Origin of the sequence: Chryseobacterium arthrosphaerae (genome assembly GCF_001684965.1) — a bacterium.
GTDB lineage: Bacteria > Bacteroidota > Bacteroidia > Flavobacteriales > Weeksellaceae > Chryseobacterium > Chryseobacterium arthrosphaerae.
This window is the reverse complement of record NZ_MAYG01000023.1, coordinates 1-57,282: the sequence shown is the minus strand read 5'-3', so window position 1 is coordinate 57,282 and position 57,282 is coordinate 1. Positions and strand designations below refer to the sequence as shown.

General features: G+C 38.5%; 59 protein-coding genes and 1 rRNA gene (1 of these 60 only partly in view). 33 read left to right on the top strand and 27 right to left on the bottom strand.

Annotation, left to right across the window (positions count from 1 at the left end):
* The 6 genes from BBI00_RS19290 to ruvX all read right to left on the bottom strand — a co-directional run.
* Positions 1–682 carry the 5' portion of a hypothetical protein gene (locus tag BBI00_RS19290; protein WP_123902322.1) on the bottom strand. Its footprint begins 131 nt before the window's first position, so only the first 682 of its 813 coding nucleotides appear in the window; it begins with the start codon at positions 680–682; its stop codon lies off the left edge, out of view.
* Positions 683–719: 37 nt separating this feature from the next.
* Positions 720–1,592 (bottom strand): NHL repeat-containing protein, encoded by an 873-nt coding sequence (locus BBI00_RS19285; protein ID WP_065400491.1) that lies wholly within the window; start codon positions 1,590–1,592, stop codon positions 720–722.
* 54 nt (positions 1,593–1,646) lie between these two features.
* Entirely contained in the window at positions 1,647–2,414 is a 768-nt protein-coding gene (gene mazG, locus BBI00_RS19280; protein ID WP_065400490.1) for a nucleoside triphosphate pyrophosphohydrolase, read from the bottom strand.
* A 249-nt stretch (positions 2,415–2,663) separates the two neighbouring features.
* Positions 2,664–3,221 carry a DUF5606 family protein gene (locus BBI00_RS19275; RefSeq protein ID WP_065400489.1) on the bottom strand — a complete coding sequence of 186 codons (558 nt, stop codon included), beginning with the start codon at positions 3,219–3,221 and terminating at the stop codon, positions 2,664–2,666.
* A gap of 75 nt (positions 3,222–3,296) precedes the next feature.
* On the bottom strand, positions 3,297–3,869 hold the full coding sequence (gene def, locus BBI00_RS19270; protein ID WP_065400488.1) for a peptide deformylase: 573 nt from the start codon (positions 3,867–3,869) through the stop codon (positions 3,297–3,299).
* A complete protein-coding gene (ruvX, locus tag BBI00_RS19265; RefSeq protein ID WP_065400487.1) occupies positions 3,866–4,282 on the bottom strand; it encodes a Holliday junction resolvase RuvX in 417 nt (138 codons plus the stop codon). Before ruvX ends, def begins: the two co-directional genes overlap by 4 nt.
* A gap of 115 nt (positions 4,283–4,397) precedes the next feature.
* Here ruvX and BBI00_RS19260 point away from each other — a divergent pair, with 115 nt between their 5' ends.
* Entirely contained in the window at positions 4,398–4,874 is a 477-nt protein-coding gene (locus tag BBI00_RS19260) for a SixA phosphatase family protein (RefSeq protein WP_065400486.1), read from the top strand.
* A complete protein-coding gene (locus BBI00_RS19255; RefSeq protein WP_065400485.1) occupies positions 4,855–5,748 on the top strand; it encodes an archaemetzincin in 894 nt (297 codons plus the stop codon). The genes BBI00_RS19260 and BBI00_RS19255 overlap by 20 nt, the downstream gene beginning before the upstream one ends.
* Positions 5,749–5,955: 207 nt before the next feature.
* Here the strand turns inward: BBI00_RS19255 and BBI00_RS19250 are convergent, their stop codons facing one another.
* Positions 5,956–7,500 carry a serine hydrolase gene (locus BBI00_RS19250; RefSeq protein WP_065400484.1) on the bottom strand — a complete coding sequence of 515 codons (1,545 nt, stop codon included), beginning with the start codon at positions 7,498–7,500 and terminating at the stop codon, positions 5,956–5,958.
* 91 nt (positions 7,501–7,591) lie between these two features.
* Between BBI00_RS19250 and BBI00_RS19245 the strand changes: the two genes are divergently transcribed.
* The 6 genes from BBI00_RS19245 (at position 7,592) to BBI00_RS19220 (ending at position 11,029) form a co-directional block, all read left to right on the top strand.
* Positions 7,592–8,056: a hypothetical protein gene (locus BBI00_RS19245; protein WP_123902321.1), complete on the top strand. Its 465-nt coding sequence runs from the start codon at positions 7,592–7,594 to the stop codon at positions 8,054–8,056.
* A gap of 51 nt (positions 8,057–8,107) precedes the next feature.
* Entirely contained in the window at positions 8,108–8,557 is a 450-nt protein-coding gene (locus BBI00_RS19240) for a hypothetical protein (RefSeq protein ID WP_065400482.1), read from the top strand.
* Positions 8,557–9,054, top strand: coding sequence for a metallophosphoesterase family protein (locus BBI00_RS19235; protein WP_065400481.1), 498 nt, complete (start codon positions 8,557–8,559; stop codon positions 9,052–9,054). Before BBI00_RS19240 ends, BBI00_RS19235 begins: the two co-directional genes overlap by 1 nt.
* Before the next feature lie 95 nt (positions 9,055–9,149).
* Entirely contained in the window at positions 9,150–9,644 is a 495-nt protein-coding gene (locus BBI00_RS19230) for a Smr/MutS family protein (protein WP_065400480.1), read from the top strand.
* 18 nt (positions 9,645–9,662) lie between these two features.
* Positions 9,663–10,379 carry a DUF3822 family protein gene (locus BBI00_RS19225; protein WP_065400479.1) on the top strand — a complete coding sequence of 239 codons (717 nt, stop codon included), beginning with the start codon at positions 9,663–9,665 and terminating at the stop codon, positions 10,377–10,379.
* A gap of 77 nt (positions 10,380–10,456) precedes the next feature.
* Positions 10,457–11,029 (top strand): RsmD family RNA methyltransferase, encoded by a 573-nt coding sequence (locus tag BBI00_RS19220; protein ID WP_065400478.1) that lies wholly within the window; start codon positions 10,457–10,459, stop codon positions 11,027–11,029.
* Here BBI00_RS19220 and BBI00_RS19215 read toward each other — a convergent pair.
* The gene (locus BBI00_RS19215; protein WP_065400477.1) at positions 11,026–11,373 is read right to left on the bottom strand and encodes a winged helix-turn-helix transcriptional regulator; all 348 of its coding nucleotides are present in this window, start codon (positions 11,371–11,373) and stop codon (positions 11,026–11,028) included. The genes BBI00_RS19220 and BBI00_RS19215 overlap by 4 nt on opposite strands.
* Positions 11,374–11,457: 84 nt before the next feature.
* On the opposite strand from BBI00_RS19215, the gene BBI00_RS19210 reads away from it, so the two are divergent.
* Positions 11,458–12,057 (top strand): nitroreductase family protein, encoded by a 600-nt coding sequence (locus BBI00_RS19210; protein WP_065400476.1) that lies wholly within the window; start codon positions 11,458–11,460, stop codon positions 12,055–12,057.
* A gap of 248 nt (positions 12,058–12,305) precedes the next feature.
* Here the strand turns inward: BBI00_RS19210 and murI are convergent, their stop codons facing one another.
* The 5 genes from murI to BBI00_RS19185 form a co-directional block, all read right to left on the bottom strand.
* Positions 12,306–13,136: a glutamate racemase gene (murI, locus tag BBI00_RS19205; protein WP_065400475.1), complete on the bottom strand. Its 831-nt coding sequence runs from the start codon at positions 13,134–13,136 to the stop codon at positions 12,306–12,308.
* A gap of 61 nt (positions 13,137–13,197) precedes the next feature.
* A complete protein-coding gene (gene hemW / locus BBI00_RS19200; protein WP_083988589.1) occupies positions 13,198–14,322 on the bottom strand; it encodes a radical SAM family heme chaperone HemW in 1,125 nt (374 codons plus the stop codon).
* Positions 14,323–14,373: 51 nt separating this feature from the next.
* Positions 14,374–15,324, bottom strand: a complete 951-nt coding sequence (locus tag BBI00_RS19195; RefSeq protein ID WP_065400473.1) for a PorP/SprF family type IX secretion system membrane protein — start codon at positions 15,322–15,324, stop codon at positions 14,374–14,376.
* Positions 15,325–15,375: 51 nt separating this feature from the next.
* Positions 15,376–16,449 (bottom strand): RluA family pseudouridine synthase, encoded by a 1,074-nt coding sequence (locus BBI00_RS19190; protein ID WP_174715395.1) that lies wholly within the window; start codon positions 16,447–16,449, stop codon positions 15,376–15,378.
* Between the two features lie 74 nt (positions 16,450–16,523).
* The gene (locus tag BBI00_RS19185; protein WP_065400472.1) at positions 16,524–17,615 is read right to left on the bottom strand and encodes a PASTA domain-containing protein; all 1,092 of its coding nucleotides are present in this window, start codon (positions 17,613–17,615) and stop codon (positions 16,524–16,526) included.
* A 156-nt stretch (positions 17,616–17,771) separates the two neighbouring features.
* On the opposite strand from BBI00_RS19185, the gene BBI00_RS19180 reads away from it, so the two are divergent.
* The 5 genes from BBI00_RS19180 (at position 17,772) to BBI00_RS19165 (ending at position 20,758) form a co-directional block, all read left to right on the top strand.
* Positions 17,772–18,755 (top strand): D-alanine--D-alanine ligase, encoded by a 984-nt coding sequence (locus BBI00_RS19180; RefSeq protein ID WP_065400776.1) that lies wholly within the window; start codon positions 17,772–17,774, stop codon positions 18,753–18,755.
* A gap of 4 nt (positions 18,756–18,759) precedes the next feature.
* Positions 18,760–19,215, top strand: coding sequence for a hypothetical protein (locus tag BBI00_RS19175; RefSeq protein WP_165602566.1), 456 nt, complete (start codon positions 18,760–18,762; stop codon positions 19,213–19,215).
* 3 nt (positions 19,216–19,218) lie between these two features.
* On the top strand, positions 19,219–19,683 hold the full coding sequence (gene coaD, locus BBI00_RS19170) for a pantetheine-phosphate adenylyltransferase (RefSeq protein WP_047098871.1): 465 nt from the start codon (positions 19,219–19,221) through the stop codon (positions 19,681–19,683).
* Between the two features lie 129 nt (positions 19,684–19,812).
* Entirely contained in the window at positions 19,813–20,076 is a 264-nt protein-coding gene (locus BBI00_RS22990; RefSeq protein ID WP_317040194.1) for a four helix bundle protein, read from the top strand.
* A gap of 49 nt (positions 20,077–20,125) precedes the next feature.
* Positions 20,126–20,758 (top strand): trimeric intracellular cation channel family protein, encoded by a 633-nt coding sequence (locus tag BBI00_RS19165; protein WP_065400470.1) that lies wholly within the window; start codon positions 20,126–20,128, stop codon positions 20,756–20,758.
* A 131-nt stretch (positions 20,759–20,889) separates the two neighbouring features.
* Here the strand turns inward: BBI00_RS19165 and BBI00_RS19160 are convergent, their stop codons facing one another.
* Positions 20,890–21,459 (bottom strand): hypothetical protein, encoded by a 570-nt coding sequence (locus BBI00_RS19160; RefSeq protein ID WP_065400469.1) that lies wholly within the window; start codon positions 21,457–21,459, stop codon positions 20,890–20,892.
* Positions 21,460–21,609: 150 nt separating this feature from the next.
* Entirely contained in the window at positions 21,610–22,107 is a 498-nt protein-coding gene (locus tag BBI00_RS19155) for a dihydrofolate reductase (RefSeq protein WP_065400468.1), read from the bottom strand.
* A gap of 75 nt (positions 22,108–22,182) precedes the next feature.
* On the opposite strand from BBI00_RS19155, the gene BBI00_RS19150 reads away from it, so the two are divergent.
* From BBI00_RS19150 to BBI00_RS19130, 5 genes are all read left to right on the top strand, one after another.
* A complete protein-coding gene (locus BBI00_RS19150) occupies positions 22,183–22,788 on the top strand; it encodes a LemA family protein (RefSeq protein WP_065400467.1) in 606 nt (201 codons plus the stop codon).
* Positions 22,788–23,219 (top strand): TPM domain-containing protein, encoded by a 432-nt coding sequence (locus tag BBI00_RS19145; protein ID WP_065400466.1) that lies wholly within the window; start codon positions 22,788–22,790, stop codon positions 23,217–23,219. The genes BBI00_RS19150 and BBI00_RS19145 overlap by 1 nt, the downstream gene beginning before the upstream one ends.
* Positions 23,200–24,018 (top strand): TPM domain-containing protein, encoded by an 819-nt coding sequence (locus BBI00_RS19140; protein WP_065400465.1) that lies wholly within the window; start codon positions 23,200–23,202, stop codon positions 24,016–24,018. Before BBI00_RS19145 ends, BBI00_RS19140 begins: the two co-directional genes overlap by 20 nt.
* A 192-nt stretch (positions 24,019–24,210) precedes the next feature.
* Positions 24,211–24,732 (top strand): NAD(P)H-dependent oxidoreductase, encoded by a 522-nt coding sequence (locus BBI00_RS19135; RefSeq protein WP_065400464.1) that lies wholly within the window; start codon positions 24,211–24,213, stop codon positions 24,730–24,732.
* A gap of 3 nt (positions 24,733–24,735) precedes the next feature.
* Entirely contained in the window at positions 24,736–26,622 is a 1,887-nt protein-coding gene (locus BBI00_RS19130) for a monovalent cation:proton antiporter-2 (CPA2) family protein (RefSeq protein ID WP_065400463.1), read from the top strand.
* Position 26,623: 1 nt separating this feature from the next.
* Here the strand turns inward: BBI00_RS19130 and BBI00_RS19125 are convergent, their stop codons facing one another.
* Positions 26,624–27,439 carry a GIN domain-containing protein gene (locus tag BBI00_RS19125; RefSeq protein ID WP_065400462.1) on the bottom strand — a complete coding sequence of 272 codons (816 nt, stop codon included), beginning with the start codon at positions 27,437–27,439 and terminating at the stop codon, positions 26,624–26,626.
* 233 nt (positions 27,440–27,672) lie between these two features.
* Here BBI00_RS19125 and BBI00_RS19120 point away from each other — a divergent pair, with 233 nt between their 5' ends.
* The 3 genes from BBI00_RS19120 to BBI00_RS19110 all read left to right on the top strand — a co-directional run bounded on the left by BBI00_RS19120 (position 27,673) and on the right by BBI00_RS19110 (position 30,933).
* Positions 27,673–29,814 carry a M3 family metallopeptidase gene (locus tag BBI00_RS19120; protein ID WP_065400461.1) on the top strand — a complete coding sequence of 714 codons (2,142 nt, stop codon included), beginning with the start codon at positions 27,673–27,675 and terminating at the stop codon, positions 29,812–29,814.
* A 142-nt stretch (positions 29,815–29,956) separates the two neighbouring features.
* On the top strand, positions 29,957–30,334 hold the full coding sequence (locus BBI00_RS19115) for a YchJ family protein (protein WP_065400460.1): 378 nt from the start codon (positions 29,957–29,959) through the stop codon (positions 30,332–30,334).
* Between the two features lie 5 nt (positions 30,335–30,339).
* Positions 30,340–30,933, top strand: a complete 594-nt coding sequence (locus BBI00_RS19110) for a hypothetical protein (RefSeq protein WP_065400459.1) — start codon at positions 30,340–30,342, stop codon at positions 30,931–30,933.
* 305 nt (positions 30,934–31,238) lie between these two features.
* Here the strand turns inward: BBI00_RS19110 and BBI00_RS19105 are convergent, their stop codons facing one another.
* Together BBI00_RS19105 and BBI00_RS19100 are read right to left on the bottom strand one after the other, a co-directional pair.
* A complete protein-coding gene (locus BBI00_RS19105; RefSeq protein ID WP_065400775.1) occupies positions 31,239–31,739 on the bottom strand; it encodes an FKBP-type peptidyl-prolyl cis-trans isomerase in 501 nt (166 codons plus the stop codon).
* A 171-nt stretch (positions 31,740–31,910) separates the two neighbouring features.
* Positions 31,911–32,162: a VF530 family protein gene (locus tag BBI00_RS19100; protein WP_065400458.1), complete on the bottom strand. Its 252-nt coding sequence runs from the start codon at positions 32,160–32,162 to the stop codon at positions 31,911–31,913.
* Positions 32,163–32,282: 120 nt separating this feature from the next.
* On the opposite strand from BBI00_RS19100, the gene BBI00_RS23430 reads away from it, so the two are divergent.
* From BBI00_RS23430 to BBI00_RS19090, 3 genes are all read left to right on the top strand, one after another.
* Complete coding sequence (locus tag BBI00_RS23430) at positions 32,283–32,432, top strand: hypothetical protein (protein ID WP_165602565.1); 150 nt, start codon at positions 32,283–32,285, stop codon at positions 32,430–32,432.
* Positions 32,433–32,643: 211 nt separating this feature from the next.
* Positions 32,644–33,849, top strand: a complete 1,206-nt coding sequence (locus tag BBI00_RS19095) for a metallophosphoesterase family protein (RefSeq protein WP_065400457.1) — start codon at positions 32,644–32,646, stop codon at positions 33,847–33,849.
* 3 nt (positions 33,850–33,852) lie between these two features.
* Positions 33,853–36,888, top strand: a complete 3,036-nt coding sequence (locus tag BBI00_RS19090) for an AAA family ATPase (protein ID WP_065400456.1) — start codon at positions 33,853–33,855, stop codon at positions 36,886–36,888.
* Positions 36,889–37,097: 209 nt separating this feature from the next.
* On the opposite strand, the gene BBI00_RS19085 is transcribed toward BBI00_RS19090, so the two are convergent.
* Positions 37,098–38,123, bottom strand: a complete 1,026-nt coding sequence (locus BBI00_RS19085; RefSeq protein ID WP_065400455.1) for an LLM class flavin-dependent oxidoreductase — start codon at positions 38,121–38,123, stop codon at positions 37,098–37,100.
* A gap of 150 nt (positions 38,124–38,273) precedes the next feature.
* On the opposite strand from BBI00_RS19085, the gene BBI00_RS19080 reads away from it, so the two are divergent.
* The 3 genes from BBI00_RS19080 to BBI00_RS19070 all read left to right on the top strand — a co-directional run bounded on the left by BBI00_RS19080 (position 38,274) and on the right by BBI00_RS19070 (position 40,403).
* A complete protein-coding gene (locus tag BBI00_RS19080) occupies positions 38,274–39,080 on the top strand; it encodes a hypothetical protein (RefSeq protein ID WP_123902320.1) in 807 nt (268 codons plus the stop codon).
* 208 nt (positions 39,081–39,288) lie between these two features.
* Positions 39,289–39,885 carry a hypothetical protein gene (locus BBI00_RS19075; RefSeq protein ID WP_065400453.1) on the top strand — a complete coding sequence of 199 codons (597 nt, stop codon included), beginning with the start codon at positions 39,289–39,291 and terminating at the stop codon, positions 39,883–39,885.
* Between the two features lie 11 nt (positions 39,886–39,896).
* The gene (locus tag BBI00_RS19070) at positions 39,897–40,403 is read left to right on the top strand and encodes a hypothetical protein (protein ID WP_065400452.1); all 507 of its coding nucleotides are present in this window, start codon (positions 39,897–39,899) and stop codon (positions 40,401–40,403) included.
* Between the two features lie 133 nt (positions 40,404–40,536).
* On the opposite strand, the gene BBI00_RS19065 is transcribed toward BBI00_RS19070, so the two are convergent.
* Entirely contained in the window at positions 40,537–42,675 is a 2,139-nt protein-coding gene (locus BBI00_RS19065; RefSeq protein ID WP_065400451.1) for a S9 family peptidase, read from the bottom strand.
* Positions 42,676–43,189: 514 nt separating this feature from the next.
* On the opposite strand from BBI00_RS19065, the gene BBI00_RS19060 reads away from it, so the two are divergent.
* Positions 43,190–43,702: a YceI family protein gene (locus BBI00_RS19060; protein WP_065400450.1), complete on the top strand. Its 513-nt coding sequence runs from the start codon at positions 43,190–43,192 to the stop codon at positions 43,700–43,702.
* Between the two features lie 169 nt (positions 43,703–43,871).
* Positions 43,872–44,699 (top strand): 4,5-DOPA-extradiol-dioxygenase, encoded by an 828-nt coding sequence (gene ygiD / locus BBI00_RS19055; RefSeq protein ID WP_065400449.1) that lies wholly within the window; start codon positions 43,872–43,874, stop codon positions 44,697–44,699.
* Positions 44,700–44,854: 155 nt separating this feature from the next.
* Here ygiD and BBI00_RS19050 read toward each other — a convergent pair whose 3' ends face one another.
* The 3 genes from BBI00_RS19050 to hutH form a co-directional block, all read right to left on the bottom strand.
* Positions 44,855–46,336 carry a S8 family peptidase gene (locus tag BBI00_RS19050; protein WP_065400448.1) on the bottom strand — a complete coding sequence of 494 codons (1,482 nt, stop codon included), beginning with the start codon at positions 46,334–46,336 and terminating at the stop codon, positions 44,855–44,857.
* A 327-nt stretch (positions 46,337–46,663) separates the two neighbouring features.
* A complete protein-coding gene (locus tag BBI00_RS19045) occupies positions 46,664–47,110 on the bottom strand; it encodes a GNAT family N-acetyltransferase (RefSeq protein WP_065400447.1) in 447 nt (148 codons plus the stop codon).
* Positions 47,111–47,175: 65 nt separating this feature from the next.
* Positions 47,176–48,663, bottom strand: coding sequence for a histidine ammonia-lyase (hutH, locus tag BBI00_RS19040; protein WP_065400446.1), 1,488 nt, complete (start codon positions 48,661–48,663; stop codon positions 47,176–47,178).
* Positions 48,664–48,793: 130 nt separating this feature from the next.
* On the opposite strand from hutH, the gene BBI00_RS19035 reads away from it, so the two are divergent.
* On the top strand, positions 48,794–49,555 hold the full coding sequence (locus BBI00_RS19035; protein WP_065400445.1) for a hypothetical protein: 762 nt from the start codon (positions 48,794–48,796) through the stop codon (positions 49,553–49,555).
* Positions 49,556–49,646: 91 nt separating this feature from the next.
* A complete protein-coding gene (gene uvrC / locus BBI00_RS19030; protein ID WP_065400444.1) occupies positions 49,647–51,440 on the top strand; it encodes an excinuclease ABC subunit UvrC in 1,794 nt (597 codons plus the stop codon).
* 382 nt (positions 51,441–51,822) lie between these two features.
* On the opposite strand, the gene BBI00_RS19025 is transcribed toward uvrC, so the two are convergent.
* From BBI00_RS19025 to BBI00_RS19015, 3 genes are read right to left on the bottom strand one after another with little or no spacing between them, the layout of a single operon-like run.
* Entirely contained in the window at positions 51,823–52,572 is a 750-nt protein-coding gene (locus BBI00_RS19025) for a hypothetical protein (RefSeq protein ID WP_065400774.1), read from the bottom strand.
* A 10-nt stretch (positions 52,573–52,582) separates the two neighbouring features.
* On the bottom strand, positions 52,583–53,665 hold the full coding sequence (locus tag BBI00_RS19020) for a putative type IX sorting system protein PorV2 (protein WP_065400443.1): 1,083 nt from the start codon (positions 53,663–53,665) through the stop codon (positions 52,583–52,585).
* 13 nt (positions 53,666–53,678) lie between these two features.
* The gene (locus tag BBI00_RS19015; RefSeq protein WP_065400442.1) at positions 53,679–54,557 is read right to left on the bottom strand and encodes a DMT family transporter; all 879 of its coding nucleotides are present in this window, start codon (positions 54,555–54,557) and stop codon (positions 53,679–53,681) included.
* A gap of 549 nt (positions 54,558–55,106) precedes the next feature.
* Between BBI00_RS19015 and BBI00_RS19010 the strand changes: the two genes are divergently transcribed.
* Positions 55,107–56,735: an acyl-CoA carboxylase subunit beta gene (locus BBI00_RS19010; protein WP_065400441.1), complete on the top strand. Its 1,629-nt coding sequence runs from the start codon at positions 55,107–55,109 to the stop codon at positions 56,733–56,735.
* A 470-nt stretch (positions 56,736–57,205) separates the two neighbouring features.
* Here BBI00_RS19010 and rrf read toward each other — a convergent pair.
* A 5S ribosomal RNA gene (gene rrf, locus BBI00_RS23790) occupies positions 57,206–57,282 on the bottom strand; the annotation flags it as partial.

Genomic DNA, 57,282 nt, shown 5'->3' with positions numbered 1-57,282 from the left:
CCGTTTCCTTAGTCCTGAAATTATTTGTGGACAAACCTTTTTCATAAAAATCATCGTTAATCAGATAGAGTTTTTTGAATGGGTTTTTAGCATTATCAAAGTCAGAATATGTGGTAGTGGTAACTTTTTCATCAATACCACCCGCCTTTTGTAATATTTCACTCTTAGTAAGATTCTGTTGGCTGTCAAAAAAGTACGTGGTGTAATATTCTACTCCTCCTCTTTTTTGGTATATTTTTATTTTATTATTTTCGTATGTATAAGTTTTTGATGTTACCAGATAAGAAGGATATTTAGTATAATTATCATATATTTCTTCTTTGACAGGTCTGTTATTTTCCATCAAATAATAGGCTGTTCTATAAACTTCACTGCCTTCAGGTCCTAAATAATCTATTTGTACCTTATTATTGGAATATGTAAATAGTGTAAGTACATCAGGATGAAAAACACTTCCTATACTTGAATGGTGATAAGATCTCCCAAGCATACTTTTTAAGCGTCCGCTTTCATAGCTAAACCGGTAATATTTTTCCGGGCTGGGCATTACAGAACGAAGGTCCATTTCAAAAATATATCCTTTATCAGGTTCTAAATCTGCCTGAGAATTCTCTGTTGCATCATTATCTGTACTGCATGAAAATAAGCTGAGTGCAAATACAATATAAAATAATTTTTTCATAGTCATTTAATCGACTGCGAAAATAAGAATATAGCTCCTAAAAAGAAAATTTATATACGTTTCCTCCTTCGCTTTTATCTTTCTCATCTGCAATCAGCAATGTTTTATCATCATGAAAAACAATAGCTTCTTTCTGAGAATTATGGTTCAGGGAAATTTTCTGAATCTTGGCAGCATTGAAGTCATCAGCGGTAAATCCGGTAAGAACATGAATATTTTTATGCGTCAGCAATACAATCTTATCTTTCGTACTGTTGATGGTTGCCGATGTAATAGCCGCATCGTTATAGCCTCCCTGAAGCTTTAGGGTTCCTATTAATTTTGCTTCAAAATCTCCTTCTCTGTTGGGAACTTTAAACACCAGGAAAGTCCCGTCAAACCCTTTGCTTCTGTTTTTTGTAAAAAGATAGAAATTACCGTCCATTTCTACAAAACCTTCACAGTCGTAAAGTAAATTGGATTTTTTCGGTGGAAACTCCGTTTGACCCTGATAATGAAATCTGGTAGTCTGGATCACCTTCGTTGTCGTTTGGGTAATATCTTTCAGATCTGTCTTTAAAATAGCAAGATCCTTCCGGTCGTTATTATTATTTCCAAAATCCCCGATGTAGATATTTCCCTGAGGATCTGATATAATGTCTTCCCAATCTGTGTTTTCACTATTTTCAACCGGTACTTTGGCCACCATCTGACCACTCTCATTAAGGCCGTACACAGCATTTTTATTACCTCTGTCTTCGATCACCCAGATGGTTTTCTTATCCTTGGAAAGTGTAATTCCTGAAACTTCTTTCAGTTTTTTGGGCAGTGTAAACTCTACTTTCAATTCATCCTCTTTAGGAGGTGAATTCTGAGCTTTTGGATTGCAGCTCAGTAAAAACAAAGCGGGTAACATAAGAAAGCGTAACATATTTATTTTTATTTTTTTTATGAACATAAATAGCATTAATCATTCCAGCCGGGATTACTGAAGCTTTTTGGCCTTTTCCCAAAGAACATCCATCTCCTCAAGAGACATCTCTGCAAGCTTCAGGTTCTGCTCATCTGCAAGTTTTTCCATCTTCTGGAATCTTGAAATAAACTTCAGATTGGTTCTTTCCAGTGCAGAGTCCGGATTAATCCCCGATATCCGTGCATAGTTAATTAATGAGAAAAATACATCTCCCAGCTCCTGCTCTTTTTTCTCCGGATCCGTTTCTTCGTGAAACTCCTGAATTTCTTCATCTACCTTTTTCCAGGCATCCTCCGCATCATGGAATTCAAAACCAATTCCTTTCACTTTATCCTGAATTCTGTAAGCCTTCACCAGACTGGGCAAACTTTTGGGTACGCCTCCCAGAATAGATTTATTGCCTTCTTTCAGTTTCAGTTTTTCCCAATTCTGCTTTACTTCCTCTTCATCTTTCACTTCCGTATCTCCGTAGATATGGGGATGACGGAAAATCAGCTTTTCGTTGAGAGAATTGATCACGTCTGCAATATCAAAGCTTTCTTTCTCAGAGCCGATTTTAGCATAGAAAACCAAATGAAGCAGGACATCTCCCAACTCTTTCTTTATTTCCAGAAGGTCTTCCTGTAAAATAGCATCAGAAAGCTCATAGGTTTCTTCAAGGGTAAGATGACGAAGGGATTGTAAAGTCTGTTTCTGATCCCATGGACATTTTTCACGCAAATCATCCATAATATCCAGTAACCTTCCGAAAGCTTCCAGCTTTTCCTGTTTCGTATTCATAAGTAATGGGAAATTCAATGTTATACAAATGTAAGGGTTATTTTGGCACTACTGCAAACGTTGGAGATGAAAGTTGTGGGTGTGGGTTGCAGGATTCGTGTTTAATGTTTACCGTTTAAAGATAAAGTCGAAATTTGATCTTTACAGAAATTTCCTTAATCGCTGCTACTGATATCTCCATCTCCTTAAAAGCAAAAAGCCCTGTCAGTAGTGTACTGACAGGGCTTTATATTTCAATTCAAAAATGAATTATCCTTGTTTTCTGTGTGTACTTTTAGGAGCTGATTTTGCAGCTGAAGTAGCTTTTACTTTTGGTGCAGCAGGTTTTTCTGCTTTCGGAGCTGCCTTTTTAGCTTCTTTTTCAATGCTTACTTCTTCAGCAGGCTCACCATCTAACGTTTCCGGTTCTGCTTTCACAAAGCTTTCAGGAGTAATATATCCCGCTTTCTGAAGGATGTTGTACCACTGCGCCAATTTCTTGATATCAGAAGCATATACTCTTTCAGTATCATAGTTAGGAAGAGAAGCTAACATAAACTCTTTCAGCTCTGCATCTGAAGATTTGTGAGAAATCGTTTCCTTATAGTCGTTGTTTTTAGCAATATTTTCAAAAACTTCGAACAAAGGCACTTCCTTTTCAAATGTAAACATTGCGATATTATCCAATAAGCTTACCTGGCTTGAGTTTCCAATGCTTACTTTTTTCTTGTTGGTAACATCTTCAATGATGAATCCGTTTCTTAATTGAGAAACTAATTTGTAAAGTCCTGGTTTTCCAGAAATTGAAATTATTTTTTCTAACAGCATAATTTTATTTTTTGTAAATTCTGCAATCAGCACTGGCTTTTTGCTTTTTATTATCTCTTTTTGTCCTTGTTTAAATTATTTTGGAAATCTCATTTTGTAACCGATGTTTACGTCACCCTGGGAGATCTTTGTCAGTTTACCTTTTACCAGCTTTTTCTTCAGAGCGCTCAGGTGATCGGTAAACAGAATCCCTTCAATGTGATCATATTCATGCTGAATTACGCGGGCTCTAATATCGGAAAAAGTTTCTGTATGTTTTACAAAATTTTCGTCATAATATTCAATAACGATTGTGCCCTTTCTTTTTACATCTTCTCTCACATCCGGAATAGACAGGCAGCCTTCATTAAACTTCCATTCTTCCCCGGATTCTTCAAGAATTCTGGCATTGATGAATACTTTTTTAAATTCAGCCAGCTCATCTTTAATGTCTTCATAATCCTCATCTTCTGCAAGAGGTGTCACATCTATTACAAACAGACGGATATCCAAACCGATCTGAGGTGCAGCAAGACCAATTCCGTTTGCACTGTACATCGTTTCGAACATATTATCTATCAGTTCCTGTAATTCGGGGTAATCTTTATCTATATCTTTTCCCACTTTTCTCAAAACAGGATCCCCAAAAGCTCTTATCGGTAGTATCATCTTAATCTTTGTTCTAAAAAATTCTGCAATATGATGGTTGCACTTACTTTATCTATTAATCCTTTTTCCTGCCTCTTTTTCTTATTTTTCCCACTCTGTGAAATAAAAAACGAGGCCATTTTGGATGTAAATCTTTCATCAAAACGGTGGACCGCAATATCCGAAAATTCTTTTTTAAATTCTTCAATGAATTTTAAAATATCGGTTTCCACTTCTGAAACATTTCCTTTCAGATCTGTGGGAAGCCCAATCACAACTTCCTCTACCTTATTTTCACTGAAATATTTTTTCAGAAAATCCATCAATAAACGGTTATCCACAGTCTCCAGCCCACTGGCTATAATCTGCATATCATCCGTCACAGCGATGCCACAACGGGCTTTTCCGTAGTCTATTGCAAGGATTTGTCCCATAAGTCTGCAAATTTAGTAAAATTTACTGATTTTATTCATAACGCAGTTTTTTTATATAAATCATGTTTTATTCCATTATTTTTTTTATAATTTTAATCTTCCAAAAAACAGATATATGAAGAGACTCATCCTCGTTAGACATGCAAAAAGCGACTGGCCGGAAGAAACCGACGACTTTGACAGACCCTTGGCAGACAAAGGTTTGGAGGATGCTATGAACATGTCAAGATTCCTTAAAAACAATAATATTTCCATCGATCATTTTGTATCGAGCCCGGCAGTGCGTGCCCTTAATACCTGCAAGATTTTTAATCAGACTTATCAGCTGAACTGTTCTACTGATCAAAAATTATATAATCCGTCAGAAAGAAGTTTTGAATCTGTCATCTATGACCTGGATGACAATCTGAACTCAGTGGCCTTTTTCTCCCACAATAATGGGATCTCCAATTTTGCCAATTCCATTTCTGAAGATATTTTTCATTTTCCTACCTGCGGAGTAGCCGGCTTTGAAGTAGACTGCAATTCATGGTCCGAGTTCGACGGTGCGAAAAAGAAACTTCTATTCTTTTATGAGCCCGGGAAAATATAATCTTATCCCGACTCTTCTTTATGCCATAGTCTCTGTATTCTTTTTTTCATGTCAGAAAAAGGAAAAGACCTATTTTGAAACGATAGCAAGCAATGATGTAAAATTATCCACCACTCCCAAACCCGGAAGCTGGAGGTATAATCATGATGAAAAATTTCAGAAATTCGAAGACTTCCGGAAATTAAAAAAAATTAAGCCGGAACCCCATAAAAATACAATTTATCTTCAGCCGATAGGGCAGTTCAATGAGCTTCAGCAAAAGGAAATAGAACTCACAAGGGAATATTTAAAAATATATTTTCAGCTGGAAACGAAGATTCTTCCGGCACTGACCAACGATATTTTCCCTGAAAATGTAAGAAGAACTGCTGATGAGGGCAAGGAGCAGCTATTGGCAGGCTATGTATTAGACAGTATCCTGATCAGACGAAAACCCAAAGATGCTGTTGTATTGATGGGAATCACAGAGAAAGATCTTTTTCCCCAACCTGAATGGAACTATGTTTTTGGACTTGCCTCTTATGAAGACGGCGTAGGCGTTACCTCGATGTACAGATTTGCCGGCGGCCCGTTAACAGACTCTAACTTCAATACAAGTTTTTTAAGATTAATAAAAATCAGTTCCCACGAGATCGGGCATATGTTTGGGATCAGCCACTGCCTGAATGCCAATTGTGTGATGAACGGAACCAATTCCCTTACTGAAACCGATTTTCATTATGCAAGAGCCTGTTCGTTATGTCAGAGAAAACTGAACTCCAGTATACCTTATGACAATAAGAAAAGACTTCTTGAGCTGAAAAATTTCTTTGAAAAACAAAATTTCAACACAGAATTTTCCTTGGTACAGCAAGACCTTAATCTTCTTCAGTAAACCAGGACTAAAGCCCGTTTCTATGGAATTCGTTGATTTACAGCATTAGTCTTATCATTCTAAAAATCTGCGTCATCAGCCCAATCTGCGAACGAACCACCATTATGGAAAACTAATGTGAGCCATTTGTATTTATTGAATATCCATTTAAAAATAAAGAACGGACCAAAGCCCGTTCTCCTGTCAATATTTTCTATCAATCCTGTATTATTTCTTCTTCAGATCCAGATCATCAAAATCAAAACTGAAATCCGTTACATCAGAAATTGCTTTCAGCCTTGCCGACTGTGCTTTACCTGTTTCGACATAATCAAAGATGATATAGGCATCTGCATCATAGCTCCTGTCATCCCATTTGATAATGAAGGAATTATTAGAATAAGGAAGCAGCTCTCCCTTTAATCTCGGTGAATTTTTACATGAAATTCTATAGGTATTCCCCTGCTGCGCAATTTCTACATCTCCAAACCAGGCATCGTTATACGTTCCGGTAAACTGCTCTGCTTTTGGCTGAAGTGCTTTTTCTTTTTTGAATGCTTCTGATTTGGCATAGGCATCTTTCTTTTGCTTATTAAACTCTGCCTCCATTTTAGACATTCTGTCTCCGTATGTCTTCAGCCAGTTTCTGTCTGCCACGCCAAGGTAAGAGTCCTTTACCGTATTGGTAATCGTATTGAAAGCTGCCCCGGATTGCTGATTCGTTAATACTACAATTCCCAGTTTCAGGTCAGGAATCAGGGTAAACTGGGTTACCGTACCGATCAGTCCTCCCGTATGCTGTACCTGCTTGTGGCCTTTCACATCACTCAGGAACCAGCCTAGACCATATCCGTAAAAGCTTGTATCATAAGGATTCTTTGCTGCTACCCTGTCAGGAATCTGAAGGCTCCATAACTGCTGAACATTTTTATCGGAAACTAATTTTTTACCGTCTTTAGTGGTGAAATTATTCAAAAGGCACTCTGCCCAGGTCGTCATATCTTTAATATTACTCATGATCCCTCCTGCGGCATTGGCTGTTTCATTCCAGTCATGAGGAACAGCAACAGCTTTTCCGTCTACAGGAGCGTGCGCATCAATTTTATTAGCAGCTGCTTTCGCTCTGGTATAGCTTCCGAAACTGGATGTCATTCCTACCGGTTTCATGATTCTCTGCTCAATAAATTCCGCCCAGCTTAATCCGGAGACCCTGTGGATCACTTCACCGGCTACAATGAACATAATATTGTTATAATCCAGTTTTGTTCTGAAAGGATTTTCCGGTTTCAGGTATCTTACATTGTGAACAATATCATTGACGGTCAGGCTTCCTCCTTCCGGGAAAAACATCAGATCTCCCTGTCCCAATCCCAATCCGGCTCTGTGGGTAATCAGGTCTTTTACGGTTACATTTTGGGAAACGTACGGATCGTACATCTGAAATTCAGGAATATATTTTGAAACTTTATCATCCCAGTTCAATTTTCCTTCATCGGCCAGGATCGCTAGTGCTACACAGGTAAATCCTTTGGAGTTGGAGGCAATACCTACCAGTGTATTGTCATCCATAGGCTGTCTGGAAGTAAGAGAACGTACACCAAACCCTTTGGAATAGGTTACTTTTCCATCTTTTACAATTCCCACCGACATTCCCGGCACGTCAAAGGTTTTTAAGGTATTTTGGATCAGTTCATCCAGCTTTTTTTCTTCAACCTGCGCATTGGCCAATCCAACGGTCAAAAGAAAAATGAAAAAAGAAAATTTCTGTTTCATTGTTTTTTTAATTTTCCCAAATTTAATAAATATGATGCTAACTTTGCAGCGTAAAAAATTTTGTTATTTTTCATTAATCAGCCATCATCCTATGAAAAAATCTGTCTGCATCTTTTTAATATCTTTTTCTGCCGTCGGTTTCATGAAAAGTCAGGACAGAACTTCTGATCCTTTACTTCTTCAGACATGGAATCTGAAAAGTATGGACACTTATATTTATACCTACGAAAAGCAAAAGGCTTTTGAAAAAAAAAGACATGGGCTCAGGTTTCAGAAAAACGGAAAAATTACAGGAAATCTTGAAAGTTCTCCTTTCAGGTTTAATATGCAGGAAAATACTCCTTCTAAAAATTTAAGGTTTGACCTGTATATCGGAGCATGGAAAAAAGCTTCTGATACGGCTGTTAACCTTCTTTTTCCTTCCAATGCCAATATGAACGGTACATTTGTCATTTCCAAACTGACGGAGAATGAACTGAAGCTGAAAAAAGTCTTCAGCGCAGAGATCGAAAAAAAACTGGATTCTATACGCAGGACAAAAGATATTTCTTACTAAAAAGCACCATTAATTAAAGCTTCTTTATATTTGCAGTCTAAAAAATAAACAATGAGATTCAACAGATTATTAGCCCTGTTCTTACTGATGATAAGCTGTAATTTATATTTTTCTCAGGAAGTAACCATCAAGGATGATAAAGTTTTACTGGATGGGAAACAGATCCTGAAAGCAGAAAAGATCAATGCAGCCCAATATTCATTTTTTTCTATGAAGGATGATGAGGAGGTTCTTCTTTACCGGTATATGGATAACGAAACCCCAAGATATGTAAGTGATGATTATTTCATCCTCAATTTCCTGACCGAAAAAACAAAAGTAGAGTCTACGGATATGGCCAAAATTGCCAATTTTATGAATTCTAAAAAAGGAATGGAGAAACTGGTAAGATGGCTGCTGAAAGAAAGAGTGATCAATCATGACGGAGAACTGAACTCTGAGCGTGTCGCTGTTTTTAAAGATAAATACGACGAAAATATTACTGAAAGAACGCTTAGATAATGACAAAGATCCTTCTCCTTTCCGATTCCCATTCCTATATAGATGACCGCATTCTTGAATATGCTTCTCAGGCTGATGAAGTGTGGCACTGCGGAGATTTCGGGAGTCTGGATGTCATTGAACAGCTGGAAAAAATAAAACCTTTAAAAGGCGTTTACGGAAATATCGACAATGCTAAAATTCAGGCTGAATTTCCGGAAGTCAACCGTTTCTTCTGTGAAAAGCTGGAGGTTTTAATGATCCATATCGGTGGATATCCCGGGAAATATAGTCCATTGACAAAAAAAGAGATTGCTGAGAAAGCTCCCAGATTATTTATTTCAGGGCATTCACACATTTTGAAAGCCATGTATGATGAGAAAAATAATCTGCTTCACCTGAATCCCGGTGCCTGTGGAAAACAGGGCTGGCACAAAGTGAGAACGATGATGCGGTTTGTGGTGGATGGCGAAGAGGTCAAAGATCTGGAAGTTATTGAACTGGGGCCAAGAGTATAACGAGAGAGAGGGTCTGAGAGTTTGAGGCTTGTCTTCATACATTTTACTTTCTACCTTTGTACAGATATTGGATTCAGATAAGTCTTAAAAAAATTATGAAGATCGGCGATAAGGTTTCGGCAGTAGATGAAGATTTAAGCGGAGTAGTCACTTCCGTGAAGGGAAATATTGTGGTTTTTAAAGATGAGTACGGCTTTACCCATCAATATCCGAAAGAAAAACTGGTTCCGAAAGATGCTGATCTGTATGAAAATATCAGGATCGTAAAAAAAGCAGAGCCTAAAAAAATTATTTCTAAGAAACATCAGAAAAATCATTTGGTTTTAGACCTGCATTTTCATAATTTGGTAAAGAATCCTGATGACTATGACAGCTTCGAAAGATTGTTTATTCAGAAAGAAAAACTGATTGAAGTGATTGAGTTCTGCAGAAAGAATCACCTGAAGAGATTGGAGATTGTTCACGGTATTGGTGACGGAACTTTGCAGAGAATGGTGCGGGATGTGCTGGAAAGCCAGGTTAATATTGATTTTTATAATAAGGAAATACTTCACCATCAATCAGGTGCGGTAATGGTAGAATTTCACTAAATTTGCAGGAATTGAAATATGAACGTACTTAATTTACTTTTTACCAAAGACGGACTGATCTATCAGATTGTGAAAAACAAGAGCATTCTGGAAGAAAAGTCTTATTTCGTTACCGAAGAAACTCCCGCTGATCTTATTGATGCAAAACTTGATGAAGTTCTTATCAGGCAGCGATTTGATGAAATTCAGGTGATTTCGGCACTGAATCATTTTACACTGATGCCGGAAGGTTTTTCCCAGCATGATACAGGCTTTGACCTTATCGCCTTCAATGCTCCGGCAGACCGTGATAAAGAAGAGCTGATGCTGTCTATCAATAAAAAATTCGGAATTCAGTTTTATTATACTTTCCCGAAAGATTATTACAGAAAAATAAAAGAATTGGCCCTGCCGGTTCATTTCAATTTTTCCGGTGAAAAGTTCCTGAGCTCCATTAGTAATAAGAATAATAAGGAAATTCACATCAACCTTTATCACAATCAATGTGAGTTTTTCGCCATTGATAACAAAAAGATTATTCTTTACAACAATCTGGATGTCAATTCGGAGGTGGATTTTCTTTACTTTATCATGTTTACATTGAGCAAGATAGGTTTTGGAATCAATGAAACCAGCTTTTATGCTTATGGTGAAACAACGGAAAACGAAACCTTCATATCCGAACTTCAGAAATTCGTTAAAAACCTGAAAATTGTTTTTGACAATATTCCCAACAAGAATTTTATACTTAATTAGATTGCAGACCGCAGCTATTTGGGATCGGATCCCCTACACTGTCACCTGAAATCTATTACCTAAACCCTACGAAAAATATGTTCAGAATAATATCCGGAAAATGGAAAGCCAAAAAAATTGCTGCACCTAAAAACTTTGAAGTGCGGCCAACCACTGATTTTGCTAAAGAAGCATTATTCAGTATTCTGGAAAATAAATATGATATGCAGTCGATTTCCGTGCTTGATCTTTTCGCAGGAATCGGGTCTATTTCCCTGGAATTTGCTTCCAGAGGATGTCAGGATATCATGTCTGTAGAAATGAATCCAAAGCATACAGCATTTATCAATTCTACCGCTTCAGAACTTGACATGGCACTTCAGATCAATGTACAGCGAGGTGATGTATTTGACTGGCTGAAAAAATTCAGAAACAAAAAATCCTTCGAGATTGTTTTCTCAGATGCTCCTTTTGAAATGGAAGAGAAAAAGTACTATGAGCTGATCTCGCTGGTTTTAAACAATAAATATTTAAAAGAGAACGGAGTTCTTATTGTGGAACATCAGAGCCGCATGAAGCTTGAACACCCCAATCTGACCGATACCAGAAAATACGGAAACGTGAGTTTCAGTTTTTTTGAACCGAATAAAGAAGATAATCAGGAACTTTAATTCCTGATTATTTTTTTTGATTTCTCGGGAGCACTTTTACCCCAGTCTGTAATGGCTTCCAACACCGGAAGCAGGGTTTTTCCAAAATCCGTTAAGGTATATTCAACCATTAAAGGAGGCTTTTCTGTAAATACCTTCCTGTCGATAATATGATCTTCCTCCAACTGCTTAAGCTGAAGGCTCAGGGTTCTTTCTGTAATCGTAGGAATCAATTTCCTCAGTTCATTATATCTTTTCGCACCGTCTATCAGGTGATATAAAATGACTGCTTTCCATTTCCCTCCTATAAAACGCATGGTTACACTGGTACAGCAAGGGTATTTTTTATTATCAATTGTATACATTTTTATACTATCATTTTTTACCGTTATTGCAAAGTTAATAAACTTAAATTAATTTTGTAACTATAAAAATGATAGTATAAAATTATGAACTTTTTAGACAAAATGAAAAACAGGTATACTGTAAAAAAGTATAACCCTCAAGGAAAAATCAGTGATGAACAGATTGAAGAGCTTAAAGAAATTCTGAATCTCAGCCCCTCATCCATTAACAGCCAGCCATGGAACTTCATCTTTGTAAGTGATCCTGAACTGAAGAAACAACTGGCAGAAGTGTCTTTCATCAACAAAGAAAAAGTATTGGACTGCAGCCACCTGATTATTTTTCAGGTTTTGAAGAACACAGCAGATTTTGAACAGCAGATTGAAGAAAGCCTTCCGGAAGGAAATGTGAATTACTACAAAAACAGGGTAAAAATCAAAGGTGAAGAGTCGGTAAAATCCTGGTTAGGGCATCAGGTTTACCTTTCTTTAGGCGTATTGCTTTCTGCGTGTGCAGCTATGGGAATAGATTCTACACCAATGGAAGGCATCGAGCCGGAACAGTATGATGATCTGCTGAAAAATGAAAAATATGAAACGCTATTTGCAGTTGCCATCGGACAGAAAGATGAAACAGATACAAACCAACCAAAATTCAATCCGAAATCAAGGCTGAAAGCTGAAAAAGTAATCGTGGAGGCATAATCTCTATTTCACAAATACCAATGCTATCTTGAACGATGGCTGCAGGTGATCTCAGGAATTTTATGTTTTAGGATGATCTCGCAGATTTAACAGGTAACGCAGATTTCTCCTGATATAATTAAGTAAACAGAGCTAACGTGAAAGGCTATCTTTTGTCTGCATTTACGCTGTCTTATTTTCCACAAACATCTGCGAAATTGGCGGGAAAAATAAAAAAGTCTGCTTCATTGTTGAAGCAGACTTTATATTTATAATACTTTCAGTTCCAAATCAATTGTTTTACCGAAGAATTTCTTGGAGATCTTTTCAAAGTTCTTGGTAAGATCTGAAAGATAGAAATGATAATTCGGTTTAGGATTGTTATCATTCAGAAGATTGTACTTATCCAGAATGATCTTCAGATGGTTGGCTACAATATTGGGAGAATCGATGACACGCACCCTGTTTCCGTAGTACTGTTTGATCTCATCAATCAGAAGCGGATAATGGGTACACCCCAGGATCAGGGTCTCAATATTTTTCAGTTTATTATTGCTCAGATAATTGTAGATAATAGCGTGTGTGATGGGATGGTTCTTAAACCCTTCTTCAATGGCAGGCACCAACAGTGGAGTTGCGAGCTCGTCTACTTTGATCCATTTATTATGCTTTCTGATGCTTTTCTTATATAATCCGGAATTCACGGTGGCCTTAGTGGCAATAACTCCTACGTTATTGTGTATTTCATAAGATACTTTTTCAGCAACAGGGTTGATCACGTCTATTACAGGAACTTTTCCGGCCACCGACTGCATCACTTCATTCAATGCATTAGCTGTTGCCGTATTGCAGGCAATGACAATAGCTTTACAGTTCTGCTCCAGCAGAAAATTGGTGATTTTTGTAGAATATTCTATAATAGCTTCTTTCGACTTTTCACCATAAGGAAGGTGCTTCGTATCTCCGAAATAGATAAGGTCTTCATTAGGAAGAAGCCTCTTGATTTCCTTGGCAACGGTAAGCCCTCCTACCCCGCTGTCGAAAATCCCGATAGGCTGACTGGGTGAAAGATGTGAATAATCTTGTTTTTTAGTTTTCAAATGAAGTGAAATTTTATACAAAAATAGTGAATTTTATGGCATACTTGTATATCTACCCACATTATACGATAAACAAATCCGAAGCAATTCCGTCTGCCATGAACCAGTGCTTTTCAGGGATTTTTAAATGATTATTTTCAATGATTAAAACGCCTTCTTCAATTTTAGATTTGATTTCTGCCTGAAGGTGTTCCTGCATTCTATCTGAAAATTTACTTTTCAGGCTTTCCAGGTCAACTCCCCAGGTAGTACGCAACCCGATCATGATCATTTCATTGAACTGATCTTCCAGGGATAGAATTTCTTCTTCTTTTGCCAGCTGTTTATCATTAAGTTTCTTATTATATTGCTGATTATTGGCTACATTCCAGCTCCTGACATCAAAACCGTTATAAGAATGGGCAGAGGGGCCTATTCCCAGATATTCCTGATATTTCCAGTAGGCAGAATTGTGTCTGGAATAGAATCCGGGCTTCGCAAAGTTGGATACTTCATAATGTTCAAAGCCATTGTCTTTCAGAAAATCCGACAGATAATAAAATTCCCTGTTTTGCTCTTCTTCTTTAGGACTTTTCACCTTTCCTTTTGATATCCAGTTTTCCAGAGCAGTTTTGGGTTCCACCGTTAAAGCATAGGAAGAAATATGAGGAACCTCCAGTGCTATGGTTTTGTTTAGATTTTCTTTCCAGATCTCAAGATTGGAGGTAGGCGAACCGTAAATTAGATCAATACTCAGGTTTTCAAATCCGAAATCCTGGGCCCTTTTGATCGAACTCTCTGCTTCTGACGCAGTGTGAGCCCTGTTCATCAGTTTAAGATCTTCTTCAAAAAAACTTTGGGTCCCTATCGAAAGTCTGTTGACAGGAGTTCCGGCCAGCTGCTTCAAAAAATTTTTATCCAGATCATCGGGATTGGCTTCGAGAGTAATTTCTATATCTTTTTCAAAACTGAAGTACTTTAGGACTTCATCAATTAAAGAATTGATCTCATCTACTGAGAGAATAGAAGGAGTTCCCCCTCCAAAGTACAATGATTTCAGAGATTTGTTCTGCAGTTCATTCCTTCTGAGCATGATTTCAGTCTTCATAGCACGCAGCATTTCATCCTTGAAATTCAAAGATGTTGAAAAATGAAAGTTACAGTAGCTGCATTTCTGTTTACAGAAAGGGATGTGAATGTATATCATAAAAAAAGCCCTGGAAAAATCCAGAGCTCAAATTTATTTAAATTAAATTGATTAATATCTAAATCCTCTAACATTAATAAAGTTATCGAAGTTATAACCAAGACCGATCATGAAGCTGTTTCCTCCATAAGACTGAATATCAGATATTCCAAGGTTATACGTTGCTCCGATCATAAATTTGTTGAATCTCACTTTTACAATTGGAGAGATACTCAGGTTCTGATTGTCGAATCTGTTCTGAACCGTTCTGTAGCTTACCCCGAAAGAGAATGCGTTGATATCATTGGAGAACGTCGCCATAAGGTTCCAGTCGATCATTCTTGTTGAGTTGGTATTCAGGTTGATCAAAGCTGAAGGTGCTAAGGTAATATTATCAGCGATATTCCAGTTATACCCTAAGTTTAAGAAAAATTTGATTGGTGAAGGCTCGTAGTTGTTGACGATAGAAGCATCATTGCTTAATGCGATATCATTCACGGAAACGCCTCCGAATAATCCTCTGTAGGTAGCTGCTAAACCGAAGTTGGCATATACCATAAAGATATTACTTTCTTCACCTCTTAATAATGGATCACCTCCTTCCTCAGTATTGATTTTGGAGTAATCAAAATTCATGTTATAAAAGTTAACGCTTGTACCGAAAGAGAACTGATCTTTTCTGTCTCCTTCACTGCTTAAAGGAATAAAATATGAAGCACCTGCTGTAATACCACCAGCAGAAATAGGCCCGTTGCTGTCTCTGAATACGGAGATACCAGCACCCACTCTATCAAAGATATTCGCATTGATCCCGAGTGACTGTACATTCGGAGAATTGCTGAATTTGGAAAATTGTTGTTGATAATTGGCGTTGAGCTGTACGTAATCTGTTTTTCCGTATTGAGCTGGGTTGAACAGGAACTCACCATCCAAAAGATATTGCTGATAGTATGGTAGTGATTCTTGTGCTTTGTATGCATTTGACAAAAGAGCTAAACATACGATAGCATATAGTTTTCTCATAACAAATCTTGATTTCAATTCAACAAATATAAAAAAATTCTCAATATATTTTTAGTTTTCCAAATAATTTCTCCATTTTTTTACAGCATCCGCCATATCTTTGGGCATTGGGCTTTCAAAATATAATTCCTTTTTTGTTGTCGGGTGTATAAATCCAAGGGTGTGCGCATGAAGGGCATGTCTTGGAAGAATCTCAAAAACATTTTTGATAAACTGTTTGTATTTCGGAAGATTGATCCCTCTCAAAGGCGTATGTCCTTCGTATCTTTCATCATTGAACAGGGTATGCCCGATATGTTTGAAGTGAGCTCTGATCTGGTGTGTTCTTCCGGTTTCAAGTTTGCATTCTACCCAGGTCATATATTTGAAACGTTCCAGTACCTTATAATGGGTTACCGCATGTTTCCCCTGGCTGCCGTCCTCGTATACGGACATCTGCATTCTGTTTTTAGGATGTCTTCCGATGTGCCCACGGATGGTTCCTTCCTCATCCTGAAGATTTCCCCATACAAAAGCCCAGTACAGTCTCTTTGTAGTCCTGTTGAAGAACTGTTTGGCGAGAAAACTTAATGCATATTCATTCTTGGCAATTACCAGAAGCCCGGAAGTGTCTTTATCAATTCTGTGTACCAGTCCTACCCTGTCGAGGTCAGATTTATCGCCATTCTTTTCAAAATGAAAAGCCAGTGCATTCACAAGGGTACCGTCCCAGTTCCCGTGTCCCGGATGCACCACCATTCCCGCTTCCTTGTCTACTACTACAAGATCATCATCTTCATAAACGATATTCAGAGGAATATCCTGAGGAATAATGACATTTTCTCTCGGAGGATGCGTAAGCAATACGGAAATCTGATCTCCCGGCTTCACACGATAATTCTGCTTTACGGCAGTTCCGTTCACTATAACGTTTCCGGCCCTGCAGGTCTGCGAAATTTTATTTCTGGAAGAATTCTGCCTGTAGATCAGAAGGAATTTGTCTATTCTTAAAGGTTCCTGCTTAGGATCAACAGTGATGTTAAGATGCTCATACAATCCTTTATTTTCCTCATCAATATCGATGTTTTCGATACTGTTGGAATCTAATAATTCTTCATCTAAAAAATCTTCGTTATCTTCTGACATTGTTTTATATTTTTTACACAAAAGGCTTCAACATTTTGCAGTTGAAGCCAGTATTTTTTGATATTAATCTGATTTTATTCTACGACTACCTTCTTAGCTTTCGGCTTTTGGGCAGGCTGTGTTGCAGTGGTAGAGGAAGCCGGCTTGGCTGTACTTCCTGCTGCAGGAGTATTAGAAGACGTTTTAGGTTTTTCTGTTCCTGTACCTGAAGGCTTAGGGGTGGTGGTCTGAGCCTTCGGAGTCTCTGTTTTAGGCACTTCCGGCTTAGGGGTTTCTTTTTTAGGTGCCGGAGGAGGTACTACCGGAGCTTCATATACCGGTTCATTGTGTACTTCTTCATATCGTACCGGAGGCAGCGAAGTATCTACTTTCATACGGTAAATAGAATTCAGCTGTTCTACTTTTGCTCTGAGCTCGGCAGGTGTACGCTTACTTGCCCAAAGGTCAATCTGCATTCCCTGGTCACGAACATCTCCTGCAGCCGGATCCTGATAATAAATGATATCAGACTCATCCTTACCGCCATCTTCATATTCTACCAGTCCTACTTCAAACATACTCTTGGTAATCACCGCTCTTGCTTCTTTTACAGAAAGTCCTACCACATTAGGAATAGAGATATTTCTCATAGGTCCTGATCCTACTACTACATCAATAATGGAGAATCTAGGAATTTTAGCTCCCGGATTTACGGCATTTCCTTTATATAAGATCCTTAAAAGGGCATCTTTCTGGATACTTGGCTCATAGATGGTATCCCCGATCTTAAGACCTACCTGATCCAGTCTCTGGAATGCCAGTCCCGAGTATTTGTTGATCACATCCGGAACAACAATAGGAGCCCAGGTTCTTGGATTCACTTTAAGACGTACAGTTCTTCCGTCCTTCACACGGGAACCTGGTGCCGGGTAAACCTGCAGCACCTGAAACGGTCTGTATTTAGGGTCATAATTGGCACTGTCTACTTCATATTCCAATCCGGTGTCATCTAATATTTTAACGGCATCATGCACCGATTTATTTACTACATTGGGAACAGGGATTTCCTGACCGTGATTCGTATGGTACTCCAACCAGCGGAATGTAAGCCATACCAGACCCACAAAAACACCGATGGCTACTACTAAATTCACTAAAACTTTCCAATTGAAAAGTGATTTAAGCATACTTAAAAATACTTTAATTATAACCGCAAATATAGCTAATAATTTTAGAATGGACTTTTTATTTAACACAATTCATTTTTGATTTTAAAATTTACCGATTTCCCGTATTGCATTATATAAAATCATTAAATTTGCCTTAATTGATACTATATGGTTATGAACAAAAAAAGTGTTGCCGTAGTAATGGGAGGCTATTCTGACGAATATGTGGTTTCCTTAAAAAGCGGACAGCTGATCTATGATTCTTTAGACAGAAATCTGTATGATGTATATAAAGTGGTAGTCCTGAAAGACGAATGGTATTTTTTAGGAGAAAATGATAAGAAATATGAGATCAACAGAGGTGATTTTTCTGTGACCTTAGACAATGGTGAAACATTGAAATTTGACGTATGTTTCAACATCATCCACGGAACTCCGGGTGAGAACGGGATTCTTCAGGCTTACTGGGATGCAATAGGCCAGAAATATACAGGCTGTGATTTTTATCAGAGTGCCCTTACCTTCAATAAAAAAGATACTCTTGCCGTACTCTCAAAATACGGGATTCCTTCTGCAAAAAGTATTTACTTAAGAAAAGGAGAAGCCATTGATGTTGATAAGATCGTGGAAGAACTGAACCTTCCTCTTTTTGTAAAGCCCAACCAGTCCGGATCTTCTCTGGGAATTTCAAAAGTGAAAGAAAAATCCGAATTGATTGCTGCCACTGAAATTGCATTCAAAGAAGACGACGAAATCCTGATTGAAAGTTTCCTGAACGGTATGGAAGTTTCCGTAGGTGTTATCGATTTCAAAGGAGAAACCATTGTATTGGGAATTACCGAAATTGTACCTACCAACGAATTTTTTGACTACGAAGCTAAATATGAAGGCGCTTCTGAAGAAATTACCCCTGCAAGAATTGATGAAGAAACCACAAAAAGAGTGGAAGAAATTGCTAAAAGAGCTTACAATTCTTTAGGCATGAGCGGTTTTTCACGCAGTGAATATATCCTGATGGACGGTATTCCTTATATGCTTGAAATGAATACCAACCCTGGATTCTCTCCTGCAAGTATTCTTCCTCAACAGGCCAGACATTATGGAATTTCCATCATGGACCTTTGTGGAAATGAAGTTGAAAAAGCCCTTAATAAATAAGCAGATGATCAGGCTTCTTACTATTTCATTATTTATTTCTTCTTCAGCATTTGCTCAAAAAGAGTTCACTGCGCTCAGATTAGATTTACCCAAAAATAAGCTTGAGCCGCAACACGTCAATTTTACTCCTGACGAGATCTATCTGGATCATAAAAAATGTTTCGGCTATATCAAAAAAAATGATGTGATCATTGATAATGAAACAGTTCCGAATTATTTTGAAATCAGCTCTCTGGACAACGAAGTATTATTTTCAGGGGTGATCAGGAAAAATGAAAGCGGAAATTTTGAAAGTAAGATCAAGTTTCATCCCATTGACAAAGTTTATAAGAATTCAAAAATTATAGGAAGAAATGATTTAATCTTAAATCTGTCTTCCAATCAGGTTCTCAATAATAACTGCAGCCTCAACCTTGACAATCTAAGGCTGTTCTACGAAAAATCAAACGAAAACAACTAGGATATGAAAATTGCTGTTTTCCCTGGATCTTTTGATCCTATTACACTGGGACATTATGACATTATAGAAAGAGCGGCTCCGCTGTTTGATAAACTCATCATTGCCATCGGACAGAATTCCCAGAAAAAATATATGTTTCCTCTTGAAAAAAGAATGGAATTCATTCAAAACTCTGTGGCAGAATTTCCCAATGTGGAAGTAGATTCATTCGAAGGACTTACCGTAGACTACTGCTTCGAAAAAAATGCTCAATACATCATCAGGGGACTTAGAAATCCTGCTGATTTTGAATTCGAAAAAGCAATAGCCCACACCAACAGAACTTTAGCCCACAAAAAATTAGAAACCGTATTTTTACTGACCTCTTCAGGGAAATCATTCATCAGCAGCAGCATCGTAAGGGAAATCATCACCCACGGCGGTGAATATGAGCTGATGGTTCCGGATTCCGTCAGGGTTGAAAGATAAATACAATGAGCAATGAGTAATGAGTAATTTTGATAATATGGATTTTAATCAGGTTTTTCGTGAAAGAACTAAGAAATTCTCTATTGCTATCATCAGAACACTTTCTGTATTGCCATATTCTGACGCGATATTTCAATCATAAGAAAGCAAATTATAAGATCTTCAACGTCTGTAGCCGCTAATTACAGAGCTGTTTCGAGAGCGAGATCTGAAAAAGAAAAATTTGCTAAAATCTGTATTGTAGTTGAGGAAATCGATGAAACCCAACTTTGGCTTGAAATTATTGAAGAAATGGAATATATAAGTCCGGAAAAAATTCTACATTTAAAATCAGAATGTGAAGAGCTTGTAAAGGTTATGACCAAATATAAATTTAAACTGTCTCAGATTTAAGTGGCATAATTTTTATTACTCATTGCTCATTATTCATTACTCATAGTATATGCACGAACAGTTCAATTTCGCTATAGAAGTACTTGGGACCATTGCGTTTTCCATGTCAGGAAGTTTTGCAGCCATGCAGAAACGGCTTGACCCCTTCGGCGTTCTTATTATTGCCTTTGTGACTTCCGTAGGGGGAGGAACTGTAAGGGATCTCCTGTTGGATATTCCCGTATTCTGGATGCATGATCTCCTGATGTGTGGTCTGATTCTGGCCACCAGTATTTTTTCAATGGTTTTTAAATCTCTTGAAAAGAACTTTCAGGTGACGTTATTTATTTTCGACAGCTTCGGGCTCGGGTTATTTACCATCATTGGTGTTCAGAAAGGATTAAATGCAGGCATCCATCCGTTGATCTGTATTGCATTGGGAACCATAACCGGCTGCTTCGGAGGGATTATACGGGATATCCTGCTCAACAGGATTCCATTGATATTCAGAAAGGAAATTTATGCTACAGCATGTATTGTAGGAGGAGCTGCATTCTTATTAATGACGAAATACACTCCCCTGTCCTATACTTTTATCCAGATCTTTACTATTTTACTGATTGTTGCCATCAGAACCTTAGCTGTAAAATACCACTGGCAGATGCCGAAATTTTACGGATATGACCAGAATTCGGAAATGTAGCCTGAATCCCGGTTAAAATACAGGAAACAAAATAAACTTATTCTGATACCGGATTAAGGATCAATTCAGGATTTTTGACATAAAAAAAGCACCTGCTTCAGGTGCTTTACTTTTTATTATATCTTTATTTCTTAGAAGAATTTCCCTCTGTTTCTCATATTAGGATTGTGCATATGCTTCTGCATGGAAGGCATTTTCAGCTGATCTTTCATCATTTTGATCTGATCAGTCATCATACCGGCACTGTCCAGTCTCTTAGCTTCTTCCAGTAGTTTCTGCCCTTCCTGTTTTCTTCCTTTAGAAATAGCGGCTGCGGCAAGGTTTAAAGTAGCCATTGCTCTGTCATGCTTCATATTCAAACCATATTCCAGGGCTTTTTTCATTAGAGGTTCAACTTTTGTCGGGTGATCCTGAGCTTGAGTTAATCCTAATAAATAGTGGAAATATCCGTATTGGGTCTTATGAAGTTGTCCTTTATAATCAGTAATTTTTGTCAGCCATTCTGCAGCTTTTTCCATATTCTGCTTTCTCAGTTGCCAGAATGCCAAAAGGATATACTCATTTTTAAAGTAAAGTAAAATTGGAAATGCGGCAAGAAGGAAAACAACAATACCCCATCCAAGATTTCTGGTGAAAATCATCATATAAAGTCCCAGAAGGATAAGAAGTGCTGCTACTGCAATTTTAATGTTCTTATTCATTATTAAATTTTAGAAGTGCAAAGATAATAAATTTAAGGCTTAAAGTTCAAAAAGTCAAGGGTGAATGGTCAATTCGTTGAGCTTGTCCGTTGTTTATATCCACGGGATATTCACGATTCACTTGGCAAAGCAAAAACTGACTGTTGTTCCCTATCCTTCTCTCTTAATTTTTTCAAAGGTCTGGAAACAGAAGTCATAGCCATTCTTTTCATCTTTCTCATGGCAGATCTCATTTGTTTTTTTCCAGATCTTTTCATCGATTTTCGGGAAGAAGGTATCCGCTTCAAGATCAGCTTTCACCAGAGTTACCTCTAGCTTATCCACCATATCCATGGTCTGTTCATAAATATTACCACCACCGATAATGAAAACTTCTTCATCGATCTTTTTGGCAAACTTCATGGCTTCTTTCAGGCTTCCTACAATAAGGATTCCTTCCTCAAACCAGTCTTTCTTTCTTGAAACAACAATATTGGTACGGTTCGGAAGTGGTTTTCCAATACTCTCGTAAGTTTTTCTTCCCATAATGACCGGATGCCCGGAAGTAAGGTCTTTAAAATGTTTTAAATCTTTCGGAAGATGCCAAAGCAACTGGTTGTCAAAACCAATCTCATTCTTCTCTCCCATTGCCACCACTATTGTTGTCATTCAAATATAATTTTTTACAAAATTAGCACATAATTTGTATATTTGGTTAGCACAAAAAATTTAAAAAAATAAACTATGAAAAATAAAGGATGCCTGGGCGCCGGAACAATTGGTATAGCCCTCCTTATTATCGTTGCAGTTCTTTTCTTCTGGGGAAGAAGCGGATACAACAGCTTTGTAGACAAAGAACAGACTGTGAACGCAAAATGGTCTAATGTAGAGACCGTGTACCAGAAAAGAGCCAACCTGATTCCAAACCTGGAAAGAACGGTAAAATCGTATTCAAAATTTGAGCAGGAAACTTTAACCCAGGTGGTGGAAGCACGTTCTAAAGCTACTTCGATCAACATCGACCCTACCAATATGACGGATGCAGATATTGCTAAATTCCAGGCTGCACAGGGAGAATTATCCGGTGCATTAAGCCGTTTGATGGCTGTGGTAGAGTCTTATCCTAACTTAAAAGCAGACCAGCAGTATATCAACTTCCAGAGAGAGTATACCGCTATTGAAAACAGCATCAGAACCGAAACGGTTTATTATAACGATGCAGCGAAAGTTTACAACACCTCTATCAAGACTTTCCCCAATAATATTTTGGCGAATTTTACCAACTTTAAAGAAAAACCTTATTTCAAAGCTGAAGCAGGAGCTGAAAAAGCCCCTGAAGCATTCAAATAATAATGGGTAATTACCTTACAAATCAGCAGATCGCTTCCCTTGTGGAAGCGATTCAGTCAGCAGAAGACCATTCTACAGGCGAGATCAGAGTGCATATTGACTCTAATACGGAAAACCGGGATGCCAAGACCGCATTTGAAGTTTTCAGAGAACTGTGTATGGATAAAACTGCCGATAGGAATGCAGTGCTTTTTCATGTCAATTTCGAACAGAAATACCTTACCATCATTGGTGATGTCGGAATTCATGCTAAAGTACATCAGTCTTATTGGGATCATCTGCATGATTATATCACTGCTGAGTTTGCAAAAGGAAATTATTACCAGGCACTGAAAAGTGCCATTCTGGAAACCGGCCTTGAACTTAAAAAATATTTTCCTGTAGAAGGAGAAAATCCAAACCAACTCCCGAATGAAATTACGTTCTCTTAAAATAGTATTTTCATTTCTATTGATCTGCTTTTACACATTTGTATCAGCACAATACACCATACCCCAAAAACCGGCAGTACTCTATCCTGTTTTTGATGAAGCAGGACTGCTTTCCCAACAGGAAAAAGACGCGCTTAATAATAAACTGATCAAGTTTGCCGATTCTACCTCAACGGAAATTGAAGTAGTGATCATCAAATCCACCAAAGGAGAGGATGTCAACTTTCTGGCTACCATGTTCGGAGAGCAATGGAAAATCGGGAAGAAAGGAGTTGATAACGGGGTTGTTTTCCTGATCGCTACAGAAGACAGAACAATGTCTATCCAGCAAGGGCGTGCAGTGGAACAATATCTAACAGCGTCAGTGGCAGGCCAGATCCTGGACTATATCGTTACGCCCAATTTCAAAAAAGGTCTCTGGTATGACGGTATCAATGGCGGAACCTCAGCAATTATGGAGGCTGTACAGGGGAAATTTAAACCTGTCGCCACAACAGCGCCTTCCGGAAACGGAAGTGCATTCAAAGTACTGGTCATTGCATTTGTTATTTTCATCATCATCGCTATCCTTTTTGGCAACAGAGGTGGTGGACGTGGCGGAGGCGGAAATTATGATGATGACGATGATGTCATCATCACCCGCAGAGGACGCAGAAATTATCCTGGCGGTTTCTTCCCGTTCCCGGGCAGCTTTGGAGGCGGAGGCTTCGGTGGTGGTAGTTCCGGCGGCGGAGGCGGATTCGGAGGCTTTGGTGGAGGCGGAAGTTTCGGAGGCGGTGGTGCTTCCGGAGGATGGTAAATAAATAATTTATTATATACAAACAGATCAGGTCTTAATGACCTGATTTTTTATTTAAAAACCTAAAATAATATCAAATCTTTGATTTTATTAATGTTAATTTGATTTTTTCATATTAAAAAATTAACAAACAAGCACAAAAACTACCTTTTATTCAATATTTTTTCACTATATTTACTGAAAACAGGATTTATGAAGAAGACGCTGGTAATATTTGCCCATCCTTATCTGGAGCACTCCAACTCGAATGTAGAGCTCATCAATTTCTACGTTCGGCACCAGCATTATACCTTGAGAGATCTTTATGAAGAATATCCTGATTTCCACATTGCCGCCTTCAGGGAAAGAAAACGACTGAAAAATTATGACCGTTTTGTCTTCCAGTTTCCTCTGATATGGTTCGGGATGCCGCCTCTTCTCCGATTATGGATTGATGAAGTTTTCGACAGGGACTGGCTTAAAGAAGGAGAACACAATCCATTGGAAGGAAAGGAAGTATACATTCTGGTGACCACAGGCGGCAAAGAAAGATCTTTCAGCAAAACCGGCACCTACGAATATACGATTAATGAGCTGATCAGCGGACTGATCGTTTCCTTAAAGGTCTTCAAAGCTGATATCAGGCATATCAAGATCGTTTACGAAGCCAATAAACTTTCCAAAAAAGAAATTATACTGCATAAAAAAGAATTTACAGAACTTCTCAATCAATAGCATATGGAATCCAGTTTAGCGATGAACACATTAATTTTTCTGGGGGTAGCCATCATCATGGTTCCATTGGCCAGAAAATTAGGACTGAGTTCTGTGATCGGTTATATTTTAGGAGGGATCATTATAGGTCCTTATGTACTCAGGCTTACAGGAAATAATGTAAACGACATTATGCATGCCAGTGAATTTGGGGTCATTATGCTTTTATTTATCGTAGGACTTGAATTAGAGCCCAGAAAGTTCTGGGAAATGCGAAAGAAGATCATGGGACTGGGACTCTCACAGATGCTGCTCACTATTTCGTTGCTTTTCGTGGTATTTATCAGCGTAGGATGGCGTATTGACAAGGCCATTGCTGTGGCTATGTGCTTTGCCCTCTCTTCTACTGCCATAGTGCTTCAGACATTACAGGAGAAAAACAATTTCAAAACCACCGCCGGAGAAGCTTCATTCTCTACGTTGCTGTTTCAGGATATTTCGGTGATTCCTATTCTGGCTATTCTTCCCATTATTGCCAATTATAAAGCCAAGCATCATGATAATGAAATTCAGATCCTGATCCAGAAACTTCCGGAATGGCTGCAGGCAAGCACCGTAATCATGGGAGTGGTCCTGCTGATCTTATTGGGAAGGTATGTATTTGTCCCTTTTTTACGCTATGTTTCAAAATCAGGAATGGCAGAACTGCTGACAGCATCTTCCTTATTCCTGGTCATAGGGGTTTCTGAACTGATGATCGTTATCGGGCTTTCCCCGGCATTGGGAGCTTTCCTCGCCGGTGTAATGCTTGCCAACAGTGAGTTCCGGCACGAACTGGAAGCTCAGATCAATCCTTTTAAAGGGCTATTGCTGGCTGTTTTTTTTGTCAGTGTAGGATCAACCATCAATTTTAACATTATTAAGGATGATCCTCTGTTTATCTTCAGTACTGTTTTTGCGGTATTGGCTGTAAAATTTATTGTTTTATATGCAATCGGAAAGTTTTTCAGGATAGATACGCCGCAAAGTCTTTTTTATGCCTTTGCTCTTTCGCAGGTAGGAGAATTTGCTTTTGTACTGATCAACTATGCATCGGATCTTTATCTTCTGAGTCCGGAACTGAATGCGCAATTGATGGCTGTAACCGCTATTACAATGTGCATTACCCCTATCCTGTTGATTGTAAATGATCGATTTATTACCCCGAAGTTCATCAAAGAAATTCCTGAGGAAGAGAATGATTTTAATATTCTGGATAATGATGTGAGCCAAAAGAAAATTATCATCGTAGGGTTTGGGCATTTCGGAAGTACGGTAGGACGTCTTCTGAAGGCCAATAAAATATCAGCTACTGTTCTGGACAGAGATTCAGACCGTGTGAAACTTCTGAGAAGCTATGGTTTTAAAGTATATTACGGTGATGCTACCAGAATTCCCATTCTAAGAGCTGCCGGAATTGAAGATGCTGAAATTTTGGTGTTATGTCTTGATGACCCGGACGACAATATGTTTATTGCCGAACTTGTGCGTGAACATTATCCCGAGGTGAAAATTTTCGTAAGAGCTAAAAACAGAATTGATGCCTACGAATATCTCAACAACGGCATCAATCATATTTACCGGGAAACATTAGGAACCGCAGTGGATATGGCTGTTGACGTACTTCATGAAACAGGCATGAGAAAATATGCAGCAAGACGCCTGGGGCAAAGATTTATGGCTATTGATAAAGCTTCTGTGAGAAAACTGGCAAAAATGACCGAAGATCAGGATATTGCCTTGTTCAGCACAAAAGAAATCCTCCAGCGTGAGGAGGAATTACTGGCTTATGATAATCTTAATTTCGATAACCGGAATTGGGATTCTTCTCCATCCGTGGAAGAAGAAGATGAAGAAGAATCTCAGGATTGATTTATTGGATGTTTACGCTGCCACCGCTGCTCTCTTCCTTGCTTACATTTTTAAGTTCTCCTTTTTTAGCGATATCCACACTTCCTCCGGAAGAAGCTCCTGCTTTCACAGAAGATACGGCGCTGATCTGAACATTTGCTCCGCTGGAGGCATCAGCTTCCACATTGTCAGCAATAACCCCTTTAGCTGAAACACTGGCTCCTGAAGAAGCACTGATGTCTGCATGCTTTGCTTTTCCGGAAAGGTCAAGAGATGATCCTGAAGATGACTCAATATCCAGATTCACTGCCCATATTTTTCCACTGAAGTTACTGCTGCTGCTAACGTTGATATCCATATCATTAGCTTCAAGATCTCCGGAGATACTCCCTGCACTGGAAACCTCTATGTCTGTTTTCTCCTGAGTAAACTTATCTTTTACGTTAATTTTTGCAGCTGAATCGGCAAGAAGCTTTGAAAAATCTTTAGCATAAATCTTTGCTGTCACTTTATGAATATTCATTACCCTGATACCTGGCTTATAATGGATATGCAGTTTTCCGCCTTCATTATCTACCAGTATCTCATCAATGATATTCTGAGGCGCGGAAATTTCCACTTTTTCTACGTCTGATTTGATCACCTCAGCTTCTATTGCCTGGGAAACCTGAATTTCATCAAAATCCCCGTTGAACTCTTTATGCTGTATAGGCCCGCTTTCCGTATTTACCACTTTCTCTACCCAGTTGCTTTTTTCCCTGTCTTTTTTCTCATGTCTCTCATTACATGAGGCTAATACCATTAAGGCAGAAAGAACAAAAAGATTCCTTGTTTTCATATTTATTTATTTTTTCGATTATTTTTTTGATTTCTTACTTAAAAGACAACTAATTTATAAAAAATATTACATTACTTATGAAAATACATTAACTCTCTGCAATACAAATTCTCAAAAAGACATTCTACGGTCTGGAGATCCCACAGCAGGCTCTTCTCATGAAATACCTCAGCCAAAATGTACGCTATGATACAAGTTTTTAATATCTTTATGCTTTAATAACAACTTTATTTATGAAGAATATTTCGTCGGTATTATTAATCTCTGCCTTGGCGTTCAATCAATCTTGTACTACAATGAAACAGACCGATATTCAACAGGAACTTCCTGCTCCTGATCCCTCTTTATCTTCAAACCCGCTGATGAAGAAAAGCAAGCTTCAGTATGAAGCTCCGGAATTTGACAAAATCAAAAATGAGCATTTTAAACCTGCTTTTGATTTTGGTTTAAAACAACATGAAGCTGAAATAGTAAAAATTGCCAACAACCCGGCTGCCCCAACTTTTGAAAACACTATTGTAGCGTTGGAAAAAAGTGGTGAAGTACTGAAAAGAGCAGTAACAGTGTTCTCCAATCTTACCAGTGCAAATACCAACTCTACCCTTCAGGCCTTAGATGAAGAATATGCTCCTGTTTTTGCAGCTCATTCTGATAAAATGTACCTGAACGAAAATCTTTACAAAAGAATAAAGTCGATCAAAGAAGACGGCCTGGATACTGAAAGCAAAAGACTTGTTCAGTTTTACAAACAAAACTTCGAAATTGCAGGTGCAAACCTTTCTGCAGCAGACAAAGAAAAGCTGAAGCAGATCAACCAGGAACTGGCTTCTCTTTCTACCCAGTATGCCAACAAACTTCTGGAAGCCAGAAAGCAGGGCGGTGTATTCTTTTCTGATGCAAAAGAACTTGACGGACTTTCTGCTGATGAAATTGCAGCGGCAGCAGCTGATGCTAAAACTGCAGGACAGCCCGGAAAATACCTTTTGGCTTTACAAAATACAACACAGCAACCTCTTTTACAGAATTTAAAAAACAGAGCAACCCGGGAGAAACTTTTCAAAGCATCATGGACAAGAGCGGAAAAAGGTGACACCAATGATACCAGAGAAACAATTGAAAAACTGGCTAAACTCAGACTGAAAAAAGCTCAGACGCTTGGTAAAAAGAATTTTGCAGAATGGAAACTTCAGGACCAGATGGCCAAAACTCCTGAAGCAGCAACCAAACTGATGAACCAGATTGCAACCCCGGCAGTGGAAACAGCAAAACGTGAAGCAAAAGATATCCAGGATCTTATCGACCAGCAGAAAGGAGGCTTCAAAGTAGAGCCATGGGACTGGAATTTCTATGCAGAGCAGGTAAGAAAAGCTAAGTATGATCTTGATGAAAGTGAAATAAAACCTTACTTTGAAATCACAACGGTTTTAGAGAAAGGAGTTTTCTTTGCTGCTGAAAAATTCTATGGACTGACGTTCAAAAAGAGGACGGACCTTCCGGTTTACCATCCTGACGTAGTGACTTATGAAGTTTTTGATCATGACGGAAAATCTATTGCGATCTATTATCTTGATTTTTACACAAGAGATTCCAAAAACGGTGGCGCATGGATGAGTAATTTTGTTGAGCAGTCTTATTTACTGGGCACCAAACCTGTCATTGTCAATTGCTACAATTACCAGAAACCGGCTCCGGGAAAACCATCCTTAATCAGTTATGACGATGTTTCAACCATTTTCCATGAATTTGGTCACTCCATTCACGGAATGTTTGCAAGCCAGAAATATCCTTCTCTTTCCGGAACCAACGTACCGAGAGATTTTGTAGAGTTCCCTTCACAGATCAATGAGCATTGGGCTTTAGATCCTGTTGTTCTGAAAAATTATGCGGTTCATTACGAAACAAAACAGCCGATTCCTCAGGCTCTGGTAGAAAAAATTAAAAAAGCATCTACTTTCAATCAGGGATATATGACCACAGAACTGGTTTCTGCAGCAGCTTTGGATATGGATTGGCACACAGTAACGAACGAAAGCCAGTTTATTCCTGTTTTGGATTTTGAAAAACAGTCATTGGCCAGCCACGGATTTACGTTGGCAACTGTTCCGCCGAGATATCATACTCCTTATTTTGCGCACATCTGGGGCGGCGGATATTCTGCCGGATATTACGCTTATTTGTGGTCTGAAACATTGGATAACGATGCATGGGAATGGATCAAAAACAATGGTGGTTTAACACGAGAAAACGGTGACCGTTTCAGAAAATACATCCTTTCGGTAGGAAATTCTGTAGACCTTAACCAGGCATTCAGGGATTTCACAGGACATGATCCGGATATCAAACCTTTATTGAGAAACAGAGGGTTTATTAAATAATATTATGAGAAGCATTCTTTTAGGGTGCTTCTTTTTTTTATTCCCATTCTGAAGTTTTGGCTAAAGCCTGTTTATTTTGATGGTTCAAGTCCATTTCTATTGATATTTACTATTTTTGCGGCATTAAAATTTTAAGTAAAAGATGAATTGTCCCTGCTGTTCCGGAAAGACCTATGAAGAGTGCTGCAAACCTTATCATACAGGAGAGAAACATGCTCCTACCGCAGAAGCACTGATGCGTTCCCGGTTTTCTGCTTTTGCCATTCCCAATGGTGAATACCTGATGGAAACCACTCTTCCCGGAAAAAGAAAATACCATAATAAGAAAGACCTTCAGGAATGGGGGGAGATCAACCAATGGACAAAACTGGAGATCATTCAGACGCCTGCCTTAAACCATGTAGAATTCAAAGCTTATTATACAGATCAGGACGGTCATCCGCAAATCCATCACGAGTTTTCGATTTTCCAGAAAATGCATGAACGCTGGTATTATGTTTCAGGTGAATTTTTAGATTAATTGATATGAAGAATTATATATACACATTGCTGTTTCTGCTTTGCAGTTTCAGTTTTACCCATGCTCAGACTGCAGAGGACAAAAAGTATGTTTCTATGGCTGTAACCGATATCCTGAAAGGTTTCCAGACCAAGAACAGTGACGGTATGAATAAATATGTCAACAAAGACTACGGCGTAGGCATCCTTTTTAAAAGTGGTGGCGATCTTGGATTTGTATTAAATGAAGAAGTTGATTTCGGTCTGCCTTTGGGTTATATTCAAAAAGCCTGGAATATAAGGAATGAGTTCCCAATGCAATTGGGTGATGCTACCGGTGAATATGACCTGAAAAATAAAAAGTGGAAAAAAGAAGGATTGTTCGTTCAGTTCAACTCCAATGCTGTGAATGCTTATGCTGATCAGTTTCTGGAGCAGTATGGAGTAAAAGATCAGGAGATTTTTAAGATCAGTTCCAATGCCAAAAATGTAGTTTTTGTAACGCTTGCCGAGAACACCAGGGAAAAAGCTCCTGTCAACGGATTCAGGTTTGTCATGACAAAGATTGAAGGACAGTGGTTTCTGACGTTTATTGATGTTACCGAATATGATGCGGAATAATGCAGGTAAAATGTGAGAATGCACTGTTAAACCACTCCGTCATCTATGATTCGACACCCTCCGATGGTGGGGAATACCAGTCAACAGGAGTTATTCTGCCGATAAAATAAAAAGACAGATTCTCTATGAACCTGTCTTTTTTTTATCTTCCGGATAAAACACTTTAAAAATTATTTTTTCATAGAGATCCAGCAGATTTTCATATAATGATCTGCAGGTTCTGACCTATGAGAAACTTTAAAAAATTTAAGATAAAGTATATCTCAAAAAAATGTCCGGAAAAAACCGGACATTTTTATTATTTCTTAGTGAGTATCTGTTCCGTCAACTCCGTGAGCATGGCCATGCGCCAACTCTTCTTCTGTAGCCGGACGTGTGTTTAAAACTTCCACCTGGAAATCCAACACTTTCCCTGCCATTGGGTGGTTAAGGTCTGCTACTACAACTTCCGGTGTGATCTCTACCACAAATGCCTGGAAATTATTCCCCTGGTTGTCAGATAAAGGTAAGATTGCTCCTACTGGCGGAAGCCCTGATTCATTAAACATCTCAACCGGCAACTGTGCAATAGCATCAGGCTGTCTGTCTCCGTAAGCTTCCTCAGGCTGAATGGTGAAATCTGCTTTATCACCAGCTTTCAAACCAAGGATATTTTGCTCGAACTTTGGAATCATCATTCCCACACCATACAAAAATGTAAGTGGATTTTCTGTTGTTGTTTCTTCTACAAGAACTTTACTTCCATCTTCTTCAATGGTGTGAAGTATATACTTTACAGATACAACGTGATTGTTTTCAATTGTCATATTTTTCTTTTTTTTCGTGAATGCTTTCACGATTAATGGCACAAATATACTGTTTTTGAAATGAATTGATGAGTTTGGAAGCCGGGAGATGGAAGAAGGAAGTTATGAAAGGCATAAAGAGCAGCCAGAAGTTCCTTTGCCTCCAGTTCTTTCTTTCAGCTTTCTGTCTTTTTACTTCTTATTCCTGGCTTCATCTCTTTTCTTCTGTCTCAGTACAAACAGATACAAACTTTCAACCTTGGTTCTCGCCCACGGTGTTTTTCTGAGAAACTTCAGGGATGAACTGATACTCGGGTTATCTGTAAAACATTTGATGTTGATCTGTTCACCCAGTTTCTCAAATCCTTTGTAATAGTCTACCAGTTCCTCAAGAATGGTATCAAGTCTTTTTCCGTGTAAAGGATCTTTTGATTTTTCTTCCATAACACGGTAAAATTAAAACATTTTATCATACTTACCGACGAAAATTGGTTAAGCTCCCAATCTTTAGTATTTTTGATGAAGCTATTGCTTACCAATAGAAATTATTCGTGACCAACAATTATGAGCAAAAACAACGAAGCCAACAGGAAAAAAAATAAAAAGAAAATTGATCAGAAAAAAAGGAAAATACAAAGTGCCGAAGCAGAAAGGAAAGCACGTTTAAAACAAATCCAGGCAGGTTTCAAAACAAAAGAAGACCATCAGGAATGAGGATTGTTCTTTCGTACAACCAGTTACTTAATAACCGATCAGATTTGAAGCTACAAAATTGTTTTTCGCTGAAATACTTCATGATCAAATAAGGTAAACCGTATTAAAAAAAGTACAGCTTCATTTATCTTTGAAGCATCAAAATCGTTTCCGGATCAACCCGGGATCTGAATTATACCATTATATTTCCTTTAAACATTGATAAACCTTTATGAAAATTCTGCATACTGCCGACTGGCATTTAGGAAAACGGCTGGACCGCTTTTCCCGTCTTGAAGAGCAAATCCTGGTGATGGAAGAGATCATTGCCATTGCCGATCAGGAAAACACAGACCTTGTGCTTGTTGCGGGAGATCTTTTTGATAATTTCAATCCTGGCGTAGAAGCTGTTGAGCTTTTTTATAAGACCCTGAAGCGTTTATCTTTGAATGGTAAACGTCCGGTGATTGCTATTTCCGGAAACCATGACTCCCCGAACCTGATCAATGCACCTGATCCGTTGGCCCGGGAATGTGGAATCATTTTAATCGGTCATCCTAAAGCTGAGATCACGCCGCTGGATTCTGCACATTTCAGAATTCTGAACTCGAAACCCGGCTTTATAGAACTTGCGATTGAAAATATTGATTTTCCTTTAAGAATTCTGCATACGCCTTATGCCAACGAGATCCGTTTAAAAGAATATTTCGGAGAAAATAAAGAGGAGGAAATCAACAAAGTACTTTCACAGACCTGGCAGGAACTTGCGGATGAGTTTTGTGATGCATCCGGAGTCAATCTTCTGACCGCCCATTTGTATATGAATAAAAGGGGTGCGGAAATTCTGGAAGAACCGGAAGGTGAGAAACCTATTAAAATCGGGAATGCTGATCTGATATTCTCCGATGCGATCCCGGAGCAGATCCAGTATACTGCATTGGGGCACCTGCATGGCTTTCAGAACATCGGTACAAAAGAAAGACCGGTAATTTATTCTTCTTCGCCATTATGTTACAGTTTCAGTGAAGCCGGGCAGACCAAATATGTTTCCATTATCGATGCAGAACCGGGAAAGCCTGTTTCGTATGAAAAGAAAACTCTGAGTAGTGGCAGAACATTGGTAAGAAAAACATTTTCATCTGTTGAAGATACGGTTCAGTGGCTCACAGAAAATCCGAATACATTCATTGAACTGACGCTGGAAAGCGAAACTTTTTTAACGGCTGATGAAAGAAGACTGCTCTATCAGTCCCACAACGGAATCGTTCACCTTATTCCAAGGGTTAAAAACAGGGAGCTGACGGAACAGCAAGGCCATGAAATCAATTTAAATCAGAATATTGAGATACTGTTCAAGGAGTATTTTAAATCTAAAAACGGAGGGCAGGAAGCCAATGAAGAACTGATGAATTTGTTTAACGAAATTTTAAATGCATAGCCCATGATCCCTGTTCAATTAACTATCGAAGGTTTATATTCTTATCAGGAATGCCAGACCATTGATTTTAAAAATCTTACTGAGGCCGGATTATTCGGTATTTTCGGAGCGGTAGGATCCGGAAAGTCCTCGGTTCTTGAAGCAATCTCATTTGCTTTATATGGAGAAACCGAACGTCTGAATATGCGGGATAAAAGGGCTTACAATATGATGAATTTAAAATCAAACAGCTCTTATATTGAGTTTGATTTCATCAATTATGAAAATAAACTGTTCCGTGCGACCCGTGATTTTAAACGGAATTCAAAAAAATTCGAGGAAGTAAAACCTAATAATGTTACTTTTTATGAGCACATTGGCCATAAGTGGGTGCCTTTAGACCATTCGAATGCTGAAGCCATTATAGGTTTGAGCTATTCCAACTTCAAGAGGACGATCATTATTCCACAGGGACAGTTTAAAGAATTCCTGGAACTGGGTGCCGCGGAAAGAACCAATATGATGAAGGAAATCTTCAGCCTGCAGCGTTATGATCTGCAGAATAATGTTTCGGCACTTCATGTAAAAAACAGGTCTGAGCTTGATCAGCTTGAAGGGCAGCTAAAAGGTTTTGAAGAGATCAATGAAGAAAAGATCCAGGCGCAGAAAGGCCTTTTGGCAGAAGAGCAGAAAAAGCTTTCTGAAGCCAATGAAAAACTGGAAAAAATTACCGATGCCTATCAACAGCTGAAGAATCTGAAAAGTGATTTTGAAAGTTTAAAACAGAACCGGGAAAAATTCGGAGTACTCTCTGCACAGAAGCCCGCCATTGATGCACTGGAAATACAGACCAACTTGTATGACCGTGTTTTCAGGCTTTTCAATCCTTTGATTGCAGAGAAAAATAAACTTTCAAAGGAAATCATAACCAAGCAGAATGAAAGAGAACAGCAAAGCAAAATAGTACAGGAAACCGAAAAGGCATTTCAGATACTTAAAGATCAGCTTGCAGCTCTTGAGCCTCAGTTTAAGGCATTAGAACAGTCCAGAATACAGGAGAATGACCTTCACCTGATCATTCAGATTCTTACCTTCTATGATGAAATCAAAATCTTAAGGGAACGGACTCAAAAAGGGTCTGAAAAAGTAAAGGAGGTCAACCTGAATAAGGACAATATTCAAAAAAAGATTGATGAGCTTTCTGCACATGTCAAAGCATTAAAGGAACAGAAACTGGATCCGGCTTTGCTTTCTGAAGTGGGAAACTGGTTTATCCAGCAGAAAAGTTTAAAAAAATCTCATGACGATCAGACGGAAAAGATCGGAAAACATCAGAAACAGATCGGAGAAATTGCAGAGGAATTAAAGCCTTTCAGCTATCATGAGAATTTTAAAGAAGATTTTAAATCCAGAAAGGAAACATTAGAAGCAAAGAAAAAAGGGCTTTCCCAGAAACTGGATCACCTGAAGGTACAGAAAGAGCTTTCGCGTTTTGCCAGTGAACTTCATGATGGTGAAAACTGTCCTCTTTGCGGTTCTCAGGATCATCCGCATATTGTGGAAATTCAGGATGTAAACAATGAACTGCAGGAAATCCAGGAAACTATAACCTCGGTTGAGCAAGAGATTCTTACCATTCAAAAACAGGAAGCCGAAATTGACAAAATCCTGGACCGCAAAAAAATATTTGAAGAACAGCTCCGCACTGAGCAGAACACCCTGCTTCAGATTCAGAAAGATATTGAAAAACATCTTCAACAGTTTACATGGAAGCCGTTTTCCCCGGATCAGGAGGATGACTTTGAAAAAAAGCGCTCCGATTCTTTTGCACTGGAAAAAAAGATTGAAGAAACCGACCGGAACATTGCCCTGGAAAGGGAAAATCTGGAAAAGGAAAATCAGCTTCTGGAAAAGTTCAGGACTGCATTAGACGATTTTAAAAGCAAAGAGATCAGCAAGGAAGAACAGATCAATATCAGCAGATCCGGCCTCAAAATACTGACCTGGGCCGCTTATGAGCAAAAGGAAACAGCAGAGGTTGAAAGTGCCTATCAGAAATTAGTTCTGTCTAATAAAGAAACGGAAGAAAATTACCAAAAGGCATTACAGGAAGAAAAAATACTTGCCCCGCAGCTCGCTGCACAAAAAACCATCGTAATCCAGACCGAAAAGCAGATTGCTGAGCTGGAAAAAGAAATTTCAGAAAATAACAATAGTATTGCCAATGCTCTGGCTGTACAGAATTTCACGGAGTTTAAAGAGGTTGAAAATATTTTACTGCAGGAAATCAATATTGAGCAGAACAGAAGCACAATTCAGAAGTTTAACATTGATTTTGAAACGCTGAAGAAATTCACAGAAGAGCTGGAAATAAAACTGAAAGGTCTCTCATTTGATGATGAACACTTCTCTCTAACCGAAAAGCTATTCACCGAAGCTCAAAGTGAACAGAAGCAGATCAGTGATTCTGTGGTCACAAAGACTGCAGAAATAGACCGTCTGGAAATGGAATACATCAAAAAAGAAAGCCTTCTGAAAGAGCTTGCAAAACTTCAGAAACGTGCTGAAAATCTTAAGCTGATGATGAATCTCTTTAAAGGAGCAGGTTTTGTACAGTATGTTTCATCTATCTATCTGAGACAGCTCTGTGATCATGCCAACGTACGTTTTCACAGAATGACGAGAAATCAGCTGAGCCTGCAGCTTAATGAAAATAATGATTTTGAAATTATCGATTACCTCAACGAAGGCAGAAGCAGAAGTGTGAAAACACTTTCCGGAGGGCAGGCTTTCCAGGTATCACTGAGCCTTGCTTTAGCTCTGGCTGAAAGTGTTCAGGCGAATGCGCAGGCTGACAAAAATTTCTTTTTCATTGATGAAGGTTTCGGAACCCAGGATACAGAGTCGGTGAATATTGTCTTTGAAACACTGACCAACCTGATGAAGGAAAACAGAATTGTGGGAATTATTTCGCACATTGAAGAGCTTAAAGAGAAGATTCCTACGGCCCTTACGATTATCAAGGATGAGGAAAGGGGAAGTCTGATTGAAATTATTTAATTTAAAACCACAAAAGTAACAAAAGCTATATTTTAAACTTCAGTTCAACTAAGTAAGTTAAAATGATGCTGAATAAATAAGTTCACAGAAGTTGAAAATCAAAGATTTTCATAAAACTAAGGTGTACTTCATCTGCATCATCCTGTTACATTAAAAACTAAAGTGCATAAAAACTTTTGTTACTTTTGTGGATAAATTCATACCTGTTATTACAATCCCTGTATCACAGGTTTCACTTCATTTCCGAACAGCTCTATAGACTTCATCATAATATCATGAGCCGGATCGCCAATGTCCATGTGCCCGATAAATCTTGTAATCCCGAAGATCTCCTTCATGTAGGCAATTTTATCTGCTACCTCAGCCGGGCTGCCGATAAATAATGCTCCGTCCTTGCTTCTTCCGCCATCATACTGCATTTTGGTATAAGGTGCCCATCCTCTTGATGCTCCTATCCTATCCATTTGTGATTTATAGGTATGGAAATATCCTTCTACCACATTCTGGTCATCACTCACAAAAGTATGGGAATGAATGGCAATCTGCATCTTTGAAACGTCATGCCCCGCCTTCTGATATTCCTGTTTATAGAACTCAATCAGGTTTTTAAACTGGATGGGCATTCCTCCAATAATTGCTACCACCAACGGCATTCCCAACTGTGCTGCACTCAGTACAGATTGTGGCGTACCTCCTACAGCTCTCCAGATAGCCAGTTTACCGTCATTTTTGGCTCTTGGATAAACAGTCTGATTCTGCATGGGAGCTCTCAGTTTTCCTGACCATGATACGTTCTCTTCAGTATTTATTTTCAATAAGAGTTCAAGCTTTTCATCGAAAAGCTGTTCATAATCATTGAGTGAATATCCATATAAAGGAAAAGATTCAATGAAGCTTCCCCGGCCTACGAATATTTCCGCTCTTCCGTCTGAGATCAGATCCAATGTTGAAAAGTCTTCATATACTTTTACAGGCTCTGAAGAACTTAACACCGTAACTCCACTTGCCAGTTTTATATTTTTTGTAATGCTTGCCGCCGCTGCCAATACCATTTCCGGTGAAGAAACGGCGTAGTCCGGACGGTGATGTTCCCCCATGGCAAAGACATCAATGCCTACCTCATCCATCAGTTTTACCTGTTCCAGTATTTCACGGATTTTAATTCCTGCATCTCTATATTTTCCGGTTGACTGGTCAAAAGCCAGGTCTCCGAACATTCCTATTCCTAATTCCATATTGTTGTTTTTAGTGATACAAAATTACGGTAAACGAAAATCAGAAGCATTGATGTTTGGTAAGATCGGAAACTGATTCAGGCAGATATCGATTTACTTTTTGCCACTGATGTAAACTTCTCTATATTTGAGGGCTATAACTTTATGAAAATGAGATACACCCTGACGCTTTTCCTACTTCTGCTTACTAATTTTTATTTCTCACAGAACAAAACCGAGATCTATGTAATCGGAAATATACATGACAGTGTTCCGAATTATCATCCCAAAATATTATTCGATATCCTCAACAAGATCAAACCTGACGTGATCCTCCATGAAGTGGACAGCCAGGGAATGAAAGAATACGAAACGGATAAAAGCATCAAAGGAAATGAGATTACAGCGAGTAATTTATATCTGAAAAAATATCCCGAAACCCTGAGACTTCCTTTTGATTTTGAAAACAGGAATCAGTATAGAAAAGAAAAAGGTATGGTACCTGCGGACAACTTATCTGTAAAACTGATCGACAGTTTATACAAAGCAAAACAACTGTCGCAGGCGGAAACAAAACTGTATGAAGGTTTTCTGAACAGCACCAGGGAATTGATGAAAACAGCAGAATTATCCCCCGAACATTTCAATAATAAGACGACAGACAAAATTTCTGAAAAAAGGCAGAATGCCCAATATACGGATTTAATAAAAATCACAGATAGCAGAAAGGAATTCGCACAGCGGTTTGCCACTAAACCTAATGGTGAAAAAATAAGCTACAGAGAAGGATTTAAATTAATGTCTGGTTTCTGGGACCTGAGAAATCAGACGATGGCTCAGAATATCTATAATACAGCTGTAAAAAATCCTCATAAAAAAATAGTTGTTCTGACCGGTTTTCTGCACCGGTATTATCTGCTGAAAGAACTTGACAGGCTCAATAAAGGGAACTATGTAATTAAAGAGTTTTATGAGTAAGTTTATATAGCCGCTTCAAAATTTCCGGTTGTTTTTTACATGCACTTCTAAATCAGATCAATTCTGATAATACGATCCATATTTAGCTAGCCGGCTAACAAAAAAACCGGGAAGATTTTCAGTATCGGATGTACTTTGGTAACATTATTGAATATTCATAATCATATTTCAATTGAATCTGATTATATTTATGTACCCAAAATATACAATGAGAAAATCTATTTTAAATGCATCCCTTAGCTGTACTATACTGCTTACTTTAGTATACTGCAGTAAAACACCTGAAAAACCTTCATCAGATCAGTCCGTAGATTCTACCAAGACTACAGTTCCGGTAATTAAAGACTCTGTAAAAACCTCCGAAGATTCACTGGCGTTAAAAGTAAAAGATTATATCAATTCGCAATACTTAAAACCTGAAGATCTAAAGACCATTGCTCCTGCAGAAAGAAAATTCAACATCTCAGAGATCGACCTGAATAATGATGGAAAAAAAGAAATTTTCATCAATTTTTTCACTCCGTATTTCTGCGGTTCCGGTGGCTGCAGCCTTGCCCTTCTTGATAGTGACCTGAAATTGATTAACAGATTTACTGTGACCCGAACTCCCATTACGATAGATTCAAAAACAGAAAACGGATGGAAAGTTCTATGGATTCAGGACGGCAATGCCTGGAAAAAGCTGACCCATACAAACGGTAAATATCCATCAAACCCATCTTTGATCAAAGCAACGAAAGAAACTCCGGAAACGAATTCCATAAAAATATTTGAATCAAATACCTCAAAAGCCTATTCATTCTAATTACTATTATTATGAAAAAATCATCTTTCCTAACGCTTTTTTTTATTCTTCTTTCTTTAACTCCGTTTTACGGCCAGAAGATTACCGACGGTGCGACATTGGATGTCAGCGGTTTGGCAATAACCTTTAATATTCTGAATAAAGAAGCCATCAGTGTAGGTGGTAAAAGCTTTGACCGTTACAAGGTCTCTGCAACTTTGGTTAATAAATCAGGTAAGAATTATAATGTGAGATTGTCTAATGCACCACAGGTAATATCTGACATTAAAATTGCGGAATTAGACTGTATCAATGCGACCGGTGCTAAACTTACTTCAAAAAGATTAGAGTTAAAACTGAAGCCTCAAAATGTTAATGTAACCTATTGGGCATATACTAAAGATGGAAAGTACCAGAGTTTTATTATTCCTATCGTGGCCGGCTATTATCTGGATGAAGGGGACTCCGTGAGTGATAATGCTATCTTTATTGTGCCTTCCGGGGAAATTCCGGAGGTAAAGGTACGTAAGACAATGTAAGATCAAATGCCAAAATAACAAAATAAAGGGCTCCGAAAAACAGGATAAATACAAAGATCCGGCAGAAGGCAATTATGCTCTTTTCCCTATAATTAAAATAAAAGCTATCTCATGATGAGATAGCTTTCGTGTTTTATTTTTTCAGATACTGATCAAAATAATCGGTGATTTTCTGCATCAGGTGAACCCTGTCTTTCCCGATCACATTATGCGGATGTCCCGGATAAACAAAATAATCTAACTGAACCCCGTTATCAACCGCAGATTTGATGAACTTTATGGAGTGCTGCCATACCACAACATCATCCTGTGCCCCGTGAATCATCAGTAATTTACCTTTCAGATTCTGAACTTTATCCAGAAGGTTTGCTGTGGCATATCCCTGTGGGTTTTCCTGCGGAGTGTCCATATATCTTTCTCCGTACATGATCTCATACATGCTCCAGTCGATGACAGGGCCTCCAGCGACTCCAACTTTGAAGACATCGGGTTTGCGAAGCATAAAGCTGGTGGTCATAAATCCTCCGAAGCTCCATCCATGAATTCCCATCTTCTCAGCATCTACATAAGGAAGCGATTTTAAATAGTCTACTCCTTTCATCTGATCATTCATTTCCGTTGTTCCCAGGTTTCTGAAAACAGCCTGCTCGAACTTCATCCCACGGTTGGCAGAACCTCTTCCGTCCATTGTGAAGATGATGTATCCGTTCTGAGCCATATATTCATACCAGAGGTTTCCTGACGCCGGGAAAGTATTGGTGATCAGCTGTAGGTGAGGCCCGTTGTACAGATAAACGATTGTAGGGTATTTTTTGTTGGGATCAAAATTCGTCGGAAGTATGATCTTTCCGTACAATGGTGTTCCGTCATCAGCTTTTAATTCTACATTTTTAATTTCGGGTCTCTGATAGTTCTTTAATGGGTTTTCAGAGGTAAGGATATTCGTAGATTTTAAATTAGCGGTATTTATGATATTGGCAACTCTTGGAGTATTGGCATTGCTGTAGGCATCGTAAATATAATTTCCGTCGTTGCTCAGAACTCCGGCATGCATTCCTTCTGCGGAATCCAGTCTCTGCATTTTGAAATTCGTCCAGTTGATCTTATACAGGTGTCTTTCTAAAGGAGTTTCTTTAGTGGATGTAAAATAGATTTCCTTTTTCTTCTCATTGAATCCTAAGATTTCTGTTACCAGCCAGTCTCCTTTTGTGATCTGTGCTACCAACCCTTTCTCCAGACTGTAGTGGAAAAGGTGATTGTATCCTGTTCTCTGACTTTGCCAGATAAAGTCTGTATTGGAATTCGGAAAGAAGGTAAGCGGACGCTGTGGCTCTACGTATTTGCTGTCTGTTTCCTCGAATAAGGTTTTCACCAGTGTTCCGGTAGCGGCGTCATACTGATTCATTTTCATATGATTCTGGGCTCTGTTCAGTACTGCTACAAAGATGTATTTTGAATCCGGACTCCATGTTACGGCTGTCAGATACTGATCTTTTTCTCCTTCAACTTTCAGGAATGTGGTTGCCTGGGTTTTGATATTGAAAACGCCTAATGTTACCTGATGAGAGGTCTGCCCAGCCATCGGGTATTTGATATTGTGGTTTACGGCAGGCGTTACAGACCAGTCAATGATCGGGTAATCGGCTACCATGCTTTGATCCATCCTGTAGAAAGCTATGCTTTCTGAGTTCGGAGCGGGAAAAATTCCGGTATCAATTCCGAATTCATTTCTGTGAACTGCCTGGCCGCTGATGATATTTTCATTGGTTTCATTGGTTACAGCAATGGTTTTCCCGTTTTTATTGACAAATAAATTATTCTTTACTGTAAAAGCAAAAGTCTGACCGTCACCCAACATTTTTATATTGGCAGCCTCCGGGTCTATTGAAGCCGTATTTTTTACTTTCCAGTCGTTTCCTGATTTCTCGATCCACGACATTTTCCCTGCTGTGCTGAAATATCCCTGAGATGTCCCGGTAAATTTAATGGCAGGAACAGCCTTCAGCTTGTCACTGGAAAACTGTCTGTTCAGTTGTGACAAAGATACCAGGGTATCCTGTTTATTGGTTTTCAGATCAGTGATCAGATATCCGCCTTTTACTGCCTGAATATAGGATTTGCTGTCTGCAGCCCATGAAAACTGTGAAATATTTTTCACTGCAAGGTTGGTTCTCATTCCATTTACAGCCTCCGCCATGGTAAACTTCTGGGTCTGGGCCCATACTGAACCTCCCAGAACCAGCATCAATAAAGAAAATCTATGTAATTTCATTGTATAAAATTGAATCCCTCAAAAATAAGAAATAAAAACCATCCGTTAAGAAACGTTAAAATAAAACATTCATAAAATGAAATTAATAAACTGAAGGAAATTATTTCTTAACTTAATACTAGAATTGAACGGAAGCTGCCGGGAATCACAAAATGCTTTAAAACCCTGTTGTAAAAGGATTTTATCTCCGATGAAACTGATCACCGCCTGTTTTCGGTAAAGATTATCTGATCCCTGGCAATGACAAATGATATATGGGAAGAAGTTCCCCCTAGCCCCAATAGTAACGGTTACCCCGCAGCATGAAACGGATAACAGATGGGATGAGGTGATGGAAGCGCACAGGAGCGAGGAGTATGAGTGGATAGCGGGAAAAAGCTCCCTGAAATGCCGGCTGCATTGATGGTAATTCATTATTGGGGATTACAGATGCATTTCTTATCCTATATCAATGATTTGTATAGTCGTTCTGTTCTAAATTTGCATCATTAACAATAACAAAATACACAATACAATGGCAACAAAATGGAATCTAGACCCAACACATAGTGAAATTACTTTCAAAGTAAAGCACATGATGATCTCTAACGTAAAAGGAAACTTCAGAACCTTCAATGCAGAAATTGAAGCTGAAGATGATACTTTTACCAACGCAAAAACTACTGCTACAATCCAGACAGATTCTGTATTTACCAATAATACAGACAGAGACAACCACTTAAAGTCTGCTGAGTTCTTCAATTGCGAAGCTCATCCAACCATTACTTTCGAATCTCAGAAGCTGAACGATCAGGTGATCGGAAACCTTACGATCAACGGGATTACAAAGCCTGTAACGCTTGATGTAGACTTCGGAGGAATCAATGTAGACCCATGGGGAAATACCAAAGCAGGTTTCTCTTTTGAAGGAAAGATCAGCAGAAAAGATTTTGGACTGAACTGGAATGCAGCGCTGGAAGCAGGAGGTGTAATGGTAAGTGATGATGTAAAAATTGCCGGTGAATTACAGTTTGTAAAACAAGCATAATTTTTAACATACATAATAAAGGGTTCAGGGATTTTACTAAAACCCTGAACCCTTTGTTTTTGATCTCTATTGAAGCACTTACGTTTTTTAAGCCAACAGTCCTTGCCGAAAGGGATACTTTAGCTTTAAACTCCAGTGTTTTTTAAAAAAATTTTAATCTTCATTCATTATGAATCTTAATGATCTTCAAAATATAAGTGAAGGCTTCAACAGCACACAAAGAATGCCCGTCCTGTTTCTGGGACACGGCTCTCCCATGAATGCTATTGAAGAAAATCAATTTGTACAGGGCTTCCGTAAGGCAGCTACAGAGATTCCTAAGCCTAATGCTATTCTTTGTATCTCTGCACACTGGTATACTCCGGGAACTTTTGTCACCGCAATGGAAATGCCTAAAACCATCCATGATTTCTACGGTTTTCCCAAAGAGCTTTTTGAGGTACAATATCCTGCCCCGGGAAGTCCGGAACTGGCCCATGAAACGGCTGAACTTCTCTTGCCGATTGAAGTGGAAGAAGATCACAGCTGGGGATTAGATCATGGTGCCTGGTCTGTGATCAGACATATGTATCCTGATGCAGATATCCCTGTCATCCAGCTAAGCATAGACTATACCAAGCCTCCGCAATATCATTATGATCTGGCTAAAAGGCTGAATAAGCTCCGTGAAAAAGGAATTCTGATCATAGGAAGCGGAAACATTGTTCATAATCTCCGTATGATCGACTGGAAAAATATCAATACCGTAGGAGCCGGATGGGACTGGGCTGTAGAAGCAAGAGAAAAAACCAACAACTGGCTTCTGGATGGAAATTTCCGGAACATTATCGATTATCAGAAGCAAGGAACATCTTTGCAGTATGCCGTTCCTACTCCAGATCATTATCTGCCCCTACTCTATACGCTGGGACTGAAAGATCAGTCTGAAGAACTGTCTTTATTTAATGATGAGCTGATTGGGGGTTCCTTAAGTATGACCAGTGTAAGGATTGGATAAATTAAAACAACCACACAGGACAAGTTATTTCTATATAATTTATTTACTATAAAGATTTTTAGGAAGTCAGCTCCTATGTGTTTATGCTCCTTATTAAAAACAAAAAGGGAACAGCTCAGATGAACTGTTCCCTTTATTATAATGGAATGAATGTACTATTGTACTGCTTTTAAAACATTGATATTTCCATAACCGTAGCTGGAATTCGCAGTTGGATAATAAGTAGCCGCCTGTCTCATTTTATTCAGTACCTGCTCTCTTGTCCATGACGGATTTTTAGCCCAGACCAAAGCTGCAATTCCTGCTGTAGCGGCTGTAGCTACTGAAGAACCACCCACATAATCAGCCTGGCCGTTATAGTAGCTTAAAACCGGAACAGTATTTCCTGAAGCTCTTTCCATCTGGAAGGTAAAATCGATCTGGCTTCCGGAATGGCAAACATCACATTTCTGATTGGAAGTTCCTTCTTTTACTCCTGTGATTGCCTGCGTTTCTGACATTGATGCCGGGAAGATCACTCCTACAAAGTTTGTAAAGCTGGTAGAGGTTCCACCGGCACAAAAGATAAGTTTCCCTTTAGAATACGCATATTTTACACCATCTTCAATCTTTCCCACCGAAAAGATGTGTCCCATTGACATAGAGATGATTTTCACATTAGAATTATTTCCCAGTTCAGTAAAAGCTGTTTTCACCGCAGTCTGTTCACTGGATGTCTCCAGCACAACGTTTGCAGCTGCCCTGTAAGCAATAAGGTTGGCATTATAAGCCACGCCTACAGGCAATCCTGCATTGTTTCTCGGAGCAGCCATCACAGAGGCCATTTTGGTTCCATGGCCGCACTGATCTCCCGAACCGTCTGAGTTATACACTCCCAGTTTGCTGATGGTCCTTCCCGAAGAAGCTCCGTTATTAAAGCTTCCCCCAAGCAATACCTGTTCTGGAGAAACTCCCGTATCGATCAGGCCGATGGTAACACCGGCTCCTGTACTATAGCTCCACGCATCAGGAATATTGTGTTTGGCAAAAGCCCACGGTATTTTGGCACCCGGAGTGGTAGAAGTATAATCTGCCGTATTTAAAGCTGTTGATGAAAATCCACATCCTGATGAACCGCTGCCTGAAGATTTCTCTGCCGTATTGTATTTGCTTTCATTTTCAAAATAATGATAGTCTCCCGGCTCCAGATAACGGACTGTTTTCATCTGGCGAAGTGCAGCAATCGTTTCTTCTTTCTCAATAATGACATCCATCTGGTTCAGATACCGGTCAGAAAGCAGAATAAAGTTTCTTTCGTCTTTTCCTTCATATTTTTTAATGACCGATAAAAGTTCCTTTTCCATTTCCTGATTGTTCGGAGATTTGCTGCGGTCAAAATCATCTTTAGAAGAACCGAATCCTATGGATACCATTCTGTTTCCGCGGAAAACAGCACTCCATACGAAATGATCCGATTCATTTTTCCAGTTGAAGCTTCCGTCCGTTTTGATGGCCTGATTGATTCTTTCATTGATCTGCTTTTCGGTCAGCGGATCTTTCTGAGCCATTTCTATTTTTGAATTTTCATTCTGAAGTTCTTCTCTGTTACAAGAGTTTAAAGCAAAAAATATTGCTAAGAGGAATACAGTTTTTTTCATATGTTTTCATTTTGATTGGTATCACAATATAACACTTTGCCGGGAATTACAACCTTTAAAATAATGAATTTAGCATTACATGAATATTAATAATCTGAATTCTGCCAGGAACAAGGAATAAAAATACTATGTCTCTATGTTGTTTTTTTTCAACAACATAGAGACATAGGTTTTGATCTTTAAAAATCTTTTGAAGAAGGATTTTATCTCCGGTAGAACGGGAGAATTTATAATTTAACAGTTGAATAACAGAAAAATCTGTGTATTCACAGCAAAAGCCAAAGTCAGGAAATGTCTTATTTTTTTAATAAAATTTCTGTTTCCCGGTTACAAAACTTTTTCGTAGCAAACGCTGCTGTCAACGTCTATATATTGACCGTAATTGGGAATTTTGTAAAACCCGTTTTTTTCATAAACGGAAATCGCAGGAGTCAGATCTTTAGAAGTTTCCAGCACTGCTTTCTGATAGCCCAATTCTGCTGCCCAGGTTTGCAGTTCTTTCACCACGGCTGCTCCTAATCCTCTTTTACGGAATCCAGGACCTGTAAACATTCTCTTGATCTCTACCGTGTCTTCTGAGAACGGTTTGAATGCCCCACAAGCTGCCGGTGTATCATCAACATAAGCCACCAAACAGTTTTTAATGGCATCTATTGTATTAAACTGAGCAAAGAAGTCATCGGCCTCACCATTGTGTTCAGCCAGGGTAGCATCGAGGGATTTTATAAGAGTCCGGAAATCAGGATGATCAGAATCTGTTCTGAGTATTTTCATTTTTTATATTTTAAAGATTAATGAAAAACAAAAAGCTCCCTTTCCGGAAGCTTTTGTTGTATGTTTTAGTTGACAACGAATTTTCTTTCGTTGATCAGTTCAGCAATAGCCAGCATATCTTTACCGATCAGCCTGTCGTCTTCAAGTTTAGCCACTTTAGAACGAAGGATGGCAAAGTTCTCTTCAATAATTTTAGAACATTTGGAAGGTCTTCTGAATTCCAGCCCCTGGGCTGCAAACATTAATTCAACGGATAAGATATTGACCAGGTTTCCAAGAACCTGATTGAACTTTCTTCCGGAGATACTTCCCATAGAAACGTGGTCTTCCTGTCCTAAACTTGTAGGAATAGAGTCTGCCGATGCCGGGAAGCATAATGTTTTATTCTCTGTTACCAAAGCTGCAGAAGTATATTGCGGAATCATAAATCCTGAATTTAATCCTGAGCTTTCCGTCAATAATCTTGGAAGTCCGTATTTTCCTTCCAGCAGTAAATAGCTTCTTCTGTCTGAAATATTTCCTAATTCAGCAGCAGCCAGTGTCGCATAGTCTAATGGTAAAGCCATCAGCTGTCCGTGGAAGTTTCCTCCCGAGATAGATTCTTCTGCACTTAATACGATTGGGTTATCGGTCACAGAATTCAATTCCGTTTCTGCCATGTTTCTAAGGTGCTCAAATGCATTTCTGCTTGCTCCGTGAACCTGTGGCACGCATCTCATGGAATAAGGATCCTGAACTCTCTCACAGTCTTCATGAGCTTTCAAATTTTCTGATCCTTTTAAGAATTTAAGCATTCTTGCCGCCACTTTTTTACTTCCTTCAAAAGGTCTGATCTCGTGAAGTTCTTTTTTGAAAGGGCTTGCAGAACCTCTATAGGCTTCAATACTCATTGCAGCAGTCATATCGGCAAGGTCAAGCAGATATTCAAATTTTTCCAATCCTTTAATGGAATGGGCCAAAATAAACTGCGTTCCATTGATTAATCCTAATCCTTCTTTAGGGCCTAAAGCTAACGGTTCCAGATTATGCTTTTCCAAAACCTCCAAGGTATCGGAAACCTGATCTCCTTCCCAAACCTGTCCTAATCCAAGTAAAGGCAATACAAGATGCGCTAATGGAGCAAGGTCACCGGAAGCTCCCACAGATCCCTGTTCAGGCACCACAGGAATAATATCTTTCTCCAGCATCAGGATCATTCTCTCGATCACTTCCAGAGAAACTCCTGAAAATCCTTTTGACAATGCATGTACCTTGGCGATCATCATGATTTTGGAAAGTTCTTTATCAATAGGCTTTCCTACTCCTACTGCATGAGAAATAATAAGGTTATACTGTAGCAGTGCTGTTTCATCAGCTGATATTTTGGTATCGCACAGTGGTCCGAATCCGGTATTGATTCCATAAACACATCGATCGGACTCTACTATTTTCTGTACGTTTTTCTGAGATTTTAAGATCTGTTCTTTTGCAGCTTTGTTCAGCTTGGCTTTATTAGGTTTTTTACATATTTCCAGAACATCATGGAAAGTAAAAACGTCTACTCCGTATATCATTTCTAAAAAATTTCCTTAAAATTAAGCATTTAACGATAATTGGAGAAACTAAATTTCACGCTTCCATATTTTTATAAAAAGAAGCGAATTAATTTATTATTTTTACCCCCGAAAATTAAAAACAATAAACATGAGACTGAAATCTTTACTGCTTGCTTTATGCATTGCCGGTACCACAGCTTTCGCACAGAAAGTAAAATACTCAAAGGAAGACATCAAAAAAATGGAGACTTATCTTTTCAATGAAGGCTTTAATACTCCATCACCCAAAAAAACATCTACCATCATTTTAAAGGACGGAACCACTTACAAAGGGTTTTGTAACAAGATCGAAACAAAAAAGGGACAGATCTACGAAGTGGCCATCAAAGACAGTGTGACCAAAAAGAATGCTATATTCAATGCAGATCAGATCAATGAAATGTATGTATACCCAAGCAATGCAGAAAAATTTGCAAAAGTGGCCAAGTATATGGGAAACATCAGAAATTACGGAACGAAAAAACTGACAAAGACAACCAATAATGACAGGATTTATTTTGTCAACCAGACGGTTTCCTTAAAGAATAAAAAGGATGAAAAGGAATTTCTGATGCAGGTGATCAACCCTGGTTTTGATGATATTATTTCCGTTTACCATGATCCAAGAGCTAAAGAAACAACAGGATTCTCTGTCATGGGCTCTCCTCAGCTGGGTGGTGGTGTGATCAAATCTTATTATGTAAAGAAAGGGGATAAGGTAATCTGGCTTCATAAAGATGATTTTGAAGACAACTATGATTTCCTTTTCGGAGATAATCAGGAATTCATGAAAAAGTATCCTAAAAATTCCGTGGAATGGGATTATTTAAGCTTCCTGGTAAACGAATATACTTCCATGACAAACGGATAATTCAAAAGACTCCATTATACAATATAAACCTGCAGATTAAGATGCAGGTTTTTCTTTTTTTAAATAGGGAAAGATTGCTTAATTTTGTTATATGAATCCTTCTTTAGAATTACAGCTCAAAACCTTACCATCTGAACCCGGCGTTTATCGTTATTATGATAAAAACGAACAGCTTTTGTATGTAGGCAAAGCTAAAAATCTGAAAAAGAGGGTACTCTCCTATTTTAATAAAAATCTTTCGGGATACAGAATCAGAATAATGGTGGGCAAGATCCAGCGTCTGGAAACGACCATTGTGAACAGTGAATATGATGCCCTTTTACTGGAAAACAACCTGATCAAAGAACATAAGCCTTTCTATAATGTCATGCTTAAAGATGACAAGACTTATCCCTGGATCTGTATCAAAAACGAAGATTTCCCGAGAATTTTCCTGACCAGAAACGTGATCAAGGATGGATCGGAATATTATGGTCCCTATGCAAAGGTAAGACCTGCAAAGATTTTACTGGACACCATCAAGCATATCTATAAACTCAGAACCTGTAACCTGAATCTTGCACCTGCAAAAATTGCGGAAGGTAAGTACAAAGTCTGTCTGGAATATCATATCAAAAACTGTGAAGGACCTTGTGAAGATCTTGAAAGCAAAGAGGAATATGACGAAAAGATAGATGCCATCCGTGGGATCATCAAAGGAGATTTCCGTAAAGCCAAAGATTATCTGGTGAATCAGATGATGAAACTGGCCTCCGGTCTTCAGTTTGAGGAAGCCCAGATCATTAAGGAAAGACTGGATATTCTGGAAGATTATCAGGCTAAAAATACGGTTGTAAATCCTAATATTGATGACGTGGATGTTTTTGGTATGACCAGTGATGAAACAGCGGCTTACGTCAATTTCTTCAAGATCAGAAACGGGAATATCATCCAGAGTTTCACTACAGAGATCAAAAAGATCCTGGAGGAAACAGATGAAGATATTATGGAGGAAGCTTTGATTGAGATCCGTCAGAAATTCGGTTCGGATTCTAAAGAGGTGCTGCTTCCCTTTCATTTATCGGTAGAAATTCCGAATGTGAAACTGATTGTTCCGAAGGTTGGAGATAAAAAGAGAATCGTAGAGCTTTCTGAAAAGAATGCGAAAGAATACCGTCTGGAGAAACTGAAACAGGTTCAGATCGTAGATCCTGAAAGGCATACCAACAGAATCATGGCTGAAATGCAGAAATTATTGAGAATGCCTGTAGAGCCAAGACATATTGAAGGTTTTGATAACTCCAATATTCAGGGAACCAATCCGGTTTCTGCCTGTGTTGTTTTCAAAGACGGAAAACCCAGCAAGGCTGACTACAGAATCTTCCATCCCAAAACTGTAGAAGGGCCCAATGATTTCGCTACGATGGAAGAGGTGATCTACCGCCGCTACAAAAGGATGGTGGATGAGGGGGAAAGTCTCCCACAGCTGATCCTTATCGATGGTGGAAAAGGGCAGCTATCTTCTGCTGTAAAGAGTTTAAGGCTACTGGGACTTTACGGAAAGATTACCATTGTAGGAATCGCCAAGAGGCTTGAAGAGATTTTCTTCCCGGAAGATCCTATTCCTTTGTATCTGGACAAAAAATCCGAAACATTGAAGATCCTTCAGCGTGTACGTGATGAGGCGCACCGCTTTGGGGTAAAGCATCACAGAACCCGAAGAAAAAATTCTACTATAAAATCCGAACTGGAGGAAATCCCGGGGGTAGGAGAAAAAACCATTGAATTGCTGCTCTCCAGATTAAAATCCGTAAAACGTATCAAGGAGTCTAATCTGGAAACGCTGGAAGAAATCCTGGGAAAAAGCAAAGCAAAGGTAATCTGGGAGTTTTTCAACGCTCATTAGCAATTCCAATAAAACAAAGATTTTATAGGGCTTCAGGCATTATTTTTAATTCAATTAAGAGAGACTAAAAGTTAAAAACACCAACGTTTTTACATAAAAATCACAACAAAACACTCAAATAAATAAATATTTTTAAAAATAATATTATTATTTGTAAATTTTATGTAAATTAGTATTATTAACTAATAACAATAATACTATGAAAATTTTTCTGTTAATATAATCCCATCACCTTTTTTCCATGTTGTAGAATGATTTATTTTATTAAATCAAAAAAGCAGTTGTCTCCTTAAATATCCAAAAAATGAAAAACACATCAGCATATATAACGTAAAAGGCTCTTTTTTGAAGAGCCTTTTATATTGATTATTGATTTTATAATTTATTTTCCTTTAAAAACTTCTTTCGAAGATCTTCCATCTGCCTGCGGTATATCTATTACAATATTACCGTTTTCAAAATATCCTATGGTTGTATTACCATCAGCAAGTTTCACGATGAAAACATCTTTTTTGGATGTTGTTTTAAAAACAGCAAATGGTACAGAGCTTCCGGAACTTGCTAAAATAAACTGACTGTTATCCACCTGGATTTTCTGAAGTTCTGATTTCCCATTGGAATAGATATTAGCCGACGGAGCAGCTGAAGACACCGGTGATTCTGAAACTGTTTTCTGAACGTTCTGAGTAACCTCTGAAGTACGGGCCGGCAGCATGGCAACCGGGCTGGAATTCCCTACCGTTGTTAAAGCCTGTTTTAAAGCATCAGCAAATCCTTCTTCGAATTCTTTGATATCTGAACGCCCTTTGGATTCAAAAATCACTTTTTTGCTGCAATCTTTAAACTGTAAGATCACTTTATTGGTAAATAAGCTTTTATCATTGATGACTTCAGCATTTACTACATTACATGAGTTATCTCTTGCTTCAGCAGGCCACGTGTCCATAGCTTCCGTTAAAACTTCATATTTCTTTCCCTTTAATGCTTTGGCCAAAGACGCTTCCAGTCCAAAGCTGCTGTTTTTAAAGGTCTGAAACTTTTCAGGAATCACCACATATTTATAATCTGACACTTTTTGTGCAAAAACGGCTGTTGAGCAAATTGCCAACACCAACACTGAAATCTTTTTCATTTTTCCCAATTTAATCATTTCTGAATGCTCCCATATCCAGTTTCAGCGAGAAGAAGTTCGAATAAAAATTAGATCCGCCTATCCCTGAATTGGTAATTGCATAATCCAGTGTAAGCCCTCTGTATCGTATTCCGATCCCCGCACTTGGCTGAAAAGAAACTTTTCTTTTAAGGTCTTCTATATCTGTAATCGACTGGAACCTGTTGATCCCCAATCTCACAAAAATCATTTTCTGGTAGCCTAATTCAGCTCCGGCATACGGGCTGATACTTGCAAAATCTGTTGAAATCAAAGAAGCGGTCTTCGCAAAATCTACATTGATACCGGCTTCCGGCAATACATACACACTGCTGTTGATCTCAAACAGTTTACTTGCTCCCACATTCAGCTTAGGCATCGTAAGCTCCATTTTATCTTTCGGTGCCGGGTTAAATTCTTCCCCGTTTACCACTGTAGAAAGTTCTTTCTGATTCACGCTCCAAAAGTTTACCGTAGTGGTGATATCACGAACCATTCCCCCGAACTTCCATCCGTTGTCGGCCTTATAAATAGCACCCACATCAAAACCAAAACCATATCCGTTGGCAAATTTCCCTACATTTCTATAGACAATCTTGGCATTCACCCCTACATCCAGCTTCGGATTTCCTCCCGGTCTGAACGCATAAGAAAGAATGGCAGCATAATCAGACTGTGAGAATTTTGTGATTTTATCATAATCTATATTCCCTTCAGAATCGATCATCTGAGTGGTATTCAAAATATTATCTACCCCAAGTCTCACTACCGAAACGCCAAATACACCTTCTTCCATTACTTTCGCATAAGCCAGATAATCATATTTGGCAATTGATTCAAAGTATTCGGCGTGCATGGCTGCTCCCTGCCAGTCTCTTTCGATAGACATCAAACCTGCGGGGTTCCACATAGGGGAATACACATCATCCTGATTGGAGATTACCGCTCCTCCCATAGCCAGACCTCTTGCACCTGCTCCAATATTTAAGAATTCATTAGAATACTTTCTGACAATTTGAGATTGAGAAATCCCAAAGAGCAGTGAAAATGCAAGTAAAAAATATTTTTTCATCATATAAATTTGATGCTTAGTTAAAGTTTTTATTTTTCCTGGCTTTAATTAATCCGTTTGCAATGATTGCCAGTATCATAACACCTGAAGCAATATAAAATATAGGGCTCATATGTTCTGATTCCCCAAAGATAAAAAAAGCTAGTATAATTCCGTAGACAGGTTCCAAATTAACTGTTAAAATTAGCGTAAAAGGTGATATATACTTCATTAAATTCACGGATTCCAGCATCGGAAAAGCAGTGAAAACACTTGCTAACAAGCATATTAACGCCAGATCCCTGTAGTTTATTTCATTCATTTGAAAAATTTGGCCTGAAAGCAGATAAAATAGCATTAAAACGAACCAACCGCAGAAGATTTCATAAAATATAATATTCTCTGAACTGGTTTTTCCAAACATCTTACCGTTAAACACCGAGAAAATAGTTCCGAAAACGGCACATAGGATTCCGTAGATGATACCTTCTTTAAAATGAAACTCTGTTTTAAATATCAATAAGATACAGGCTACAATGACGGTTCCCATAACGACTTCCGAAACATCAATTTTTCTTTTAAAAATCACAGGCTCCAGGATCGAAGCAAAAAGTGTGGATAACGACAGACAGCTTAATGCTATGGACACATTGGAAACTTTGATTGAATAAAAAAAGCAATACCAGTGAAGTGCCATTGCCACTCCTATTCCTGCCAGCTGGAAGAATATTTTTTTGGAAACCCTGATGCTTTCTTTCTTAAATACCCTGATGAATACAAAAAGGAAAACAGCAGCAAACAGCATTCTGTAAAATACCAGAATCTGGGCATTGGCATGAATCAGTTTTCCTAAAATTGCAGTGAAACCCCATAAAAATACTATTAAGTGCAATCTGAAAAGCGCCAATTTATGCATAACCTATCTTCTTTGAATTTTGATGTGCAAATTTACAAATAGGCTTTTACAAATCTTATAAAAAAATCAAATTTAAATTAATAAAAAATGACAAATACCTTTTTTATATAGTTTTACTTACTAATTCAGGATCTGTTTTATTAATTTTCTAAAAAACAGGTCAAAGAAGGGAAGCAAAACTTTTTAAAGTTCAGGGAAAAGTCGGCTTCATTCCTGTAAAAATACTGAATATAAAAATCCTCCCACTAACCTTACTATATAGAATACAGAAAGTATTACAGGCCACAAAAAAACCCTGAAAATTTGTTAAACTTTCAGGGCCTTCAAATAATAAACTATTAAAAAAATAAACTAGGAACTGAGTATTTAGCAGAGAATATCACCTCTGTTACTCTGATGTAAAGTTAGAAAAAATATAAATTATTAAAAAACATTTTTTTGTTAAAAATTTCACAAATTACTAGAAACCAAAGTATTAAACACTTGTTTTATATCCAATCCATATTCCTCATAAAAATAGTATCTTTAAGCGTAAAAAATTGAAATTTTATGGACATCGAATTCAACAAACGGGAAGATCAGAACAGATTGAAATTATCAGATATAAATCGCCTGCTCGCAGAAATTAAAAAAGGAGGCGGTGAAAAGAGGCTTCAGAAGCTTCGTGATGAAGGTAAAATGACTGCCAGAGAAAGGATAGACTATCTTCTTGATAAAGATTCGGATTCCATAGAAGTAGGAGCATTTGCAGGCTATGAAATGTATGCAGAACATGGTGGATGCCCTAGCGGAGGAGTGGTTGTAGTGATTGGCTACGTTTCCGGAAGACAATGTATTGTTGTGGCCAATGATGCTTCAGTAAAAGCTGGCGCCTGGTTCCCGATCACCGGAAAGAAAAACCTGAGAGCCCAGGAAATTGCCATGGAAAACAAACTTCCGATCATCTATCTTGTAGACTCTGCCGGTGTTTACCTTCCTATGCAGGATGAGATATTTCCGGATAAAGAGCATTTCGGACGTATATTCAGAAACAATGCTAAGATGAGTTCAATGGGAATCATCCAGATTTCTGCTGTAATGGGAAGCTGTGTAGCCGGAGGAGCTTATCTTCCTATTATGAGTGACGAGGCAATGATCGTTGATAAAACCGGATCTATTTTCCTTGCCGGAAGCTATCTTGTAAAAGCGGCTATCGGTGAAAGTATTGATAATGAAACATTGGGAGGAGCTACTACACATTGCTCTATTTCAGGTGTTACCGATTATAAGGCTAAAGATGATAAAGATGCTTTAGACAGAATCAAAAATATCATGAAGTCTATCGGAAGTACTGAAAAAGCAGGCTTCGACAGAATAGAAAGTTTCCCGCCAAAAGAAAATCCGGAAAACATCTTCGGAATCATGCCGGTTTCCAGAGCTGAGCAGTACGATACCTATGAAATTATTAAATGTCTTGTGGATAACTCCGAATATGAAGAATATAAACCGGATTACGGGAAAAGCATCATCTGTGCTACGGCAAGAGTTGACGGCTGGTCTGTAGGAATTGTAGCGAACCAGCGAAAACTGGTAAAAAGCGGTAAAGGTGAAATGCAGTTCGGCGGTGTAATCTATTCCGATTCAGCAGATAAAGCAACCCGTTTTATTGCCAACTGCAATCAAAGAAAAATTCCTTTGATCTTCCTTCAGGACGTTACCGGATTCATGGTAGGCTCAAAATCAGAGCACGGCGGAATTATCAAAGACGGAGCAAAAATGGTAAATGCCGTATCAAACTCTGTAGTTCCTAAATTTACGATCATTACAGGGAATTCTTATGGAGCAGGCAACTATGCTATGTGCGGAAAGGCTTACGATCCGAGACTTATCGTTGCGTGGCCATGGGCTGATTTAGCAGTAATGGGAGGAGCACAGGCTGCAAAAGTATTGGCGCAGATCCAGGAATCTACATTGAAAAAACAAGGAAAAGAGATCTCTGAAGAAGAGCACAACGAAATTCTGGATACCATTTCAAAAAGATATCAGAAACAAACAGAAGCTACCTATGCTGCCGCAAGATTATGGACCGATGCCATCATCAATCCGGCAGATACAAGAAAATGGATTTCTATGGGAATAGAAGCGGCTAATCATGCCCCTATTACTGAGAAATTCAACTTAGGAGTAATTCAGGTATAAGTAATCCTATAAAAGATAATTAAAAGACGTCTCAATAAGCAATTGAGGCGTTTTTTATTATCAATAATTCTCAATGTGTATTTTCAGGAGCTTAATCCCGCTATCCGCTCATACTCCTCACGCCTGTACGCTGCTACGCTTAAATCCTCTGCTCTTCCAGCTGTGCTGCGGGGTAACCGCTGCTATCGGGGCTAGGGTATGGGGGATTAGTAATGAGTAATGAGTAATGAGTAATGAGCAATCCGGAATTAAAAAAAGAACAGGATCAGGATTGGAATTGGGATAAAAGAGAGTAAGGGATAATAGGAGTATTAAGCCACAAAGTATTCAATAGGGACGGGCTTTAGCCCGTTCTCATCAAAAAGAATAAATTCCATTAAAAATAAAGAAGTCCGCTGAGAGCTTCTTTGGATATAAAACAAAAAAAATCCTTTATCGTTATGATAAAGGATTTTTAAAAATAAAATAAAAACTGGCGGCGGCCTACTCTCCCGCGTTAGCAGTACCATCGGCGCTGGTGGGCTTAACTTCTGTGTTCGGAATGGGA

What these genes read in the sequence shown, in the direction of transcription:
- BBI00_RS19285 (WP_065400491.1), bottom strand. Translation starts at nt 1,592, where the DNA reads ATGTTACGCTTTCTTATGTTACCCGCTTTGTTTTTACTGAGCTGCAAT.
- mazG (WP_065400490.1), bottom strand. Translation starts at nt 2,414, where the DNA reads ATGAATACGAAACAGGAAAAGCTGGAAGCTTTCGGAAGGTTACTGGAT.
- BBI00_RS19275 (WP_065400489.1), bottom strand. Translation starts at nt 3,221, where the DNA reads ATGCTGTTAGAAAAAATAATTTCAATTTCTGGAAAACCAGGACTTTAC.
- def (WP_065400488.1), bottom strand. Translation starts at nt 3,869, where the DNA reads ATGATACTACCGATAAGAGCTTTTGGGGATCCTGTTTTGAGAAAAGTG.
- ruvX (WP_065400487.1), bottom strand. Translation starts at nt 4,282, where the DNA reads ATGGGACAAATCCTTGCAATAGACTACGGAAAAGCCCGTTGTGGCATC.
- BBI00_RS19260 (WP_065400486.1), top strand. Translation starts at nt 4,398, where the DNA reads ATGAAGAGACTCATCCTCGTTAGACATGCAAAAAGCGACTGGCCGGAA.
- BBI00_RS19255 (WP_065400485.1), top strand. Translation starts at nt 4,855, where the DNA reads ATGAGCCCGGGAAAATATAATCTTATCCCGACTCTTCTTTATGCCATA.
- BBI00_RS19250 (WP_065400484.1), bottom strand. Translation starts at nt 7,500, where the DNA reads ATGAAACAGAAATTTTCTTTTTTCATTTTTCTTTTGACCGTTGGATTG.
- BBI00_RS19245 (WP_123902321.1), top strand. Translation starts at nt 7,592, where the DNA reads ATGAAAAAATCTGTCTGCATCTTTTTAATATCTTTTTCTGCCGTCGGT.
- BBI00_RS19240 (WP_065400482.1), top strand. Translation starts at nt 8,108, where the DNA reads ATGAGATTCAACAGATTATTAGCCCTGTTCTTACTGATGATAAGCTGT.
- BBI00_RS19235 (WP_065400481.1), top strand. Translation starts at nt 8,557, where the DNA reads ATGACAAAGATCCTTCTCCTTTCCGATTCCCATTCCTATATAGATGAC.
- BBI00_RS19230 (WP_065400480.1), top strand. Translation starts at nt 9,150, where the DNA reads ATGAAGATCGGCGATAAGGTTTCGGCAGTAGATGAAGATTTAAGCGGA.
- BBI00_RS19225 (WP_065400479.1), top strand. Translation starts at nt 9,663, where the DNA reads ATGAACGTACTTAATTTACTTTTTACCAAAGACGGACTGATCTATCAG.
- BBI00_RS19220 (WP_065400478.1), top strand. Translation starts at nt 10,457, where the DNA reads ATGTTCAGAATAATATCCGGAAAATGGAAAGCCAAAAAAATTGCTGCA.
- BBI00_RS19215 (WP_065400477.1), bottom strand. Translation starts at nt 11,373, where the DNA reads ATGTATACAATTGATAATAAAAAATACCCTTGCTGTACCAGTGTAACC.
- BBI00_RS19210 (WP_065400476.1), top strand. Translation starts at nt 11,458, where the DNA reads ATGAACTTTTTAGACAAAATGAAAAACAGGTATACTGTAAAAAAGTAT.
- hemW (WP_083988589.1), bottom strand. Translation starts at nt 14,322, where the DNA reads ATGATATACATTCACATCCCTTTCTGTAAACAGAAATGCAGCTACTGT.
- BBI00_RS19195 (WP_065400473.1), bottom strand. Translation starts at nt 15,324, where the DNA reads ATGAGAAAACTATATGCTATCGTATGTTTAGCTCTTTTGTCAAATGCA.
- BBI00_RS19190 (WP_174715395.1), bottom strand. Translation starts at nt 16,449, where the DNA reads ATGTCAGAAGATAACGAAGATTTTTTAGATGAAGAATTATTAGATTCC.
- BBI00_RS19185 (WP_065400472.1), bottom strand. Translation starts at nt 17,615, where the DNA reads ATGCTTAAATCACTTTTCAATTGGAAAGTTTTAGTGAATTTAGTAGTA.
- BBI00_RS19180 (WP_065400776.1), top strand. Translation starts at nt 17,772, where the DNA reads ATGAACAAAAAAAGTGTTGCCGTAGTAATGGGAGGCTATTCTGACGAA.
- BBI00_RS19175 (WP_165602566.1), top strand. Translation starts at nt 18,760, where the DNA reads ATGATCAGGCTTCTTACTATTTCATTATTTATTTCTTCTTCAGCATTT.
- coaD (WP_047098871.1), top strand. Translation starts at nt 19,219, where the DNA reads ATGAAAATTGCTGTTTTCCCTGGATCTTTTGATCCTATTACACTGGGA.
- BBI00_RS19165 (WP_065400470.1), top strand. Translation starts at nt 20,126, where the DNA reads ATGCACGAACAGTTCAATTTCGCTATAGAAGTACTTGGGACCATTGCG.
- BBI00_RS19160 (WP_065400469.1), bottom strand. Translation starts at nt 21,459, where the DNA reads ATGAATAAGAACATTAAAATTGCAGTAGCAGCACTTCTTATCCTTCTG.
- BBI00_RS19155 (WP_065400468.1), bottom strand. Translation starts at nt 22,107, where the DNA reads ATGACAACAATAGTGGTGGCAATGGGAGAGAAGAATGAGATTGGTTTT.
- BBI00_RS19150 (WP_065400467.1), top strand. Translation starts at nt 22,183, where the DNA reads ATGAAAAATAAAGGATGCCTGGGCGCCGGAACAATTGGTATAGCCCTC.
- BBI00_RS19140 (WP_065400465.1), top strand. Translation starts at nt 23,200, where the DNA reads ATGAAATTACGTTCTCTTAAAATAGTATTTTCATTTCTATTGATCTGC.
- BBI00_RS19135 (WP_065400464.1), top strand. Translation starts at nt 24,211, where the DNA reads ATGAAGAAGACGCTGGTAATATTTGCCCATCCTTATCTGGAGCACTCC.
- BBI00_RS19130 (WP_065400463.1), top strand. Translation starts at nt 24,736, where the DNA reads ATGGAATCCAGTTTAGCGATGAACACATTAATTTTTCTGGGGGTAGCC.
- BBI00_RS19125 (WP_065400462.1), bottom strand. Translation starts at nt 27,439, where the DNA reads ATGAAAACAAGGAATCTTTTTGTTCTTTCTGCCTTAATGGTATTAGCC.
- BBI00_RS19120 (WP_065400461.1), top strand. Translation starts at nt 27,673, where the DNA reads ATGAAGAATATTTCGTCGGTATTATTAATCTCTGCCTTGGCGTTCAAT.
- BBI00_RS19115 (WP_065400460.1), top strand. Translation starts at nt 29,957, where the DNA reads ATGAATTGTCCCTGCTGTTCCGGAAAGACCTATGAAGAGTGCTGCAAA.
- BBI00_RS19110 (WP_065400459.1), top strand. Translation starts at nt 30,340, where the DNA reads ATGAAGAATTATATATACACATTGCTGTTTCTGCTTTGCAGTTTCAGT.
- BBI00_RS19105 (WP_065400775.1), bottom strand. Translation starts at nt 31,739, where the DNA reads ATGACAATTGAAAACAATCACGTTGTATCTGTAAAGTATATACTTCAC.
- BBI00_RS19100 (WP_065400458.1), bottom strand. Translation starts at nt 32,162, where the DNA reads ATGGAAGAAAAATCAAAAGATCCTTTACACGGAAAAAGACTTGATACC.
- BBI00_RS23430 (WP_165602565.1), top strand. Translation starts at nt 32,283, where the DNA reads ATGAGCAAAAACAACGAAGCCAACAGGAAAAAAAATAAAAAGAAAATT.
- BBI00_RS19095 (WP_065400457.1), top strand. Translation starts at nt 32,644, where the DNA reads ATGAAAATTCTGCATACTGCCGACTGGCATTTAGGAAAACGGCTGGAC.
- BBI00_RS19090 (WP_065400456.1), top strand. Translation starts at nt 33,853, where the DNA reads ATGATCCCTGTTCAATTAACTATCGAAGGTTTATATTCTTATCAGGAA.
- BBI00_RS19085 (WP_065400455.1), bottom strand. Translation starts at nt 38,123, where the DNA reads ATGGAATTAGGAATAGGAATGTTCGGAGACCTGGCTTTTGACCAGTCA.
- BBI00_RS19080 (WP_123902320.1), top strand. Translation starts at nt 38,274, where the DNA reads ATGAGATACACCCTGACGCTTTTCCTACTTCTGCTTACTAATTTTTAT.
- BBI00_RS19075 (WP_065400453.1), top strand. Translation starts at nt 39,289, where the DNA reads ATGAGAAAATCTATTTTAAATGCATCCCTTAGCTGTACTATACTGCTT.
- BBI00_RS19070 (WP_065400452.1), top strand. Translation starts at nt 39,897, where the DNA reads ATGAAAAAATCATCTTTCCTAACGCTTTTTTTTATTCTTCTTTCTTTA.
- BBI00_RS19065 (WP_065400451.1), bottom strand. Translation starts at nt 42,675, where the DNA reads ATGAAATTACATAGATTTTCTTTATTGATGCTGGTTCTGGGAGGTTCA.
- BBI00_RS19060 (WP_065400450.1), top strand. Translation starts at nt 43,190, where the DNA reads ATGGCAACAAAATGGAATCTAGACCCAACACATAGTGAAATTACTTTC.
- ygiD (WP_065400449.1), top strand. Translation starts at nt 43,872, where the DNA reads ATGAATCTTAATGATCTTCAAAATATAAGTGAAGGCTTCAACAGCACA.
- BBI00_RS19050 (WP_065400448.1), bottom strand. Translation starts at nt 46,336, where the DNA reads ATGAAAAAAACTGTATTCCTCTTAGCAATATTTTTTGCTTTAAACTCT.
- BBI00_RS19045 (WP_065400447.1), bottom strand. Translation starts at nt 47,110, where the DNA reads ATGAAAATACTCAGAACAGATTCTGATCATCCTGATTTCCGGACTCTT.
- hutH (WP_065400446.1), bottom strand. Translation starts at nt 48,663, where the DNA reads ATGATATACGGAGTAGACGTTTTTACTTTCCATGATGTTCTGGAAATA.
- BBI00_RS19035 (WP_065400445.1), top strand. Translation starts at nt 48,794, where the DNA reads ATGAGACTGAAATCTTTACTGCTTGCTTTATGCATTGCCGGTACCACA.
- uvrC (WP_065400444.1), top strand. Translation starts at nt 49,647, where the DNA reads ATGAATCCTTCTTTAGAATTACAGCTCAAAACCTTACCATCTGAACCC.
- BBI00_RS19025 (WP_065400774.1), bottom strand. Translation starts at nt 52,572, where the DNA reads ATGAAAAAGATTTCAGTGTTGGTGTTGGCAATTTGCTCAACAGCCGTT.
- BBI00_RS19020 (WP_065400443.1), bottom strand. Translation starts at nt 53,665, where the DNA reads ATGATGAAAAAATATTTTTTACTTGCATTTTCACTGCTCTTTGGGATT.
- BBI00_RS19015 (WP_065400442.1), bottom strand. Translation starts at nt 54,557, where the DNA reads ATGCATAAATTGGCGCTTTTCAGATTGCACTTAATAGTATTTTTATGG.
- BBI00_RS19010 (WP_065400441.1), top strand. Translation starts at nt 55,107, where the DNA reads ATGGACATCGAATTCAACAAACGGGAAGATCAGAACAGATTGAAATTA.